At 68.1% G+C, this 54,759-nt stretch carries 55 protein-coding genes (2 of these 55 only partly in view); 39 read left to right on the top strand and 16 right to left on the bottom strand.

The window, feature by feature from the left end; translation table 11 throughout:
- Both AC1Q6V_RS11230 and soxC read right to left on the bottom strand, forming a co-directional pair.
- Nucleotides 1-55, bottom strand: the 5' end (the start) of a protein-coding gene (locus AC1Q6V_RS11230; RefSeq protein ID WP_454751042.1) for a c-type cytochrome. Its footprint begins 533 nt before the window's first position; 55 of the gene's 588 nt are visible here — the first part of the coding sequence; its start codon is at nt 53-55; its stop codon lies off the left edge, out of view.
- A complete protein-coding gene (gene soxC, locus AC1Q6V_RS11225) occupies nt 42-1,283 on the bottom strand; it encodes a sulfite dehydrogenase (protein WP_011617724.1) in 1,242 nt (413 codons plus the stop codon). The genes AC1Q6V_RS11230 and soxC overlap by 14 nt, the downstream gene beginning before the upstream one ends.
- A gap of 215 nt (nt 1,284-1,498) precedes the next feature.
- Here soxC and AC1Q6V_RS11220 point away from each other — a divergent pair, with 215 nt between their 5' ends.
- From AC1Q6V_RS11220 to AC1Q6V_RS11190, 7 genes are all read left to right on the top strand, one after another.
- The gene (locus tag AC1Q6V_RS11220) at nt 1,499-2,629 is read left to right on the top strand and encodes an ABC transporter substrate-binding protein (RefSeq protein WP_058697307.1); all 1,131 of its coding nucleotides are present in this window, start codon (nt 1,499-1,501) and stop codon (nt 2,627-2,629) included.
- A 4-nt stretch (nt 2,630-2,633) separates the two neighbouring features.
- A complete protein-coding gene (locus AC1Q6V_RS11215) occupies nt 2,634-3,470 on the top strand; it encodes an ABC transporter permease (protein WP_010810912.1) in 837 nt (278 codons plus the stop codon).
- Between the two features lie 12 nt (nt 3,471-3,482).
- Entirely contained in the window at nt 3,483-4,280 is a 798-nt protein-coding gene (locus AC1Q6V_RS11210) for an ABC transporter permease (RefSeq protein ID WP_010810911.1), read from the top strand.
- 33 nt (nt 4,281-4,313) lie between these two features.
- Nucleotides 4,314-5,108, top strand: coding sequence for an ABC transporter ATP-binding protein (locus AC1Q6V_RS11205; protein ID WP_010810910.1), 795 nt, complete (start codon nt 4,314-4,316; stop codon nt 5,106-5,108).
- A 31-nt stretch (nt 5,109-5,139) separates the two neighbouring features.
- Nucleotides 5,140-6,102, top strand: coding sequence for a TauD/TfdA dioxygenase family protein (locus AC1Q6V_RS11200; RefSeq protein WP_454751041.1), 963 nt, complete (start codon nt 5,140-5,142; stop codon nt 6,100-6,102).
- 31 nt (nt 6,103-6,133) lie between these two features.
- Nucleotides 6,134-7,507 (top strand): LLM class flavin-dependent oxidoreductase, encoded by a 1,374-nt coding sequence (locus AC1Q6V_RS11195; RefSeq protein WP_454751040.1) that lies wholly within the window; start codon nt 6,134-6,136, stop codon nt 7,505-7,507.
- Between the two features lie 230 nt (nt 7,508-7,737).
- Nucleotides 7,738-9,012 carry an O-acetylhomoserine aminocarboxypropyltransferase/cysteine synthase family protein gene (locus tag AC1Q6V_RS11190; RefSeq protein ID WP_010810907.1) on the top strand — a complete coding sequence of 425 codons (1,275 nt, stop codon included), beginning with the start codon at nt 7,738-7,740 and terminating at the stop codon, nt 9,010-9,012.
- A gap of 105 nt (nt 9,013-9,117) precedes the next feature.
- On the opposite strand, the gene AC1Q6V_RS11185 is transcribed toward AC1Q6V_RS11190, so the two are convergent.
- Both AC1Q6V_RS11185 and AC1Q6V_RS11180 read right to left on the bottom strand, forming a co-directional pair.
- Complete coding sequence (locus AC1Q6V_RS11185) at nt 9,118-10,077, bottom strand: lysylphosphatidylglycerol synthase domain-containing protein (protein WP_010810906.1); 960 nt, start codon at nt 10,075-10,077, stop codon at nt 9,118-9,120.
- A gap of 282 nt (nt 10,078-10,359) precedes the next feature.
- Entirely contained in the window at nt 10,360-10,716 is a 357-nt protein-coding gene (locus AC1Q6V_RS11180; RefSeq protein ID WP_037024789.1) for a hypothetical protein, read from the bottom strand.
- Nucleotides 10,717-10,899: 183 nt separating this feature from the next.
- On the opposite strand from AC1Q6V_RS11180, the gene AC1Q6V_RS11175 reads away from it, so the two are divergent.
- The 5 genes from AC1Q6V_RS11175 to AC1Q6V_RS11155 all read left to right on the top strand — a co-directional run bounded on the left by AC1Q6V_RS11175 (nt 10,900) and on the right by AC1Q6V_RS11155 (nt 15,648).
- Nucleotides 10,900-11,721, top strand: coding sequence for a MetQ/NlpA family ABC transporter substrate-binding protein (locus AC1Q6V_RS11175; RefSeq protein WP_010810904.1), 822 nt, complete (start codon nt 10,900-10,902; stop codon nt 11,719-11,721).
- 255 nt (nt 11,722-11,976) lie between these two features.
- Nucleotides 11,977-13,062 carry a pyruvate dehydrogenase (acetyl-transferring) E1 component subunit alpha gene (gene pdhA / locus AC1Q6V_RS11170; RefSeq protein WP_010810903.1) on the top strand — a complete coding sequence of 362 codons (1,086 nt, stop codon included), beginning with the start codon at nt 11,977-11,979 and terminating at the stop codon, nt 13,060-13,062.
- Between the two features lie 45 nt (nt 13,063-13,107).
- On the top strand, nt 13,108-14,085 hold the full coding sequence (locus AC1Q6V_RS11165) for an alpha-ketoacid dehydrogenase subunit beta (RefSeq protein WP_010810902.1): 978 nt from the start codon (nt 13,108-13,110) through the stop codon (nt 14,083-14,085).
- A gap of 34 nt (nt 14,086-14,119) precedes the next feature.
- On the top strand, nt 14,120-15,238 hold the full coding sequence (locus tag AC1Q6V_RS11160) for a dihydrolipoamide acetyltransferase family protein (protein ID WP_010810901.1): 1,119 nt from the start codon (nt 14,120-14,122) through the stop codon (nt 15,236-15,238).
- A gap of 215 nt (nt 15,239-15,453) precedes the next feature.
- A complete protein-coding gene (locus AC1Q6V_RS11155) occupies nt 15,454-15,648 on the top strand; it encodes a ribbon-helix-helix domain-containing protein (RefSeq protein WP_010810900.1) in 195 nt (64 codons plus the stop codon).
- Between the two features lies 1 nt (nt 15,649).
- Here the strand turns inward: AC1Q6V_RS11155 and AC1Q6V_RS11150 are convergent, their stop codons facing one another.
- Nucleotides 15,650-17,335, bottom strand: a complete 1,686-nt coding sequence (locus AC1Q6V_RS11150; protein WP_011617732.1) for a SulP family inorganic anion transporter — start codon at nt 17,333-17,335, stop codon at nt 15,650-15,652.
- Nucleotides 17,336-17,546: 211 nt separating this feature from the next.
- On the opposite strand from AC1Q6V_RS11150, the gene AC1Q6V_RS11145 reads away from it, so the two are divergent.
- Nucleotides 17,547-17,984, top strand: coding sequence for a universal stress protein (locus tag AC1Q6V_RS11145; protein WP_011617733.1), 438 nt, complete (start codon nt 17,547-17,549; stop codon nt 17,982-17,984).
- Between the two features lie 92 nt (nt 17,985-18,076).
- Nucleotides 18,077-18,733, top strand: a complete 657-nt coding sequence (locus tag AC1Q6V_RS11140) for a peroxiredoxin (protein ID WP_010810897.1) — start codon at nt 18,077-18,079, stop codon at nt 18,731-18,733.
- Between the two features lie 276 nt (nt 18,734-19,009).
- Here the strand turns inward: AC1Q6V_RS11140 and AC1Q6V_RS11135 are convergent, their stop codons facing one another.
- Complete coding sequence (locus tag AC1Q6V_RS11135; protein ID WP_011617734.1) at nt 19,010-19,978, bottom strand: chemotaxis protein; 969 nt, start codon at nt 19,976-19,978, stop codon at nt 19,010-19,012.
- Nucleotides 19,979-20,219: 241 nt separating this feature from the next.
- On the opposite strand from AC1Q6V_RS11135, the gene AC1Q6V_RS11130 reads away from it, so the two are divergent.
- Genes AC1Q6V_RS11130 through AC1Q6V_RS11095 form a run of 8 tightly spaced genes read left to right on the top strand, consistent with a single transcriptional unit; the run spans nt 20,220 to nt 27,519 of the window.
- A complete protein-coding gene (locus AC1Q6V_RS11130; protein WP_371258364.1) occupies nt 20,220-21,074 on the top strand; it encodes a GntR family transcriptional regulator in 855 nt (284 codons plus the stop codon).
- Nucleotides 21,071-22,840, top strand: coding sequence for a fumarate reductase/succinate dehydrogenase flavoprotein subunit (locus AC1Q6V_RS11125; RefSeq protein WP_010810894.1), 1,770 nt, complete (start codon nt 21,071-21,073; stop codon nt 22,838-22,840). The genes AC1Q6V_RS11130 and AC1Q6V_RS11125 overlap by 4 nt, the downstream gene beginning before the upstream one ends.
- 13 nt (nt 22,841-22,853) lie before the next feature.
- Entirely contained in the window at nt 22,854-23,099 is a 246-nt protein-coding gene (locus AC1Q6V_RS11120; RefSeq protein WP_010810893.1) for a 4Fe-4S dicluster domain-containing protein, read from the top strand.
- Between the two features lie 40 nt (nt 23,100-23,139).
- Entirely contained in the window at nt 23,140-24,561 is a 1,422-nt protein-coding gene (locus AC1Q6V_RS11115; protein ID WP_058697312.1) for an ABC transporter substrate-binding protein, read from the top strand.
- Between the two features lie 14 nt (nt 24,562-24,575).
- Nucleotides 24,576-25,421, top strand: a complete 846-nt coding sequence (locus AC1Q6V_RS11110) for an ABC transporter permease (RefSeq protein WP_492344474.1) — start codon at nt 24,576-24,578, stop codon at nt 25,419-25,421.
- Nucleotides 25,418-26,224, top strand: a complete 807-nt coding sequence (locus AC1Q6V_RS11105) for an ABC transporter ATP-binding protein (RefSeq protein ID WP_011617736.1) — start codon at nt 25,418-25,420, stop codon at nt 26,222-26,224. The genes AC1Q6V_RS11110 and AC1Q6V_RS11105 overlap by 4 nt, the downstream gene beginning before the upstream one ends.
- A 24-nt stretch (nt 26,225-26,248) precedes the next feature.
- Nucleotides 26,249-27,247 carry a HEAT repeat domain-containing protein gene (locus AC1Q6V_RS11100; protein WP_010810889.1) on the top strand — a complete coding sequence of 333 codons (999 nt, stop codon included), beginning with the start codon at nt 26,249-26,251 and terminating at the stop codon, nt 27,245-27,247.
- Between the two features lie 8 nt (nt 27,248-27,255).
- Complete coding sequence (locus AC1Q6V_RS11095) at nt 27,256-27,519, top strand: gamma-butyrobetaine hydroxylase-like domain-containing protein (RefSeq protein WP_454751039.1); 264 nt, start codon at nt 27,256-27,258, stop codon at nt 27,517-27,519.
- A gap of 8 nt (nt 27,520-27,527) precedes the next feature.
- Here the strand turns inward: AC1Q6V_RS11095 and AC1Q6V_RS11090 are convergent, their stop codons facing one another.
- Nucleotides 27,528-27,788, bottom strand: a complete 261-nt coding sequence (locus AC1Q6V_RS11090) for a MoaD/ThiS family protein (protein ID WP_010810887.1) — start codon at nt 27,786-27,788, stop codon at nt 27,528-27,530.
- A gap of 27 nt (nt 27,789-27,815) precedes the next feature.
- Nucleotides 27,816-28,973: a beta propeller repeat protein gene (locus tag AC1Q6V_RS11085; protein ID WP_454751038.1), complete on the bottom strand. Its 1,158-nt coding sequence runs from the start codon at nt 28,971-28,973 to the stop codon at nt 27,816-27,818.
- A 223-nt stretch (nt 28,974-29,196) separates the two neighbouring features.
- Here AC1Q6V_RS11085 and AC1Q6V_RS11080 point away from each other — a divergent pair, with 223 nt between their 5' ends.
- Together AC1Q6V_RS11080 and AC1Q6V_RS11075 are read left to right on the top strand one after the other, a co-directional pair.
- Entirely contained in the window at nt 29,197-29,382 is a 186-nt protein-coding gene (locus tag AC1Q6V_RS11080) for a hypothetical protein (protein ID WP_010810885.1), read from the top strand.
- Nucleotides 29,383-29,549: 167 nt separating this feature from the next.
- A complete protein-coding gene (locus AC1Q6V_RS11075; RefSeq protein ID WP_454751037.1) occupies nt 29,550-30,173 on the top strand; it encodes an N-acetyltransferase in 624 nt (207 codons plus the stop codon).
- Nucleotides 30,174-30,187: 14 nt separating this feature from the next.
- Here the strand turns inward: AC1Q6V_RS11075 and AC1Q6V_RS11070 are convergent, their stop codons facing one another.
- Nucleotides 30,188-30,394, bottom strand: coding sequence for a hypothetical protein (locus AC1Q6V_RS11070; RefSeq protein WP_010810883.1), 207 nt, complete (start codon nt 30,392-30,394; stop codon nt 30,188-30,190).
- A gap of 466 nt (nt 30,395-30,860) precedes the next feature.
- Between AC1Q6V_RS11070 and AC1Q6V_RS11065 the strand changes: the two genes are divergently transcribed.
- Nucleotides 30,861-32,255, top strand: coding sequence for an NCS2 family permease (locus AC1Q6V_RS11065; RefSeq protein ID WP_011617740.1), 1,395 nt, complete (start codon nt 30,861-30,863; stop codon nt 32,253-32,255).
- Nucleotides 32,256-32,435: 180 nt separating this feature from the next.
- Here AC1Q6V_RS11065 and AC1Q6V_RS11060 read toward each other — a convergent pair whose 3' ends face one another.
- Nucleotides 32,436-32,846 (bottom strand): VOC family protein, encoded by a 411-nt coding sequence (locus tag AC1Q6V_RS11060; RefSeq protein ID WP_010810881.1) that lies wholly within the window; start codon nt 32,844-32,846, stop codon nt 32,436-32,438.
- 283 nt (nt 32,847-33,129) lie between these two features.
- On the opposite strand from AC1Q6V_RS11060, the gene AC1Q6V_RS11055 reads away from it, so the two are divergent.
- Complete coding sequence (locus tag AC1Q6V_RS11055; RefSeq protein WP_010810880.1) at nt 33,130-33,438, top strand: H-NS histone family protein; 309 nt, start codon at nt 33,130-33,132, stop codon at nt 33,436-33,438.
- Nucleotides 33,439-33,513: 75 nt separating this feature from the next.
- Here the strand turns inward: AC1Q6V_RS11055 and AC1Q6V_RS11050 are convergent, their stop codons facing one another.
- Complete coding sequence (locus AC1Q6V_RS11050) at nt 33,514-34,128, bottom strand: hypothetical protein (RefSeq protein WP_231881462.1); 615 nt, start codon at nt 34,126-34,128, stop codon at nt 33,514-33,516.
- 434 nt (nt 34,129-34,562) lie between these two features.
- Here AC1Q6V_RS11050 and AC1Q6V_RS11045 point away from each other — a divergent pair, with 434 nt between their 5' ends.
- Entirely contained in the window at nt 34,563-35,591 is a 1,029-nt protein-coding gene (locus AC1Q6V_RS11045) for an AraC family transcriptional regulator (RefSeq protein WP_231881463.1), read from the top strand.
- A gap of 11 nt (nt 35,592-35,602) precedes the next feature.
- On the opposite strand, the gene AC1Q6V_RS11040 is transcribed toward AC1Q6V_RS11045, so the two are convergent.
- A complete protein-coding gene (locus AC1Q6V_RS11040) occupies nt 35,603-36,523 on the bottom strand; it encodes a LysR family transcriptional regulator (RefSeq protein ID WP_454750279.1) in 921 nt (306 codons plus the stop codon).
- Between the two features lie 108 nt (nt 36,524-36,631).
- On the opposite strand from AC1Q6V_RS11040, the gene AC1Q6V_RS11035 reads away from it, so the two are divergent.
- Nucleotides 36,632-37,870, top strand: a complete 1,239-nt coding sequence (locus tag AC1Q6V_RS11035) for an MFS transporter (protein ID WP_439672144.1) — start codon at nt 36,632-36,634, stop codon at nt 37,868-37,870.
- A gap of 78 nt (nt 37,871-37,948) precedes the next feature.
- Here the strand turns inward: AC1Q6V_RS11035 and AC1Q6V_RS11030 are convergent, their stop codons facing one another.
- Nucleotides 37,949-38,386 carry a DUF1016 N-terminal domain-containing protein gene (locus AC1Q6V_RS11030; protein ID WP_439669384.1) on the bottom strand — a complete coding sequence of 146 codons (438 nt, stop codon included), beginning with the start codon at nt 38,384-38,386 and terminating at the stop codon, nt 37,949-37,951.
- A 70-nt stretch (nt 38,387-38,456) separates the two neighbouring features.
- Entirely contained in the window at nt 38,457-39,683 is a 1,227-nt protein-coding gene (locus tag AC1Q6V_RS11025) for an NnrS family protein (RefSeq protein WP_010810874.1), read from the bottom strand.
- A 259-nt stretch (nt 39,684-39,942) separates the two neighbouring features.
- On the opposite strand from AC1Q6V_RS11025, the gene AC1Q6V_RS11020 reads away from it, so the two are divergent.
- The 9 genes from AC1Q6V_RS11020 to mobB all read left to right on the top strand — a co-directional run bounded on the left by AC1Q6V_RS11020 (nt 39,943) and on the right by mobB (nt 51,783).
- On the top strand, nt 39,943-41,223 hold the full coding sequence (locus AC1Q6V_RS11020) for an MFS transporter (protein ID WP_058697317.1): 1,281 nt from the start codon (nt 39,943-39,945) through the stop codon (nt 41,221-41,223).
- A gap of 41 nt (nt 41,224-41,264) precedes the next feature.
- Entirely contained in the window at nt 41,265-42,650 is a 1,386-nt protein-coding gene (locus AC1Q6V_RS11015; RefSeq protein ID WP_010810872.1) for a NarK family nitrate/nitrite MFS transporter, read from the top strand.
- A gap of 197 nt (nt 42,651-42,847) precedes the next feature.
- A complete protein-coding gene (locus AC1Q6V_RS11010) occupies nt 42,848-46,585 on the top strand; it encodes a nitrate reductase subunit alpha (RefSeq protein ID WP_010810871.1) in 3,738 nt (1,245 codons plus the stop codon).
- Complete coding sequence (narH, locus tag AC1Q6V_RS11005; RefSeq protein ID WP_058697319.1) at nt 46,582-48,132, top strand: nitrate reductase subunit beta; 1,551 nt, start codon at nt 46,582-46,584, stop codon at nt 48,130-48,132. The genes AC1Q6V_RS11010 and narH overlap by 4 nt, the downstream gene beginning before the upstream one ends.
- Nucleotides 48,133-48,161: 29 nt before the next feature.
- Nucleotides 48,162-48,836 carry a nitrate reductase molybdenum cofactor assembly chaperone gene (narJ, locus tag AC1Q6V_RS11000; protein ID WP_058697347.1) on the top strand — a complete coding sequence of 225 codons (675 nt, stop codon included), beginning with the start codon at nt 48,162-48,164 and terminating at the stop codon, nt 48,834-48,836.
- Nucleotides 48,837-49,033: 197 nt separating this feature from the next.
- Nucleotides 49,034-49,717, top strand: coding sequence for a respiratory nitrate reductase subunit gamma (gene narI / locus AC1Q6V_RS10995; protein ID WP_010810868.1), 684 nt, complete (start codon nt 49,034-49,036; stop codon nt 49,715-49,717).
- Between the two features lie 28 nt (nt 49,718-49,745).
- The gene (locus AC1Q6V_RS10990; protein WP_010810867.1) at nt 49,746-50,498 is read left to right on the top strand and encodes a peptidylprolyl isomerase; all 753 of its coding nucleotides are present in this window, start codon (nt 49,746-49,748) and stop codon (nt 50,496-50,498) included.
- Between the two features lie 15 nt (nt 50,499-50,513).
- Nucleotides 50,514-51,221: a carbonic anhydrase gene (locus AC1Q6V_RS10985; RefSeq protein ID WP_010810866.1), complete on the top strand. Its 708-nt coding sequence runs from the start codon at nt 50,514-50,516 to the stop codon at nt 51,219-51,221.
- Nucleotides 51,222-51,225: 4 nt separating this feature from the next.
- Complete coding sequence (gene mobB / locus AC1Q6V_RS10980; RefSeq protein ID WP_011617750.1) at nt 51,226-51,783, top strand: molybdopterin-guanine dinucleotide biosynthesis protein B; 558 nt, start codon at nt 51,226-51,228, stop codon at nt 51,781-51,783.
- Here mobB and AC1Q6V_RS10975 read toward each other — a convergent pair.
- Together AC1Q6V_RS10975 and AC1Q6V_RS10970 are read right to left on the bottom strand one after the other, a co-directional pair.
- A complete protein-coding gene (locus tag AC1Q6V_RS10975) occupies nt 51,749-52,321 on the bottom strand; it encodes a DUF2889 domain-containing protein (RefSeq protein WP_011617751.1) in 573 nt (190 codons plus the stop codon). The genes mobB and AC1Q6V_RS10975 overlap by 35 nt on opposite strands.
- A 117-nt stretch (nt 52,322-52,438) precedes the next feature.
- Complete coding sequence (locus AC1Q6V_RS10970) at nt 52,439-53,365, bottom strand: LysR family transcriptional regulator (protein WP_010810863.1); 927 nt, start codon at nt 53,363-53,365, stop codon at nt 52,439-52,441.
- A gap of 102 nt (nt 53,366-53,467) precedes the next feature.
- Between AC1Q6V_RS10970 and AC1Q6V_RS10965 the strand changes: the two genes are divergently transcribed.
- Together AC1Q6V_RS10965 and leuC are read left to right on the top strand one after the other, a co-directional pair.
- The gene (locus AC1Q6V_RS10965) at nt 53,468-54,430 is read left to right on the top strand and encodes a tripartite tricarboxylate transporter substrate binding protein (RefSeq protein ID WP_011617752.1); all 963 of its coding nucleotides are present in this window, start codon (nt 53,468-53,470) and stop codon (nt 54,428-54,430) included.
- 20 nt (nt 54,431-54,450) lie between these two features.
- On the top strand, nt 54,451-54,759 hold the beginning of the coding sequence (leuC, locus tag AC1Q6V_RS10960; RefSeq protein WP_010810861.1) for a 3-isopropylmalate dehydratase large subunit. It continues 1,110 nt past the right edge of the window; 309 of the gene's 1,419 nt are visible here — the first part of the coding sequence; its start codon is at nt 54,451-54,453; its stop codon lies beyond the right edge, outside the window.

The raw sequence follows: 54,759 nt of genomic DNA, 5'->3' as shown, positions 1-54,759 counted from the left end.
CGCAAGCCAGCGCCAGCACGGCGGCGGCGCCACTGATTCGTTCAAGCGCGCGCATTGGCAATACTCCCGTCCGCGGCCACGCGCCAGCGCTGGATCGCGTTGTAGTGATAGGTGGAAGCCACGCCGCGCGCGGCCACCAGCTGGTCCGGCGTGGGCTGGACGTTGCCGGCTTCGTCGATGGCGCGGCTCTCCAGCGAAGCTGGCCCGCCATCCCAGCGCCACGGCAGGCGGAAGCGCACCAGCGCGCGGTCCAGCACCGGCTCCTGCAACTGCGCCTCGCGCCAGCTGCGGCCACCGTCGACCGACACCTCGACGCGGCGGATGCGCCCATGGCCCGACCACGCCAGGCCCGAGATCTCATAGAACCCGCGCTCACGCAGTCTGTGATCCGGCGCGGGGAAGGTAATCACGGACTTCACGTCCATCAGGAAGGTGAACTGCCGCGCGCTGCCGTCGGGCAAGGAGTCCGTGTACTTCGACGTCTCTTCGCGCGACATGAACGGCGCGCGCCCCAGCTTCAGGCGCCGCAGCCACTTGATGGACATGTTGCCCTCATAGCCCGGCAGGAACAGCCGCAGCGGATAGCCATGCTCGGGCCGCAGCATCTCGCCGTTCTGCGCATAGACCAGCATTGCATCTTCCAGCGCCTTGGCCAGCGGCACGCTGCGCGTCATGGCTGCGCCATCGGCGCCTTCGGCCAGCACCCAGGCCGCATCCGGCGCCACGCCGACTTCATCGAGCACCACGGACAACGGCACGCCGGTCCACTCACAGCAAGACAGCAGGCCGTGGCTGATCTGCACGGACTTGGCGCCGGGCGCCTTCCACTCGCGTCCGGTGTTGCCCGAGCACTCCAGGAAATGGATGCGCGATACCGACGGCAGGCGCACCAGGTCGTCCATGGTGAAGATGCGCGGGCGCGCCACCAGCCCGTGCACCGCCAGCCGGTGCTGCGCCGGGTCGATCAGCGGGATGCCGGCGTGATGGCGCTCGAACACCAGCCCGGTCGGCGTGATGATGCCGCGCAGGTCCTGCAGCGGCGTCATCGACGAGTTGGCGCCGGGAAGCGGCGCCGCGCTGCGGCTGCGCCGCACCACGTCTTTCTCGAACGGGGACGGCTGGCCGTAGGCATGCCACAGCACGGGCTCGCCCGGCGTGCGCGTCCACGGCGCAACCGTCAGGGGCTCAGCGCGCGCCGCAGTGGCGGCGCCGGCCGCGGCGGCGCCCAGCACCGCCCCGCGCTGCAGGAAGCGCCGGCGGCCGGAAGTCAGGTCATTGCTCATCGTGAGGGCGTGGTCAGTCTGGTAGCGATCAAAATGCGCAGACTGTAGGACAGCACCGGCACTCGGCCAACGAAGAAGAATGCATGCCGATATGCCAACGCCGCGCTGCGCGCCATATGCGCGGGGCCGATAACCAAAGCCGGAATCATTCGTTCAGGTCCGCGCGCAGCGCCGCTTATCGTGGAGCCGTCCTCCACTTCAAGAAGGTCTGCACGATGACGACCCCGCGCCCAGATGCCACCGCTGCACCCACGCTGACCCGCCGCGAGCTGCTGCGCTGCGCGGCCTGGTCCGGGCTGGGCATGGCCGCGTCGCTGTCGCCGCTGTCCGCGTTCAGCGCCAGCCCGGCCGCGCGGCCCGACGTGATCCGCGTCGGCGTGGCCCAGCCCGCCACCGGCACCCCGCCCGGCTTTGCCGGCAGTTCGCTGGCGATTGCCCATGCGCGCGGCTGGCTCGAGGAATCGTTCAAGCCGACCGGCACGCGCGTGGAGTGGTTCTTCTTCAAGGGCGCCGGCCCCGCCGTCAACGAGGCGCTGGCCAACCGCCAGCTCGACTTCGCGCTGCAGGGCGACCTGCCGTCCATCGTGGCGCGCTCCGCGGGCCTGAAGACGCGGCTGGTGCTGGCCACTGGAGTGCGCGCCAACATCTACGTGGGGGTGCCGCCCGATTCGCCGCTGAAGACAGTCAGCGACCTGCGCGGCAAGCGCGTGTCGCTGTTCAAGGGCACCAACATGCATCTGCCGGCGCTGCGCCTGCTGGAAGCGAACGGGCTGTCGGACAAGGACCTGCGCCTGCTGAACCTGGACACGGCCGGCTACCTGGCGGCGCTGTCCACGCGCGACATCGACGCCGCCATCGGCGCCATGGACATCCTGCGCCTGCGCGACAAGGGCGCGGTGCGCATCCTGTACTCCAGCAAGAACCAGTCGCCGATCTACACACGGCAAAGCCACGTACTGGTGAGCGACGATTTCGCCGGGCGCTATCCGGAAGCCACGCAGCACCTGGTGAAGGCCGCGGTCGAGGCGGCGCGGTGGGCCTCGGACGAGAGCCATCGCGAGGAGGTGCTGCGCACCTGGGCGCGCGCGGGTACGCCTTATGACCACTGGAAGGAGGACTTCGACGGCGAGCCGCTGCGGGTGCGGCTGAACCCGAATTTCGATCCCTTCCTGGTCAGCCGCTACAAGGATGCGGTCGAGCAGGCCTATCGCTTCAAACTGAGCCGTACGCGCTTTGACGTGGACCAGTGGATCGACCAGCGCTTCCTGAAGGCCGCACTCAACGACCTGAGCCTGCAGAGCTACTGGCCCGTCTACCAGCCCAACGGCAAGATCCTGGGAGCCTGACACCATGTCCGTCGCCGAATCGCTTTCACTGCCCGCCGCAGCAGCACCGCGCGCGCCTTCCTCACGCAAGCCACTGCGCTGGCAGGATGCCACACGCTGGCTGCTGGCCTGGCCGGTGCCGCTGGCGCTGCTGCTGGTCTGGTACGTGGCCGCCCGCAATGCCTGGATTCCGCCGCAGGTGCTGCCCGCACCCGAAGACGTCGCACGCACGCTGGCCGACCTCTGGCAAAGCGGGGAACTGCAGGCCAACCTGGCCATCAGCGCGCTGCGCGTGGCCGGCGGCTTCGCCGTGGGGCTGGCCGGCGGCCTGGCACTGGGCGCGGCCATGGGCCTGTCGCCGACGTTGCGCGACTACGTCTACCCGACCTTCAAGGCGTTCAGCCAGGTGCCGGTGCTGGGCTGGCTGCCGCTGCTGATGCTGCTGGTCGGCATCGACGAAGCGCTCAAGGTGATCCTGATCGCCAAGGCCGCCTTCGTGCCGGTGGCGCTGAACACGTACAAGGGCATCGGCAGCGTGCCGACCCGCTACCTGGAAGTGGCGCGGGTGCTGCAGCTCACGCGCTGGCAGACGCTGTCGCGCGTGGTGCTGCCCGCCGCGGCCGCGCCGGTGTGGAACGGCGTGCGCTACGGCCTTACGCACGCATGGCTGGCGCTGGTGGTGGTGGAGCTGCTGGCCTCGTCCGAGGGGCTGGGCTACATGATCGTCTACGGGCGCCAGCTGTTCCAGCTCGACATGGTGCTGGCCGCCGTGGTGGTGGTGGGCGTGGTGGGCTTTGCGCTGGACAAGACGCTGGCGCTGGCCGAAGGCGCGGTGCTGCGCTGGCGCAAGCCGGGCTTCTGAGGCGAGGCCGCGATGACCACGTCCGCTATCCGCCCCCGTATTCGCCTGCACCGCGCCTTGCGCGGCTGGGTGCTGCCGCTCGCGCTGCTCGCGCTGTGGTGGGCCGCCGTGCGCTTTGGCTGGACCACTTCGCCGCTGCTGGTGCCGGTATCCAGCGTCTGGGACACCGCGGTGCGCCAGGTGCAGAGCGGCGCGCTGGCCACGGCATTGGCCGCCAGCCTGTGGCGCGACCTGGCCGGCTTTGCCATCGGCGCCAGCGCCGGGCTGGTGTTCGGCACGGCGCTGGGCCTGTCGCGCCTGTTCGAACGCATGGTCGGTCCGAGCTTTCACACGGTCAAGCAGATCTCGCTGTTTGCATGGATCCCGCTGATCTCGGTCTGGTTCGGGCTCGGCGATGCCGCCAAGGTGGTGTTCCTGTCGCTGGCCGCATTCTTCCCGGTGGTGCTGAACACCTTCGAAGGCATCCGCGCCGTGCCGGCGGACCTGCTCGAGGTTGCGCGCGTCCTGCGATTCAACCGCACCCAGGTGCTGTGGCGCGTGGTGCTGCCGTCGGCGGCGCCGTCGATCTTCGCCGGCATCCACCTGGGGCTGATCTATGCGTGGCTGGCCACGCTCGGCGCCGAGTACCTGCTGGTATCCGGCAAGGGCATCGGCAACACCATGACCGACGGCCGCGAGAACTTCTGGATGGACCTGGTGATCTTCGGCGTGATCGTGGTCGGCCTGGTCGGCTTCACGCTGAACTGGATTGCCAGCCGCATCGAATCGCGCCTGCTCGCCTGGCGCGGGCGCTCGGTGGCAGCGGGCTGAGCCACGCTGCACCTTATTGAACGGAGACCGCAAATGCCACATGCCGGCACGCTAAGCATCGCGCACCTGCACAAGCAGTACGAAGTCGAGGGCCGGGCGCTGCCCGTGCTCGAGGACATCACCCTGACCATCGCCCCGGGAGAGTTCGTCAGCATCGTCGGCGCCAGCGGCTGCGGCAAGTCCACCCTGCTGCGGCTGGTGGTGGGCCTGGAAGAGGACTACCGCGGCAAGATCCTGCTGGACGGCAAGCGCGTATCGGGCACCAGCCTGCAGCGCGGCATCGTGTTCCAGGAGCATCGCCTGTTCCCATGGCTGTCGGTGGAACAGAACATCCGGCTGGCGCTGCTCAACACGCCGGGCAGCGACGCGGAAAAAGACCGCAACGTTGCCGAGCATATCGCGCTGGTTGGCCTGCGCGGCTTCGAGCAGGCCTATCCGCACCAGCTCTCTGGCGGCATGTCGCAGCGCGTGGCGATTGCGCGGGCACTGGTGACGCGCCCCGAGATCCTGCTGCTCGACGAGCCCTTCGGCGCGCTCGACGCGATGACGCGGGCCTACCTGCAGCAGGAACTGCAGCGCATCTGGCAGGCCGAGGGCATCACCATGATCCTGGTCACCCATGACGTCGAGGAAGCCGTCTTCCTGGGCGACCGCGTGGTGGTGATGGAACCCCGGCCCGGCCGCATCCGCCGCATCCTGCCGGTGGACCTGCCGCATCCGCGCGAACGCGCCGGACTTCCCTTCGCGCGCGTGCGCGATGCCGTGCTGCGCGAATTCGCCGGGCAGGAGCCTGTCGTGCAGCGGACCCCCGAACCTGAACTCGCCTGACCCAACCCTCTTACATCCCCGGAGCTTCGTGATGACCCAAGCCAACGCCACGCAAGACCAGACCGTCCAGCTCGACATCCACCCGGTTGCCGGCCGCATCGGCGCCGAGATCCGCGGCGTCGCGCTGCACGGCGACCTGCCGCCCGCCACCTTCGCCGCCATCCGCGCAGCCTTGCTCAGGCACAAGGTGCTGTTCTTCCGCGACCAGGTCCATCTGGACGATGCCGCGCAGCAGGGCTTTGCGCGCCTGTTCGGCGACACCGTGCCGCACCCGACCGTGCCCTCGCGCGACGGCACGCAACTGCTTGAGCTCGACTCGCAGCACGGCGGCCGCGCCAATTCCTGGCATACCGACGTGACCTTCGACCTGGCCTACCCCGCGGTCTCGGTGCTGCGCGCCGTGACCGTTCCCGCCGCCGGCGGCGACACGGTGTGGGCCAACACCGCTGCCGCGTACCAGGACCTGCCCGAGCCGCTGCGCGAACTGGCCGACAAGCTGTGGGCACTGCACACCAACGACTACGACTACGCGGCCACGCGCGTCAATCCGAGCGACGAAGGGTTGAAGCGCTACCGCGAGCTATTTACCTCGGCGCTCTACGAGACCGAGCACCCGGTGGTGCGCGTGCATCCGGAAACCGGTGAACGCACGCTGGTGCTGGGCCACTTCGTCAAGAAGCTGCTGGACTACTCGTCGGCCGATTCGGCGCACCTGATTGCCGTGCTGCAGGGCCATGTGCACCGGCTGGAGAACACCGTGCGCTGGCGCTGGCGCGCGGGCGACGTCGCCATCTGGGACAACCGCGCCACCCAGCACTACGCCATCAACGACTATGGCGACGCGCACCGCGTGGTATGCCGGGCCACCGTGGCCGGCGACATCCCGGTCGGCGTGGATGGCCGCCGCAGCAAGGCGGTGAAGGCGGGCGTGCGCAACGAAGGCGCGGCGCCGGCCAACCAGTCCGCCGGTGCCGCGCAACGGCAAGCGGCCTGATTTAGCCAGTTGCTTCCGGGGAGCACGATCCATGTCACAGCAAAAGCCGGCGCGCCAGCTGCATCTGGGCGCCTTTCTCCAGGCCACCGGGCACCATGTCGCCGGGTGGCGCCATCCGGGCGCGCAGGCCGATGCCGGGCGCAACCTGGCGCACTACATCGCGCTGGCGCAGCGCGCCGAGGCCGCGGGGTTCGATGCGCTGTTCCTGGCGGACGGCGTTGCCATCCGCGGCATGGATGATGCCACCCTGCCGCGCACCGCGCGCGCCGCCACCTTCGAGCCGCTGACACTGCTGTCGGCACTGGCGGCAGTGACGCAGCGCATCGGCCTGGTGGCGACCGTCTCCACCACCTACAACGAGCCCTTTCATGTGGCGCGAAAGTTCGCCTCGCTCGACCACCTCAGCGGCGGCCGCGCGGGCTGGAACGTGGTGACGTCGTGGTCGGATGCCGAAGCGCGCAACTTCAGCCTCGAACGTCATCCCGCGCACGCGGATCGCTACGCCCGCGCCGAAGAGTTTGTCGACGTGGTCACCGGGCTGTGGGACACCTGGGAGGACGATGCCTTCCTGTATGACAAGGACAGCGGCCGGCATTTCGATGCGGACAAGCTGCACACGCTCGACCATCGCGGCGCGCACTTCCAGGTGCGCGGACCGCTCAACGTCGCGCGCCCGCCGCAGGGCCATCCGGTGATCGTGCAGGCTGGCTCGTCGGAGGCCGGGCAGGAACTGGCGGCCCGCACCGCCGAGGTCATCTTCACCGCGCAGCAGTCGCTGGCCGATGCGCAGGCCTTCTATCGTGGCCTGAAAGCGCGGCTCGCGCGCTATGGCCGCACGTTTGATCAACTCAAGATCCTGCCTGGCGTGTTCCCGGTGGTGGGCCGCAGCGAGGCCGAGGCGCAGGAGAAGTTCGAAGCGCTGCAAAGCCTGATCCATCCATCGGTGGGGCTGGCCCTGCTGTCGCAGCACCTGGGCGGGATCGACCTGAGCGGCTATCCGCTGGACGGCCCGCTGCCCGACAACCTGGCCGAACCGAACGGCGCCAAGAGCCGCTTCCAGCTGGTTACCGGCCTGGCCCGTCGCGACGGGCTCACCATCCGCCAGCTGTGCCTGCGCGTGGCCACCGCGCGCGGCCATTGGTCGATCCACGGCACGCCGCAGTCCATCGCCGACCAGCTGCAGGCGTGGTTCGAGGGTGAGGCCGCCGACGGCTTCAACGTGATGCCGCCCTGGCTGCCGGGCGGGCTCGATGACTTCATCGAACTGGTGCTGCCGGAACTGCGCCGGCGCGGGCTCTTTCGCGAGCGCTATACGGGCACCACGCTGCGCGAGCACCTGGGGCTGCGCCGGCCCGAGAACCAGCGCTGGCGGCAGGTCGAACCGCCGCTCGCGGTCGGGGCATGACCGCTGCGCTGCGGCGCCGCGCATATCCAAATGCAATAAGCTTCCTTGCCTCGCGCGAGCGCCGTCGGCAACCATAGCGGCCACGCCGCAGCGGCGTGCGCGGGCCGGCTGGTACCATCGCACGGCCTGGTGCGCCCGCGCGGCGCACCGCTCGGCATGCCCGGCGCCATGGCAGGCACTGCCCCGTCGCGCCGGTCCGGCACCCAACAGCGAGACGAAGAGAGAAGAAGATGAGACTCGAAACCCTGGCCGTCCATGGCGGCTATTCGCCCGATCCCACCACGCGCGCGGTGGCCGTGCCCATCTACCAGACGGTGGCCTACGCCTTCGACAGCGCCCAGCACGGCGCCGACCTGTTCGACCTGAAGGTGGCCGGCAATATCTACAGCCGCATCATGAACCCGACCAACGACGTGCTCGAGCAGCGCCTGGCCGCGCTCGAGGGCGGCGTGGGCGCGCTGGCGCTGGCGTCCGGCATGGCGGCAATCACGTATGCGATCCAGACCATTGCCGAGGCCGGCGACAACATCGTCTCGTCGAGCCAGCTCTATGGCGGCACCTACAACCTGCTGGCGCACACGCTGCCGCAGTCCGGCATCGAGACCCGCTTTGCCGATGGCCGCAACCCGGCCAGCTTCGGCGACCTGATCGACGCGCGCACCAAGGCGATCTTCGTGGAGTCGGTGGGCAACCCGCTCGGCAACGTGGTCGATATCGAAGCCATCGCGCGCGTGGCGCACAACCACGGCGTGCCGCTGATCGTCGACAACACGGTGCCGTCGCCCTACCTGTGCCGTCCGTTCGAGCATGGCGCGGATATCGTGGTGCATTCGCTGACCAAGTACCTGGGCGGCCACGGCAACAGCGTCGGCGGCGCCATCATCGACAGCGGCAAGTTCCCCTGGGCCCAGCACAAGGAACGCTTCAAGCGCCTGAACGAGCCCGACGTCTCCTATCACGGCGTGGTCTACACCGAGGCGCTGGGCCCGGCCGCCTATATCGGCCGCGCGCGCGTGGTGCCGCTGCGCAATACCGGCGCGGCGCTGTCGCCGTTCAATGCCTTCCTGATCCTGCAAGGCATCGAAACCCTGGCGCTGCGGCTGGACCGCATCACCGAGAACGCGCTGGCGATTGCCCGCCACCTGCAGCAGCATGCCAAGGTGGACTGGGTCAACTTTGCCGGCCTGCCCGACCATGCCGACCACGCGCTGGTGCAGAAGTACCTGGGTGGGCGCGGTCCCGGCATTCTGTCGTTCGGCCTGAAGCAAGGCGGCCGTGAAGGCGGCGCGCGCTTCCTGGACGCGCTGCAGCTGTTCACGCGGCTGGTCAACATCGGCGATGCCAAGTCGCTGGCCACGCATCCGGCGTCGACCACGCATCGGCAACTCAATGCGGAGGAACTGAAGGCAGCGGGCGTCAGTGAGGACATGGTGCGGCTGTCGGTCGGCATCGAGCATATCGATGACCTGATCGAGGACCTGGATCGCGCGCTGGCGGCGGCCTGACCGCAGGCTACCGACGTCAGAGCGACCCGCTGGTTTGCTCCCCTCTCCCGCTCGCGGGAGAGGGGCAGGGGGTGAGGGCAGGCGGTCGCATACCGCCAGCACAACCTACCCCCCACCACGCTTGCCGTGCGCCTCCAGCACAAAGTAGCCGATCGCCCCGATCATCAGCGGAATCAGGTAATACATCGCGCGATACGCAATCAGCGCCGCCAGCAGCAGCCCGTGCGGCACCTGGCCGCCCAGCATCGTCAGGAACACGGTCTCGATCACGCCGAGGCCCCCGGGGATCCGCACCACCACGCCCGCCAGCCCCGACGCGAGCAATACCCCAAGCACCGTGAAGTACCCCGCATGCGTATGCAGCAGCGAAAACAGGATCGCCGCCATCGCCATCCAGTGCGCCGCCGACAAGAGGATTTGCAGCGCCGCGAAGCCGACCGACGGAACGTAGATATCGTGGTCGCGCACGGTCCGGTGCCGGCCGTGCCAGGTGGCACAGGCAGCCAGGTAGGCAGCCGGCACCGCCAGCATCAGCGCGCCCAGCACCCGTGTCAGCGCGGCGGGAACGCCCCACTCGGGCGGCAGCACCACCAGCTGCGCCACCAGGATGCCCCCCGCCAGCAAGGCATAGCCGAGCCAGTTGCTGCTCACCACCACCACGAACAGGCTCCAGATCTGCGGCAGGGTCAGCCCGGCGCGCGTGTACAGGCGATAGCGCACGCCCGCGCCGCCCAGCGTGGCCCCGAGGTTGAGGCTGAGCGTGTAGCTGACATAAGAGATCGCCATCACCCGCCGCGCCGGCAACGGGTGTCCGGCATAGTGGCAGCCGAGGCGGTCGAACTGGCTGTACAACAAGCCGCTCAGCGCAACGAAGGCCGCCGCCGGCGCCAGCGTGCGGGCGTTGAAGCCGCGCAGCGCGGCCAGCACCGCGTCCCAGTCGATGGTGCCCAGCTTGCGCGCGATCAGCGCCAGCACCGCGGCAATGAACAGGATGCCGATGGCACGGCGCCACGCGGGCCAGTGCGCGTGCTGGCGGATGGCCGAGAAGGTCGTCGCGCCCATCATTGCGCGCCTCCCCTCGTCGCCGCGCACCGCAAAACCGGCGTCAGGAATGTGCAGGAATGCAAGCCTGCGCGCGCCAGCCCGGCATGCAATTTCTGGCCTGCCTCGGCTTCAAACAGGATAAAAGTTTCCGGCAGTGCGCTTTCGCGCGCGCACGGGATGGCGCCGGCCCCGCACGACAGGCGCCGCTCTGCGCCGTGCCCTGGCCGGCGGAAACGATTGGAGGCGGACTGCATCGGTGTCATGACCTGAGAAAGCCGCAAACACCGTGCCAGCACGGGCACGTCAACCACGGCCACGGCTGCGCCGCCAGCGCGCCAGGGCTGCGGCCGCCAGCGCACCAGCGGCAAGCCCGGCAATGAACACCGCGGCAGTGGTCCCCTCCCAGCCCGCCGCGGCCGCAACCTCTGCACGGCCCCGCGCAAGGGGCGCGAGCGACTGCCAGTCGGCAGCCGTGAACTGCGTCATCGCCTGCGCCCCGTCCAGGCCATACACGCAGATCTCCCCGCCCGGCAGCTTGCAGAAGCGCTCGCGCGGGCAGGCCTTGAGGATGGCCTGCGGGGCGCCCTCGCCGCAGCTGGCCCCGGCGCTGCGCAAGACCTGGATCGTGACTTCGGGATGCCGGGTAAGTTGTTCGGGCATGGCGGCCTCCATACGGGTGACGCTGTCCTTCAGCGTAGTGCAGCCAGGCGCCGGCGCCCTTATTCACCAGCGGCATATGACCATGCGTAATAACTCGTTCGCCTATTGCCTGCCTTTCCATACAATGAGCCGACGCCGCGGCGGGACGCTGCCGGCCTCCAACAACATAACGGGGAGCATCAGATGCAATACGGGAAATTCGGCTTCGTCGCACGGCTGGCGGCAGCGGTGCTGGCACTGGGCGTGATGCAGGGTGCGGGCGCGGCCGATCCGGACAAGAAGGAAATCCGCTTCGGCGCCACCGCCGGCCCCTACGCCGACCAGATCCGCTATGGCGTGAAGCCGGTGCTGGAAAAGCGCGGCTACAAGGTCACCATCATTGAGTTCAGCGACTACGTGCAGCCCAACCTGGCGCTGGCCGACGGCGCCATCGACGCCAATGCGTTCCAGCACGTGGCCTACCTGAAGAAGTTCTCGGCCGACCGCAAGCTGGCGCTGACCGACGTGATCCAGGTGCCGACCGCGCCGATCGGCATCTACAGCCGCAAGCACAAGGGCCTGGCCGAGGTGAAGCCCGGCAATACCGTGTCGCTGCCGAACGATCCCACCAACCTGGCGCGCGCCATCGCCATCCTGCAGCAGATCGGCTGGGTCACGCTCAAGCCGGGCACCGACCCGATCCGCGCCAGCGAGCGCGACATCGACGCCAACCCGCACAAGCTCAAGCTGATCCAGCTGGAAGCCGCCCAGCTGCCGCGCTCGCTCGACGACGTGGACTATGCCTTCGTCAACGGCAACTATGCGCTGGCCTCCGGCCTGAAGCTGACCTCGGCGCTGGCGCTGGAGAAGATTCCCGACTATTACATGAACCTGGTCGCGGTGAAGACGGCGGACCTGAACAAGCCCTTCGTCAAGGACATCCGAGAGGCCTACGAGTCGGCGGAGTTCAAGGCCGTGACGCAGCAGCGCTTTGCGGGCTTCGTGCAGCCGCCGTACCAGCGCTGAGCCACCGCGCTCTCGCCAGCAAGAAAGCGCCGCCAGGCGCTTTCTTGCATTTGGGACAGCTGTCGCGCGCATTGTGCGCAGCAAGACAATTTTGCGCCGCGCGCGCCGCGCAAATGCCCTACACTCAAGCTCAAGTCCCCCGCGCCCAAAAAGCACGGCAGGGATCACAACGCGATCATTGCTGCGGATAGCTGCGAAGATCCTCGCGGCCGTCCCAGCGGATCCTGTCGAGACAACCGCATCGAGAGACCTGCCATGTCCACGGTTGCGCGCTTTGAGATCGGCTACACCCGCTACCTTGCCCCGCCGGGCGACACCTCCTCCCCCACTTCTCCTCCCCCACCCCTTGCCAGCAACCCCGACGCGCTGCTGCCGCTGTACCAGGCGATGGTGCTGACGCGCCAGTTCGACCTGAAAGCGATTGCGCTGCAGCGCACCGGCAAGATCGGCACCTTTGCCTCGGCCCTCGGCCAGGAAGCCATCGGCGTGGGCGTGGCCTTTGCGATGCGGCCCGAAGACGTGCTGGTGCCCTCGTACCGCGACCACGCGGCGCAGTTTGTGCGGGGCGTCACGATGGCCGAGAGCCTGCTCTACTGGGGCGGCGACGAACGCGGCAGCGGCTTTGCGGCGGCGCCGCATGACTTTGCCAACTGCGTGCCGATCGGCACCCAGGTCTGCCACGCGGCCGGCGCCGCCTATGCGTTCCAGCTGCGCGGCGAGCCGCGCGTGGCGGTCTGCCTGCTGGGCGACGGCGGCACCTCCAAGGGCGATTTCTATGAGGGCATGAACATGGCCGGCGCGTGGCACGCGCCGCTGGTGATCGTGATCAACAACAACCAGTGGGCAATCTCGATGCCGCGCAGCGGCCAGACCGCGGCGCAGACGCTGGCGCAGAAGGCCATTGCCGCCGGCATCCCCGGTGAGCAGGTCGACGGCAACGATGTGGTCGCGGTGCGGCACCGCGTCGGCGAGGCCATCGCGCGCGCGCGCGACGGCGGCGGCCCGGCGCTGATCGAGGCCATCACCTATCGCCTGGGCGACCACACCACCGCCGACGACGCCTCGCGCTACCGCGACGAGGCCAGCGTCAAGGCGCACTGGCAGGAAGAGCCGCTGCTGCGGCTGCGCACGCACCTGCTGGCGCTGCACGCGTGGGACGCGGCGCGCGAGGAAGCGCTGGTCAAGGCCTGCTCACAGCAGGTGGCGCAGGCCGTGGAGACTTACCTGGCCGTGCCGCAGCCGGACCCGGCCGCGATGTTCGACTGCCTGTACGCAACCATGCCGGCCGAATTGCAGGCGCAGCTGGAGATTGCCCGGCGCTTCCTGGCGCCGCACGGATAACCAGCAAACCCTGCGCCTTCACCTGGCGACCACAGCGAGCGAACCATGGCGGAAATCAATCTGGTCGAAGCAGTCAACCTGGCGCTGGCCCATGCGCTCGAGCACGATCCCGATGTGCTGCTGCTGGGCGAGGATATCGGCGTCAATGGCGGCGTGTTCCGCGCCACCGCAGGCCTGCAGGCGCGCTTTGGCGCGGCGCGCGTCATGGATACGCCGCTGGCCGAAGGCGGCATCGTCGGCGCGGCGATCGGCATGGCGGCAATGGGGCTCAAGCCGGTGGCCGAGATCCAGTTCACCGGCTTTATCTACCCCGCGGTCGACCACATCATCAACCACGCCGCACGCATGCGGCATCGCACGCGCGGGCGCTTGTCATGTCCGATGGTGGTGCGCTCGCCGTGCGGTGCCGGCATCCATGCACCCGAGCATCATTCCGAAAGCCCGGAGGCGATGTTCGCGCATATGCCCGGCATCCGCGTGGTGGTGCCTTCATCGCCCGCGCGCGCGTACGGGCTGCTGCTGGCGGCCATCGCCGATCCGGACCCGGTCATCTTCCTCGAACCCACGCGGCTGTACCGCCTGTTCCGCCAGGAAGTGGCCGACGACGGCGCCGCGCTGCCGCTGGACACCTGCTTCACGCTGCGCGAAGGCAGCGACATCACGCTGGTGAGCTGGGGCGCGATGGTGCAGGAGACGCTCGCCGCCGCGGACGCACTGGCAGGCGAAGGCGTGACGGCCACGGTCATCGACGTGGCCACGCTCAAGCCGCTGGACATGCAGACCATCCTGGAATCGGTGACGCGCACGGGCCGCTGCGTGATCGTGCACGAGGCCCCGCGCACCGCCGGCTTCGGCGCCGAGATCGCGGCGCAGCTGGCCGACGCGGGCCTCTACTCACTGGCCGCGCCGGTGCAGCGCGTGACCGGCTTCGACACCGTGGTGCCGCTGGCGCGGCTGGAATACACCTACCTGCCTGGCGTCGCCCGCATCGTCGACGCGGCGCGCAAGGCGATGGCAGCGTAATGCGAGAGTTGCCGACGATAGGCAAGGAGTGCCGATGAGAGTCTTCAAGCTGCCCGACCTGGGCGAAGGCCTGCAGGAGGCCGAGATCGTGACCTGGCACGTCAAGACCGGCGACACCGTGGCCGCTGACCAGCCGCTGCTGTCGGTGGAGACGGCCAAGGCCATCGTGGAAATCCCGTCGCCCTATGCAGGCACCATCGCCAAGCTGTTTGCCCAGCCCGGCGATATCGTCCACCTGGGCGCGCCGCTGGTCGGCGTCGAGGGTGCGGGCGAGGATGCCGACGCCGGCACCGTGGTGGGCTCGGTCCAGGTCGGCACGCACGTGGTCAATGAAGCCGCGCCCGCGGGCTCCGCGGCACCCGCCGCGGCCATGGCCGCCCGCGTCAAGGCCACGCCGGCGGTGCGCGCGCTGGCGCGCCGGCTCGGGGTGGACCTGGCAATGGCCACGGCATCGGGCCCCGAGGGCGTCGTCACCGCCGCCGACGTGGAACGGGTAGCCAGCACGCTGGCCGAACTGGGCGCGCCGGAACAGCTGCGCGGCGTGCGCCGGGCGATGGCGCAGAACATGGCGCGTGCACAAGCCGAAGTGGCCGCCGCCACCGTGATGGACGACGCCGACATCCACGCCTGGCAGCCCGGCGCCGATGTCACCATCCGGCTGGTGCGCGCCCTGGTGGCCGGCTGCCGCGCCGAACCCGGCCTCAATGCCTGGTACGAAGGCCAGACCGCCCGCCGCCACGTACTGAAGAAGATCGACGTCGGCATCGCGGCCGACCTGCCCGAAGGCCTGTTCGTGCCGGTGCTGCGCGACGTCGGCAACCGCGATGCCGCAGACCTGCGCCACGGCCTGGACCGCATGCGCGCCGACATCCGCGCGCGCACCATCGCGCCGGAGGAGATGCGCGGCAACACCATCACGCTGTCCAACTTCGGCATGATCGCGGGGCGCTATGCCGCGCCAATCGTGGTGCCGCCGACCGTGGCAATCCTGGGTGCGGGGCGCGTTCGCGAGGAAGTGGTAGCAGCCGGCGGCGTGCCGGCGGTGCACCGGGTGATGCCGCTGAGCCTGACCTTTGACCATCGCGTGGTGACGGGTGGGGAGGCGGCGCGGTTTCTGGCGGCGGTGATTGCGGATCTGGAGATGGCGGTGTAGCGGTCGAAGACAACAGGGAGCCGACGAGCAAATAGCCTCGGAGAATACTGCCGCCCCTCGTGTACGCTCCCCTCTCCCGCAAGCGGAAGAGGGGAGCAAACCGCCGGTGTGCTGGCACCGATCGGGAATCGGGCGCTGCGGTGGCCCTGTATATAATGCGTTTCCGATCGCCGCTGCCGTCAAGCCGGACCTATCCGGACAGCCGGCCCCCCCTCATGGAATCCAAGACCGCCCGCCTTACCATCCTGATCGATCCGGTCAAGAAAAAGGCCTTTGAAACCCTGTGCGCCTCACAGGACCTGACACCGTCGCAGGTCGTGCGCCAGCTGATCCGCGAATACCTGGCCCAGCATGGCGTGGAATACGCCACCAAGCCCAAGCCTGCGGGCAGCACCCGGCAGAAGAAGTGACTCAGCGCGGGGCGTCGCCCTCGCCTGCATCTTCGCTTGCCAGCTCGCCGCAGCGCTGCACCACCTGCGCCAGCGAATCCACGTAGTTGCCCTCCCCCAGCGCCGCCAGCACGCCTGCGCGCGCCAGCTTTTCCCTGACCCGCTCGTTGGCTTCGGCCAGCACCACCGGCACGCCGCGCTTCTGCAGCGTCACGATCACGGCCTCCAGCGTCTGCAGTCCGGTCATGTCCATGAAGGGCACGCGGCCCAGGCGGATCAGCAGCACGCGCGGCTCGGTATGGGTCTGCACCAGTGCGCGCTCGCACGCTTCCACGGCACCGAAGAAGAACGGTCCGTCGATGGCATAGACCAGCACGCCCGGCGGCATCCGCGCGGGCAGGCCGGCGCCGGTATCGCCCAGTTCGCGCTCTACGTCCACGACATCCTGGCGCGCCACCTCCACTGACGCCGACATGCGCCGCAGGAACTGCAGCATGGCCAGGATCACCCCGATATTGACCGCCACCACCAGGTCGGTCAGCACGGTCAGGGTGAAGGTGATCAGCAGGATCGCCACGTCGGCGCGCGGCGCGCGGCGGACCATGCGCGCGAACTGGCGCCCCTCGCTCATGTTGTAGGCCACCACGAACAGGATCGCGGCCAGCGTCGCCAGCGGCACGCTGGCCGCGAGCGGCGCCAGGAACAGCAGCACCATCACCAGCGTGAGCGCATGCACCACGCCGGCCAGCGGGCTGTTGCCGCCATTGCGGATATTGGTGGCGGTGCGGGCGATGGCGCCGGTGGCGGCAAACCCGCCGAACAGCGGCGCCAGGATATTGGCGATGCCCTGGCCGACCAGCTCCTGGTTGGAATCGTGCCGCGTGCCAGCCATGCCGTCGGCCACCACCGCGGACAGCAATGACTCGATCGCGCCCAGCATGGCGATGGTGAAGGCCGGCCCGGCCAGCTCCAGCACGCGTGCCAGCGTGATGTCCGGCAGCGCGGGCACGGGCAGCCCGCGCGGCAGGCCGCCAAAGGCGGTGCCGATGGTGGCGACGCCGTCAAAGCGGAACAGCGCCTGCACCGCGGTGGCAACCAGCAGCGCCACCAGCGGCCCGGGGATGCGCCGCAGCCAGCGCACGCGCGGCGCGCCCACTACCAGCGCCAGGCTGCCCAGCGCCAGCGCGGTGGTGGCCGGGTGCCATTGCGGCAGCGCCTGCAGCAGGTGCCAGAGTTTTTCGTGGAAATGCTCGCCGGCGACCGGCGGCAGACCGAAGAAATCGCGCCACTGGCCGACAAAGATGATCACGCCGATGCCAGCCGTGAAGCCGACGATCACCGGCGCGGGAACGAACCGGATCACGCTGCCCAGCCGCGTCAGCCCCATCGCCAGCAGGATCAGCCCAGCCATCAGGGTGGCGATCTGCAGGCCGTCGATGCCATGGCGCGCGGTCACGGCGGACAGCACCACGATAAACGCGCCGGTGGGCCCCGCGATCTGCAGCCGGCTGCCGCCGAACAGCGACACCGCCAGCCCGGCGACGATGGCCGTGTACAGGCCCTGCTCCGGCTTGGCGCCTGACGCGATCGCAAACGCCATGGCCAGCGGCAGCGCCACCACCCCGACGATCACGCCCGACACGATGTTCGGCAGCCAGTTGCCGCGTCGGAACAGTCCGGCCAGCCAAGCTTCGCGCAGCGCGATCATGCGTCAATCCCTCGGGTTCGTGCAGGATGATGATGGTGCATTGGATGATAACAGCATGTTAATGCCCGCCGGCTTGCGGCTCGCGCCGTGATATTCGCCACGCCTGCACTGTCGCTTATGCCACTCAATTCCTATACTGGATTGGCTCGCCCGGGCGTACGGGGTATGGGCCAGGGCGGACGCGGCAATCTTCTGCAATCGGAGGCCCATCATGTTCAAGCACCTCCTTGTGCCTACCGACGGCTCCGCACGCGCCGACGCGATGGCGGCCCGCGCCATGGCCTTTGCCAGCCGCATCGGCGCCCGCGTGACCGGGCTGCATGTGATTCCCGAGTACCACGTACTGACCTACCGGCTGACCAGCCTGCAGGACACCAAGGACACCTTTGCCGCAGAAGCAGCGCGCCACGCGGATACCTTCCTCGCCGCGCTCAGCCACACCGCGGCGCAGGCCGGCGTGGCCTGCGAGACCGTTACGGCCACCGACGACCATCCCTGGCAGGCCATCATCCAGTGCGCGCAGCAGCGCGACTGCGACCTGATCGTGATGTCGTCGCATGGCAAGCGCGGGCTGCAGGCGCTGCTGATCGGCAGCGAAACCCACAAGGTCCTGACCCACAGCACGATCCCGGTGCTGGTCTTCCGCTAGGCGGCCGGGCGAACAACGAGACAGCGCGATAGCGGGCAACAGTGCGCGGCGACGCGCGTTTCCAAACCACGCCAACTGCAAGGAGCGCAACCATGGCGATTCGACTGGGCGAGCAAGCCCCTGATTTCACCGCCGACACCACGGAAGGCAAGATCAGCTTCCATGAATGGATCGGCGACAACTGGGCCATCCTGTTCTCGCATCCCAAGGACTTCACGCCGGTGTGCACCACCGAACTGGGCTATATGGCCCGGCTCAAGCCCGAATTCGACAAGCGCAACACCAAGATCATCGGCCTGAGCATCGACCCGGTCGGCGACCACCAGCGCTGGGTCAAGGACATCGAGGAAACGCAGAACTGCACCATCAACTATCCGATGATCGGCGACGCTGACCTGAAGGTGGCCAAGCTCTACGACATGATCCACCCCGAGGCCAGCGGCAGCGGCCCGCGCACGGCGGTAGACAACGCCACCATCCGCTCGGTGTTCATCATCGGCCCGGACAAGAAGGTCAAGGCCATGCTGGTGTACCCGATGAGCGCCGGGCGCAATTTCGACGAGGTGCTGCGCCTGCTGGATTCGCTGCAGCTCAATGCCAAGCACACCGTGGCCACGCCGGTGAACTGGAAGCCGGGCGAGGACGTCATCATCCCCACATCGGTCTCGGACGAGGAGGCCAAGAAGAAGTACCCGCAGGGCTTCAAGACCCTGAAGCCCTACCTGCGCACGGTGGAGCAGCCCAAGTAAGGGGAGCGAGAAGCGCCAGCACCAGGGAGTGCGGCCGGGCGTGGGGGTCACGCCGGCCGCCGCCGGGCCTCCCGGGCAGTCACGGCCGGGAGGCCCGACTTGTCCACAGGAACTATCCACAGCTTCAGTGGATATCCCCCCTCTTGACAACCGCAAAGGGCGCGCCGGTGCTGGAATTCACTGGAGTGCCCGTTTTATAGGCAACCCTCCGGGCTACGGGAATGGTTGCGGGCGTTCGAATTTTGTGCCTGTTGCGATTCTTCCGCCACCGGGCGCTCAGCGCGTCAGCACCTCGCGGATGGTGTCGGCCAGTTCCTTGGCCACGAATTTCGCTACATAAGCGTCCGCGCCCACCTTGCGCACATGCTCCTCGCTGGCCTCTCCCGACAGTGACGAGTGAATCACCACCGGCAGCGACTTCAGCCGGCTGTCCGCCTTGATCTTGCGGGTCAGGGTGAAACCGTCCATCTCCGGCATCTCCAGGTCGGTCAGCACCAGCGCCACCTCGTCCTGCACTGACCTGCCATGGCTGGCCGCCTCGGCGGCGATGCGGTCGAGCAGCTCCCACGCCTCCTTGCCGGACTTGGTCATCACCACCGGCGCGCCCAGCGCCTTCAGCCCCTGCTCGATCAGGCCGCGCGCCAGTGCCGAATCGTCGGCGGCAATGACCTTGGCGCCGGGGCGCAGGCTCAACTGCGGGCCGACCGTGCCCGGGTCCACGTCCGGCTGCCGCGTCGGCAGCACATCGCGCAGGATCTGCTCGACGTCCAGCACCTGCACCAGCCGCGACGGGTCCGCGCCCCCGGCGGTGTCCCCGTCCAGCTTGGCGATGCTGGTGACGTGGCCGGTCCGCACGCTGGCCTCGGCCGAATGCACCTGGTTCCACTCCAGGCGCACAATTTCCTCCACTGCCTCCACCGCGAAGCCCTGCGTCGAACGTGCATATTCCGTCACCAGCAGGATGCCCAGGCCGCTGCGCGGCTTGCAGCCCACCAGCCGGGGCAGGTCGATCACCGGGATCACCTGGCCGCGGATATCCGCCATGCCCAGGATCGACGGGTCGGCCCCCACCACGGTCGTCACGTGCGGCATCACCAGGATCTCGCGCACCTTGAAGACATTGATCCCGAACAGCTCCGTCTGGCCGGAATGCTCGGCTTCGCCAAGCCGGAACAGCAGCAGCTCGAACTGGTTGTTGTTGGTCAGGTTGGTCCGTTCGTCGATGTCCCTCATGGAACTGCTCATGCTGCGCTCCCGTGCCGTGCGTGTGGTTTTTACCGCCGTCGTTGTCATCAGCCTGCGGCCGCGGCGGATGGCGGACGGCAGGGTTCATGACTGGATATCGGCGCGGGGCAACGGGAGTTGAGAGGCGCACGCAGCGCGTGTTCGGATTTCATCCTTGCATATCCGGATTGCTTCGTTCCTCCGGCGCAGCGTCGTCCATATAGTGGTTCCCAACTTGTCATAACACGCTATGTCGATCCCCATGACGACCCGGACCAACGTGGTACCCGTCCCCGCCGCCGCAGCCATGCCGGCACCGATCCCGCTGCCGCTCTATACGCAAATCAAGGACGCCTTGCGCGCCAGCATCCTGGACGGCACCTATCCGCCGCACCACCAGATGCCGTCGGAAAGCGAGCTGGGCGAGCGCTTTCGCGCCAGCCGCATCACCGTGCGCCAGGCGCTGGGCGACCTGCAGAAGGAGGGGCTGATCTTCAAGATCCATGGCAAGGGCACCTTCGTCTCCAAGCCCCGCGCCTTCCAGAACGTGACTTCGCTGCAAGGCTTTGCCGAGGCCATGTCGAGCATGGGCTACGAGATCCTGAACCAGATACGCAACTGCAAATGCGTACCTGCCAGCCGTCACGTTGCCACGCAGCTGCGGCTGCGCGAAGGCGATCCGGTGGTGGAGATCCGGCGCGTGCGCCTGCTCAACCGCGAGCCGGTGTCGCTGGAGCTGACCTGGGTGTCCGAGGCGGTCGGCCGCCGCCTGCTCACTGCCGACCTGGCCACGCGCGACATCTTCCTGATCCTGGAAAACGACTGTGGCGTGAAGCTCGGCCATGCCGACCTGAGTGTCGACGCCATCCTCGCCGACGACGAGCTGACCCAGGCCCTGCGCATCGAGGAAGGCGCGCCGGTGCTGCGCATCGAACGCCTGACCCATGACGCGCAAGGCACGCCTATCGATTACGAGTTCCTCTACTTCCGCGGCGACGCGTTCCAGTACCGGCTGCGCGCAGACCGGCACAAGACCGCGCCAGCCGCCAGCGTCACCAGCCCAGCCGGCCATGCACGGCCCCGCAAACCAGCCAGCAAGGGGAAGCCCTCCGCATGAATACCCTGACTCACGAATACGACATCGTTGTCGTCGGCGGCGGCACCGCCGGCCCGATGGCCGCGATCAAGGCCAAGGAACGCAACCCCGCGCTGCGCGTGCTGCTGCTCGACAAGGCGCACGTCAAGCGCAGCGGCGCCATCTCGATGGGCATGGACGGGCTGAACAATGCCGTGATCCCCGGCCACGCCACGCCCGAGCAGTACACCCGCGAGATCACCGTGGCCAACGACGGCATCGTCGACCAGTCCACCGTTTATGCCTACGCGCGCCACAGCTTTGCCACCATCGAGCAGCTGGATCGCTGGGGCGTCAGGTTCGAGAAGGACGAGACCGGCGACTACGCAGTGAAGAAGGTCCATCACATGGGCTCCTATGTGCTGCCGATGCCGGAAGGACACAACGTCAAGAAGGTGCTGTACCGCCAGCTCAAGCGCGCGCGGGTAGAGATCACCAACCGCATCGTCGCCACGCGCGTGCTGACCGACGCCAGCGGCGCCGCCGGCGGCGTGATGGGCTTCGACTGCCGCAGCGCGGACTTCCACGTGATCCGCGCGCGCGCCGTGATCCTGTGCTGCGGCGCGGCCGGCCGCCTGGGCCTGCCCGCTTCCGGCTACCTGATGGGCACCTACGAGAACCCGACCAATGCCGGCGACGGCTATGCCATGGCCTATCACGCCGGCGCCGCGCTGGCCAACCTGGAGTGCTTCCAGATCAATCCGCTGATCAAGGACTACAACGGCCCGGCCTGCGCCTACGTGACCGGCCCGCTGGGCGGCTATACCGCCAACGGCAAGGGCGAGCGCTTTATCGAATGCGACTACTGGAGCGGCCAGATGATGTGGGAGTTCTACCAGGAGCTCCAGGGCGGCAACGGCCCGGTGTTTCTGAAGCTTGACCACCTGGCGGAAGAAACCATCCAGACCATCGAGACGATCCTGCACACCAACGAACGGCCCAGCCGCGGCCAGTTCCACGCCGGGCGCGGCACCGACTACCGCAGGCAGATGGTGGAGATGCATATCTCGGAGATCGGCTTCTGCAGCGGCCACAGCGCTTCCGGCGTGCATGTGAACGAGCGCGCCGAGACTACCGTGCCGGGCCTGTACGCGGCCGGAGACATGGCCGCCGTGCCGCACAACTACATGCTGGGCGCCTTCACCTATGGCTGGTTTGCCGGGCACAACGCGGCCGACTACGTCGCCGGCCGCGGCCTGCCTGAAGCCGATGCGGCCCAGGTCGAGGCGGAGCGCGCGCGCGTGTTCGCACCGCTGGCGCGCGAGAGTGGGCTGCCGCCCGCCCAGGTGGAATACAAGCTGCGCCGCATGGTCAACGACTACCTGCAGCCGCCCAAGGTCACGCGCAAGATGGAAATCGGCCTGCAGCGCTTTGACGCCATCGCCGAGGACATCGGCCAGATCCGCGCCGCCAATCCGCACGAGCTGATGCGCGCGGTCGAGGTGATGGCAATCCGCGACTGCGCCGAGATGGCGGCACGCGCCTCCCTGTTCCGCACCGAGAGCCGCTGGGGTCTCTACCACCATCGCGTCGACTATCCGCAGCGCAATGATGCGGACTGGTTCTGCCATACGCACCTGAGCAAGGATGAAGCCGGGCGCATGGTCAGCCACAAGCGCGCGATCGAGCCGTACATCGTCCCGGTGGCAGGCGACGACGCCACCGCCTACCAGCGGCTGCGCGTCAGCCGCGGCCAGGCCGCCGCCACGGCCGCCACTGCCGAACCCGCCACCCTGGCTGCCGCCTGAAGGAACCCACGCCATGGCCTACACCCCGCATGAGATCGCCCAGCGCAGCAGCGCGCCGGTCACCATCGATGAAGACAAGTGCATTGCCGACAAGGGCTGCACGGTCTGCGTCGATGTCTGCCCGATGGACCTGCTGGCCATCGACCTGACCAAAGGCAAGGCATTCATGCAGTTCGACGAGTGCTGGTACTGCATGCCCTGCGAGAAGGATTGCCCGACGGGCGCGGTCAGGGTCGAGATCCCGTACCTGCTGCGTTGATTGCCCCGCTTCATGACAACAGCACCACAGAGATAACCCCATGAAAGCCTCCACCAGCATCCACCTGCTCCTGGCACTGGCCGCCGCCAGCCTGGCCGGCACGGCCAGTGCCGAAACCATCCGCGTTGCCATCGGCACGCAGGACACCACCATCAACTGCGCCACCGGCGGCCTGCTGATCCGCGAACTGAAGCTGCTCGACAAGTACCTGCCGCGCACCGGCAAGTACAAGGACGTCACCTACGACGTGCAATGGAAGAACTTCACCTCCGGCCCGCCGCTGACCAACGAGATGGTGGCCGACAAGCTGGATATCGGCGCCATGGCGGACTTCCCCGGCTCGCTCAATGCCGCGGCCTTCCAGAAGGCCGGCAAGAAGAGCCTGTTCATCGCGCCGCTGTCGGGCAACGCGATCGGCACCGGCAACGGCATCGTGGTGCCGGCGGATTCGCCGGTCCAGTCGCTGGCGGAACTCAGGGGCAAGACCATCTCGGTGCCGTTCGGCTCCACCGCGCACGGCATGCTGCTGCGCGCGATCAAGCGCCAGGGCTGGGACCCGGACAAGGACGTGACCCTGGTGTCGCAGTCGCCCGAGGTCGGCGGCTCGGCGCTGCAGGCACACAAGGTGGACGGCCATGCCAACTTCGTGCCCTTCCCCGAGCTCTTTGTCTTCCGCGGCTTTGCCCGCAAGATCTATGACGGCGCCCAGGCCGAGGCCCCCACCTTCCACGGCGCGCTGGTGAACGCGGAATACGCGCAGAAGTACCCGGAGATCGTGGTGGCCTACCTGCGCGCCGCGATCGAGGCCGACCGCCTGATGGCGGCGGAGCCCGAGAAATACAGCGAGCTGATTGCCCGGGTGACCGGCATCGACGCCGAGGTGGACTACCTGTTCCATGGCCCGCTCGGCCTGCAGAACCGCGACTACACCTGGAAGCCGGAGTACCGCCAGGCGCTGCAGACCTCGATCGAGACGCTGAAGCTGCTCAAGCGCACCGATGCCGACCTCAGCGCCGACACCGTGATCGACGAGCGCTACATCCGCGAAGCCTTCAGGCTGGAGGGGCTGGACTATGAAGCGCGCCTGAAGTCCTACGACAAACAGCCCCTCGCGGCGAAGGACGCGGGCAGCGGCAAACCCATCGCCGAACCGAAGCTGGCCGCGCAGCTGTGGCTGCGGGGCGAGTCCAGGGTGCGCGCCTATGCCTCGCCGGCTGCAGCATTCGCCGCGCTCAGGCAGGCTGCAAAAGAGGGCAAGCAGGCGCGCGTGCTGTATGTGCATGACCGCAATACCGGCCTGAAGCTGCTGGCCAGCAAGGCGTGGTACGTGCAGGACGGCAAGGGGCAGGTGAGCGCCTTCCTGCTCAAGGGCTCAGCGGATGGCTGGGCAAAGGCCAATGGTGGCAATGTGCGGGACTTTGCCGCAGTCAGCGGCGCCGCGGTCGCCGTGGCCAGCAACTGACGCGGAGCGCGCCCATGACCTCGATCAGCCTTGAAGCGGGGGCGCCCCCGGTGGCACCGGCCGCGCCGGGCGCGGCACGCGTGCGGCTGGCACGCTGGCTGGTGCGCCTGGCCGCGCTGGCCAGCTGCATCGTGCTGTGGCAGCTGGCCTCGTCCCACCGGGCCCACCTCGGCCTCGTCACCTTCGCCAATGTGCCCGCGCCCAGCGACGTGGTTCCGGCGGCCTGGCAACTGCTGCAGTCACCCAAGCTGGTGCTGCACCTGAGCAACAGCCTGTACCGCGTGTTTGCCGGCTTTGGCGCGGCGGCCGTGGCTGGCATCGTGCTCGGCATGGCGATCGGCCGCTCGCGCTGGCTGGAAGACCTGCTGCTGCCACCGCTGGAGGTGCTGCGCCCGATCCCCGGCGTGGCGTGGATTCCGCTGGCAATCCTGATGTTCCCGTCTTCGGAGCTGAGCATGATCTTCATCACCTTCATCGGGGCGCTGTTCCCGATCCTGCTCAACACCATCCACGGCGTGGAGCGCACCGACCCGCGCCTGGTCGCCACGGCGCGCAGCCTGGGCGCGCGCCGCTGGACCGTCTTCCCCGAGGTGCTGCTGCCCGCGGCGCTGCCGAGTATCGTCACCGGGCTGGCGATCGGCATGGGCACGTCCTGGTTCTGCCTGGTCACCGCCGAGATGATCGCCGGCCAGTACGGCATCGGCTACTACACGTGGCAGGCCTACAACCTGCAGAACTATGCGGACATCGTCGTCGGCATGCTCCTGATCGGTGCCTTCGGCATGGGCAGCAGCGCGCTGATCAAGCGCCTCGGCGCGTGGCTGATGCCGTGGACCCGCCTGCAGCAGGTGCGCGCATGACGAGCCAACCGATCCGCGCGGGCCACCTGCAGGTGCGCGGCCTGGATGTGGCGCTGGGCCAGGGCGATGCCGCCTTCACCGCCGTGCACCAGCTATCCATCGACATTCCCGCCGGGCAGTTCGTCTGCATCCTGGGGCCGTCGGGCTGCGGCAAGTCCACGCTGCTGGGCGCCATCGCCGGACACCTGCCGGCGGCGGCGGGCGAGATCCTGCTCGACGGGGCGCCGGTGCGCGGCCCCGCGCCGGAGCGCGGGCTGGTGTTCCAGCAGCACTCGCTGTTCCCGTGGAAGCGCGTGCTCGACAACGTCGCCTTCGGCCTGAAGATGCAGGGCGTGCCCACCGCCGAGCGCAAGCGCGAGGCGCAGGCCCTGCTGGACCTGGTCGGCCTGGGCGGCTTCGCGCAGCGCTACCCCGCCCAGCTTTCCGGCGGCATGCAGCAGCGCGCGGAGATTGCGCGCGTGCTGATCAACCGGCCGCGCGTGCTGCTGATGGACGAGCCCTTCGGTGCGCTCGACGCGCAGACCCGCGCCCATATGCAAGCCCTGCTGCTCGAGGTCTGGGCGCGGATGCGCACCACCGTGGTCTTCGTCACCCATGACATCGACGAGGCGCTGTTCCTGGCCGACCGCGTGCTGGTGATGTCGCCACGGCCCGGACGCATCCTTGAAGATATCGCTATCCCCTTCGAGCGGCCCCGCCGCGCCGAGTTGATGACCGATGACGATTTCATCCGGCTCAAGCGCCGCTGCCGCGACCTGCTGCACGACCACACCCAGGCCAGCGCGCTCGCGACCGCCGCCTGACCGCTATCGACCTGACTGCCATCCATGCCGCAAGCTTCCACCCTGCCTGACGAATCCCTGTTTGATCTCGATCCCTCCATCGGCGCGCTGACGCTGCGCCTGGCCGACCCCGACCCCGCGGTGCGACGCGTGGCCGTGCTGCAACTTGCCGACCTGGAGGATGAAGACGGCGTGCCGCTGCTGCTGCAGCGCCTGCAATCGGACCCTGCCGAATCCGTGCGCGCGGAAGCCGCGCGCACGCTGGCCAGCTGGGAACAGGAAGCGGTCGTCCCGGCGCTGGCCGCGGCACTGGCCGACCCCAGCCGCGAAGTGGCCGAAGCGGCAGCACAGGGATTGTCGGAACTGAAGGCGCCCGCCTCCGGTGCCGCCTTGCTGCCGTGGGTCACGCACGGCGATCCCTTTGTCCGGGCGGCCGCGTGGCGCGGCCTGCGCGAGCTGCGCTATGCGGCCGGCTTCGATGCGGCCATGGCGGCCCTGTCCGACGCGGCCGCCCCGGTGCGCCGCGAAGCCGTGGCCGTGCTGGGCTGGCTCAGGCGCAGCGAAGCCCTGCCCGCGCTGGCACAAGCTGCGACCAGCGATGCCGATACCGACGTCAGGCGCGCCGCCGCCGGCGCGCTCGGCCTGGCTGCCGACCCGTCGGCGCGCGATGCGTTGCTGGCGGCCCTGCGCGACGGCGCCTGGCAGGTGCGGGAAGAAGCCGCGCAGACGCTGGGAAAACTGAAATTCCCTGAAGCCGTGGGCCCGTTGATCGACGCGCTGGAAGACCGCTACTGGCAGGTCCGCCTGCAGGCCGCCAGGGCTCTCGGCAAGCTGCGTGACCGCGCGGCGCTGGTGCCGCTGACGATGCAGCTGGCCCACGCCATCAGCAACCTGCGCAAGGAGGCCGCGCTGTCGCTGGGGAGCCTGCGGGATGCGGCAGCCGTGCCGGCCCTTGCCTCGGCCGCCGACGATGCCGATCCGGAGGTACGCAAGGCCGTACGCATTGCGCTGGCGCAGATCGGCGCGCCGGAGGCTCATGCATGAGCGGCGGCATGGTCGTACCCACGCGCCTGGAGCTCTCCCGCGCCAACGGCGCGCTGCGCGTCTGCTGGCCAGACGGCCAGTGCCAGTCGCTGGACCCGGGCCGCTTGCGCGCAGCCTGCCGTTGCGCCGCCTGCCGCGGCAAGCCCTCGGAGGCCGGGCCGGGCGACACGCAAATCGTCGCCCTCGGCGAAATGGGCTATGGCGTGCAGATCGTGTTCAGCGACGGGCACGACCGCGGCATCTACCCGTGGCCGTACCTGCAGGCGCTGTAGCCGGGCGCTTACCCGCCCGCCAGCGCCTGCAGGATATGCACCTCGTCGGTTTCCTTCAATGGCGCGTCCAGCCGCATCAGCTGCGTGCGGTTGACGAAGACGCGGATATACGGCCGCAGCTTGCCCTGCTCATCGACGATGCGAAAGCGCATGCCGGGGAACTGGCGGTCAAGGTCGTCGAGCAGCTCGGCGATGCTGGCGCCACGGGCCTCGACGTATTCGCGCTGTCCGGTATAGGAGAAGAGCGGCGTCGCGATACGGACCTGCATGGAAGTTCTCCGGTCGGCTGATGGCATTCAGGCAGGGCGCGCCACGGTAACCGCGTAGACCTGCGGCAGGTTGCGGGCGATGCATTGCCAGCCCTCGCCTTCATCGGCACTGGCCCAGATCTCGCCGCCGGTGGTGCCGAAGTACACGCCCACCGGCGCGTGGCCGTCGGTGGCCATGGCCTGGCGCTTGACCGTGAACCAGCCTTGTTCGGCGGGCAGGCCGCGGTCCTGGCGCTGCCAGGTTTCGCCGGCATCGCGCGTGACATACGCTGCCGGGCGGCCGCCCGGGCTGACGCGCGGCCAGACGTCGCTGCCATCCATCGGGAACACCCAGACCGTGCGCGGATCGCGGCGGTGGGCGACGATGGGGAAGCCGATATCGCCCACTTCCGCCGGCATGGCTTCGCCGATGCGTTTCCACACGCCTTCGCGGCGGTCCATGCGGTAGATGCCGCAATGGTTCTGCTGGTACAGGATGTCCGGGTCGGCGGGATGCTGCAGCATGCAGTGCGGATCCTGGCCGTACTCGGGATTGGGATCGGGCAGGAAGGTGGCGAGGCTGCCGCGGTTCAGCGGCTTCCAGTCCGCGCCGCCGTCGGTGCTCTCGAACACGCCGCCGCTGGACATGCCGATATACAGGTGGCGCGCGTCGCGCGGATCGACCAGCACGGAATGCATCTTGGGGCCGTCGGGCGTGCCGTCCTGCTCGCCGCCGGTCCAGGTGCGCCAGTTCGGGTGGTCGTTGAAGCCTGATACCGGCTCCCAGGTCACGCCGTGGTCGGCGCTGAGGAACAGGCCCTGCGGCGAGGTGCCGGCATACCAGGTGCCGGGCTCGCTGGCATGGCCGGGCGTGAGCCAGAACACGTGGTCGACGACGCGGCCGGTCTCGCCCTCCGGGGCCTTGTCGAAGGCGGGCGGGCGCGCGGCTTCGGTCCAGTTGCGGCCGCCGTCGGTGGAGCGGAACACGGTCGGGCCCAGGTGGCCGGTGCGCGCCGCCATCAGCATGCGCGACGGGTCGCGCGGGTCCTGCACGATATGGTGGATGGTATGGCCGAGGAACGTCGGGCCCTCGATCTGCCAGCTGCGGCGCGCGGCGTCGCTGGTCAGGAACCAGGCGCCCTTGGTGGTGGCCACCAGCAGCCTGACGGGGCCGGTGTCGGTTTCGGGTGTGGGGGAAGTCGTCATCTTGGCTCCTGCAAGAAGGCCGGTGAACGATGCTTCCTGAGTCTAGTACATGTAGACAGTGTTCACAATTAAAGATGGCAGAGCTGTGGCCGGCAGGCCGGCCACAGCCACCATGATTACGAAGTAGCACGGAGTTAAAAGCGGAAGCCCGCAACTTGCCTGGACATTGCGCGCGAAGTGTGGCATAAGCAATGTTCCCCGATGCTTTCGCGCCCCGACACCCATGCTTCGCACTGTCCGCTTCGCCACCCTGAACCGCCCGGCCCTGCCGGCGGCAGGCGTGCGCGCCGCGCAGCGCCCGGGCGCCGCCATCGACCTGGCCGACCGCTTCCACGCGTACGCCCAGGTCCGCCGCGCCGTGCTTTTCCTGGCCGTGCGGGCAGCTCGGGGCGCCACCCTCCAGTCCTGAGCTTTCCCGCACGGCCCATGTCGCGGATGCCATCCGGCACCCGCTTGATCATGCAGCCAGGAGAAAGCCAGACATGTCCCCGCTCTACCGCCATACCTTCTGCGCCATGGTGGCGCTTGCCGCCCTCTACCTGATCCTCAATCCCTGAGCCCCAGTGGAGTCTTGCCATGGTGAATTTCCATGCCCTGCGCCTGCCGGCGCCGGCCCTGCCGCGCGCGCTCGAACTGCGCATCGACGTTGAGCTCGCGCCGGGCGATATCGAGCGCGAGCTGGGTGCCCTGCACGACCGCATCGGCCAACCCGGCGACTGCCTGCATGCGATGCCGGCGCTGCCCGCGGGCGCGCCAGGCCTGCGCCTGCGCTATCGCGAGGCCGACGGCGAGTACTACGTGTATGTGGAAGATGTGATGCAGCGCCGGCTGGCCGGTTATACCGTCTTCAACCGGCTGATCGAGGTCGGCCGCCGGGCCGACCCATGGGTACAGGCGCCGCACACAAAGTTTGCGCCCGCTTACCAGCGCCGCGGCCTGGCTCGGGCGCTGTACCGCTGGGCGCTGGATGGCGGGCTGTGCCTGCTGAGCGGGGCGCGCCAGTCGGCCGGCGCCAACGCCCTATGGCAGGTGCTGGCCGCCGATTACCCGATGGGCTATGTGGACTTGCGCCACGAGACGCTGACCTGGCTGGGCCAGGCCGTCGACGCGCCAGTGCGTGAGGGCCTGCATACGCGCATGCTGCTGCTCGGGCGCGGCTGGACCCTGGACACGTTCATGGCCCGCACCGGCATGTACTGAGGCAGCGCGCCCGCTTACAGCCAGCGGATCGGCGCGGCCTCGCGTGCGTTGGCTACGTACAGGGTCCAGCCCTGGGCAAAGTAGGCGCGCACCCGCGCGGCCAGCGATTGGCCGCCGCCCACGCGGGCGTAGTAGGCAACATCGCGTGCCGGCTGGGCGGCGGGCTTCGATGCCTTGGCTTGGGCGGGCTGGCGATAGAGGGTGTCGGCGAGTACTTGCATGGCGAATATCCTTTCCGGTTGGATGGAAGTTGGTGCGCCTCACGAAGCACATCCAGCCGTGGTTCGGCCCGGATCGGGAGGCAGCTCAGGGTTATCCCTAGTATAGAGAAGTTGCGCCTGAATCATCCGGGTCTGTACCTATAGGCCGTATATGGGGTGCGTGATAATGGCCGCCTGCCGCACGCGCCACCTGATGCCAATCCGGCAATCCAAGGTGCCCAATCGTCACATTCGATATTCCTCGATGCACATGCCGCGCATTGCCTGCCGGTGATGATGCATGGCGCGTGGTCACCTAGCCTTCAGCCTTGCCCGGATCGCGCCCGCAGAGGCACCGACAAGCGGCACACCGATAACAGCGGGTTGGCCAGGTTTGCGCCTCCAGCCCAGACCAGAACCACGTGAGACACGCCTGACGACAGTCCGTACGACGGACGTTGCAGCGCCCGCAAGGAGACAGCTCATCATGATCGAACAGCCCTATCCGTCGTCCGCGACGGAAGCCGATGCTGCACGCCCCCAAGTCCCCGAAGTCCGGAGCCGGATCGACGCGTTTTTCGAGATCACCGCGCGCGGCAGCACCCAGCGCAAGGAAGTGGTCGCCGGGGTGACCACCTTCATGGCGATGGTCTACGCCGTCTTTGTCGTTCCCGGCATGCTGGGCAAGGCCGGCTTCGACACCAGCGCGGTCTTTGTCGCGGTGTGCCTGACCACCGCCTTCGGCTCCCTGCTGATGGGCCTGTGGGCCAAGCTGCCGATCGCCATCGGCTGCGCCATCTCGCTGACCGCATTCATGGCCTTCGGGCTGGTGCTGGGGCAGGGCCTGTCGCCGGCGGTCGCGCTCGGCGCCGTGTTCCTGATGGGCGTGATCTTCACCGCGATCTCCGTCACCGGCGTGCGCTCCTGGATCCTGCGCAACCTGCCCGCCGGCGTGGCGCACGGCACCGGCATCGGCATCGGCCTGTTCCTGCTGTTGATCGCCTCGAATGAAGTCGGCCTGGTGGTCAAGAACGCTCACCCCGGCCTGCCGGTGTCACTGGGCAAGATCACCTCGTTCCCGGTGGTGATGTCGGTGCTGGGCCTGGCCGCGATCTTCGGCCTGGAGCGCCGCAAGGTGCCGGGCGGCATCCTGCTGGTGATCATCGCGATCTCCGCGCTGGGCCTGGCCTTCGACCCGGCGGTGAAGTTCACCGGCGTGTTCGCGCTGCCGTCGCTGAGCGCACCCGGCCATGAATCGCTGATCGGCGCCATGGACGTGCGCGGCGCGCTGACGGCAGCAGTGCTGCCGAGCGTGCTGGCCCTGGTGATGACCGCGGTGTTCGATGCCACCGGCACGATCCGCGCGGTCGCCGGACAAGCCGGCCAGCTCAACGCTGCCGGCCATATCCACAATGGCGGGCGCGCGCTGACCGCGGATTCGGTCAGCTCGATCTTCTCGGGGATGTTCGGCGGCGCTCCGGCTGCAGCCTACATCGAGTCGACCGTCGGCGTTGCGGCCGGCGCCAAGACCGGCCTGACCGCCGTGGTGGTGGGCCTGCTGTTCGTTGCGGTGATGTTCTTCTCGCCGCTGGCCGGGCTGGTGCCGTCGTACGCCACCGCGCCCGCGCTGATGTACGTGGGCCTGCTGATGCTGTCGAGCGTGAGCCGCCTGCACATGGACGACCTGGTCGACGCGATGGCTGGCCTGGTCTGCGCCGTGTTCATCGTGCTGACCTGCAATATCGTGACCGGCATCATGCTGGGCTTCTGCACCCTGGTGGTGGGCCGCGTGGTGGCTGGCGAATGGCGCAAGCTCAATGTCGGCACGGTGGCCATCGCGGTCGTGCTGGCTGCGTTCTATGCCGGGGGCTGGGCCATCTGATCCTGCCGAAAGCTACTGCCGCGTCCCGGGCGCCACGCCCGGGACGCTGACAACCAGATGTCTCCTCCACCGTGATCCAGGTGGATTTCAAGCCCGGGCTTCCTGCTTTCCCGGGCTGTTTTTTTGGTGGCTTGCCTGAAAGGTCCCGCGCTTGGCGAATGGCGTTTCGCTAAATCGCCTTCATTGCCCGGCCTGCATTGCCGCCACATCCATGTACACCAGTTCCCAGACATGGCCATCGGGATCCTGGAATCCATGCCCGTACATGAATCCCAAATCCATCGGCGGCTTGTAGGTATTGCCACCCGCCGCGACCGCGGCATTGACCATTTCATCCACGCGCGCGCGGGTTTCCATCGACAGGCAAACCAGCACCTCGGTCGATTTCCGTGCATCGCAGATTTCATTGGGCGAGAAGCTGCGGAACTTGGCTTCGGTCAGCAGCATCACGAAAATGTTTTCGCCGACGATCATGCAGGTGGCAGTGTCGTCGGTAAATTGCGGATTGAAGGAAAAACCCAACTGCGTAAAGAAGGCAATCGACTTTTGCAGGTCGCGGACGGGCAAATTGACAAAAATCTGCTGGCTCATCAGGGGCTCCGGTAGTCGTGTCAGAGGGGGCTGCGCCGGGCGCAGACAAGCAGTCTAGGCGCTAAAGGCCGGGGGCGTGCGTATTTTCATTGTCCTTAAATGCGGGCAAAACGGGCGATGCCCAGCCCAATACCGGCTGCATCGTGGGCTGTGCGACCGTCAATTCAGGCCAGCAAACAATCAGTCCGTGCAATCTCCGTTATTTTTTGTAAAATTTTTTTAGGTGAACCGACACCACACTTCTAGTACCATGCAGCGGCCTATTTGCAGAAAGGGGATATAAATGGCGACATACAAGCAACTCCTGGCTGAGAAGGAAGCGCTGGAAGCCAAGCTGAATGAAGTGCGTGCGACGGAAGTCGCCGGCGTGATCGACAAAATCCGGGACCTGATGACTGAATACGGCCTGACCGCCGAAGACATCCTGCCGCGCCGCAAGCGTGGCCGCCCGGCTGGTTCGAGTGCCAAGAAGCCCGCATCCGCCTTGCCGCCGAAGTACATGGACCCCAAGACCGGCAAGACCTGGTCGGGCCGCGGCCGCGCGCCGGCATGGCTGGGCAAGCGCCCGGAGCGTTTCCTGATCGAGCAGTAAGCCGCCAGCGCGGCCAGCGCGCGCCCGTCTCACGCGCCCGCTTCAATCGATGGTGCCATCGGCCTGCCGGGCGCGTCACTGCGCCTGGCAGACATACTCCTTGCGCAGCGCCCTGAAGCCCTGCTGGGTCGGCTCCGCCGTCAGGCGCGCGCCGCCACCGGCCAGCGGCTGCATGCGCAATACCTGCGCCGAGCACTGGCTCGCGGTTTCGTCCCGCTGGTAGCGGATCTCATACTGGCCGCCGGCAACCGGCACGAATGACACGCCCGCCGCGCAACGCAGCTCGGGCAGCGGCGGCGCCGCGGCCGAGGTCACCGCCACGTAGATGCGCCGGCCCGCCTCCACCAGCCGCTCGCGCGTGCGCGCCGGCGGCTCGGGCGAGCGCCCGGCCATGTCCAGGCTCCGGTCCCGTCCCATCGCAGACAACTGCCTGCCGGTTCCCGCCAGCACCAGCGGCCGCGCGGGCACCGGGCATTTGGCCGGATCGACCACGGTGAACGAAGTGTTGTCGTCGGTGCTGGTCAGCAGCCGCACGCTGGCGGCCGGGGCGCCGGCAGGCACCCGGTATTGCGCCACGCAGCCGGACAGCGCCACGGCGGCGGCAAGCATCGGCAACAAGGCAAGACGAGGCAGGACTGCGGACGACCGGTCATGGCGCATGGCGGCGGGCAGGTAGAACGATTGGGCCAACAGCGGACGTTGGCGGCACGATGGCGGCAAATCCGACAGGGATGCCACACGATGACGGCGCGGCCAGGCAACACGCCGCGCCCTCAAACCAACCAGCATACCTGCATCCGGCGCTTGGCGGCAGCCGCATAAACCCATGTTGAAAACCTGCGTGTGATATCCACAGAATCTGTGGATATCCTGGCCCTACATTCCCCGAAAGCCCCGGTCTGTGCGGCAACCCACCGGAGCGCCCAAATTTTAGGCAACGGGTTGCAGGCGCCCCGGAACCCGGCAACGGTGCGGCACCCCCGCCGCCAGCACGCCGTTGCGCTGCCCAGGCCACACTTCATCCCCCCGCACTCCCTTGAAGGGGGCACCGGCACCGCGTAATCTCAGTGTTACCGGGGGCTGCACTGGCGCACTTGCGCCAACTTGCCAGCCAGATAATGACAATGACACAACAAGAGCCTATCCAGGCCGGGCCGTTGCCTCGTGACCTGCTGCACGCACTGCGTGACGGCGGCTACGACGTATCGGGACTCGCGCCTGCCCCGGAATCCGATACCGACTCCGACCCCAGCGACCTCAGGCCCGCCATGCCGGCGGCCGGCCCGCAACAGGCCTGCCACGTGCTCTGCGCGGTCTACCGTGCCACCGGCGATCCAACCATCGGCCTGTGGCTGGGCAGCCGGATGCAGACCGACCTGCTCGGGCTGGCGGGCCTGACGGCCATGGCCGGGCCGTCGCTGGGCACCGCGCTGCGGCGCATCGCGCGCTACCAGAAGCTGCTCGCCGGCGACCGCATCGAACTGCGCCGCCAGGGCGACGAAGCCTGGGTCTGTATCCGCCCGAGCGATCCCGAGGCGCCCGACACCCGACCGCGCATCGACATGGAGCTGTGCTCGCTGCTGGCCTTCGGGCGCCAGTTCACGCGCAAGCCGCTGCATCCGCTGCGGGTGTCGCTGCGCATCGGCCAGCCGGACTGGCACCTGCGCTATACCGAGGCATTCGACTGCCCGGTGCGCTTTGGCGAGCCCGAAGACGCCATCGTGTTCGGCCGCCGCGACCTGGCCTTGCGCCTGGCTGCCCGCGTGCGCAGCGGACCGGCCGGCGCGGGCGCGGGCCATGCCGCGCGCGAAGCGCGGCCGGCGTCCGCGTCGCTGGACGACGTGCGCGCGGCCCTGCAGGCGCTGGCCGGCGACCGCGCCCTCAGCCTGGCCGCGGTGGCACGCCACCTGGACATCAGCGAGCGCACGCTGCAGCGCCGGCTGATGGCGGCGGGCACGAGTTTCCGCACGCTGTGTGAAGAGGCGCGCCGCGAGCTGGCTGGCGGCTACCTGGCCGGAGGCGCGATGTCGCTCGGAGAAATCGCGTTCCGGCTCGGCTTTGACGATGCCAACTCGTTCTTCCGCGCCTTCCGCCGCTGGACCGGCATGACCCCGGGCGACTACCGGCGCGCGGCGGCGCCTCCACCCGCGTAGGGCAGGCCGGCTCACCCGCCGTGGGGTTGCTCCCACGGCGGGGTGTCGCCGAAGCGCCCGGCCAGGAAATCGACAAAGGCGCGCACGCGCGGGGGCACCAGCCGCCGCTGCGGCATCACGGCGTAGATGCCGGTGTCGGCGAGCGGGTAATCGGGCAGCACCTGCACCAGCCGCCCGGCGCGCAGGTCGGCGCAGACATGCCAGGTGGAATGCAGGGCGATGCCAAAGCCCGCCAGCGCCGCATCGGACAACAGCTCGCCGGTATTGGCCTCGATCCGGCCGCGCACGCGCACGGCAATCTCCCCGCCGGCGCCGTCGCCCAGGCGCCAGACATCCTGCCGGCCCTGGCTGCCCACCAGCACCAGGCAATCGTGCCGCGCCAGGTCCTGCGGGGTGCGCGGCGTGCCGCGCCGGCGCAGGTAGTCCGGCGCGGCACACAGCAGCCGCCGGTTATTGGCCAGCCGCCGCGCGACCAGCGTCGAATCGTCCAGCGCACCGATGCGGATGGCCAGGTCGAAACCCGCGCTGACCAGGTCCAGCACGTTGTCGGTCAGGTTGACGCTGAGCGTCAGGCCGGGATGCAGCGCCAGGAATTCCGGCAACAGCGGCGAGATATAGAGCCGCCCGAACGAGGACGACGTGGTCACCCGCAGCGTGCCCGATACCCCGGTGCCGGCCTGCCGCAACGAGGTGCCCAGCGCTTCCAGGTCGGCCACCAGCGCACGCCCCTGCTCGGCCAGCACCGCGCCTTCCGGGGTGGCGTGCAGCCGCCGCGTGGTGCGATGCAGCAGGCGCACGCCCAGTTCACGCTCCAGCCGCTGCAGCCGCTGGCTGGCCACCGCCACCGACAGGTCCAGGCTGCGTGCCGCGGCGCTGATCGAACCCAGGTCGAGCACGCGCAGGAACAGGCCGATATCGCCGATCCGGTCCATGATTTTCAAGATTCCATTGAAACTGATTATGGATCATGCCGGTTTTTACTGAAGACGGAAAGGCACAGACTGCGGGCTTCCTTCCTTTTGCCGACGCATCCCCCGAACATGGCCCCCCCAGTCTCCACCAACTCCACACCCGGCGCTGCATCCGCCCGCGGCCGGCTGCCGGTTGCGCTCTACGCGCTCACCGCCGGTTCCTTCGGCATCGGCTGCGCCGAATTCGTGATCATGGGCCTGCTGCTTCAGGTTGCCGCCGACCTGCGGGTGACCATCGCCGCCGCCGGCATGCTGGTGTCCGGCTACGCGCTGGGCGTCTTCGCCGGCGCGCCGGTGCTGACCCTGCTGACGCGGCGCATGCCGCGCAAGGCCGTGCTGCTGGCGCTGATGGTGATCTACACCGTCGGCAATGCCGCCTGCGCGCTGGCGCCCGACTACACCACGCTGATGATCGCGCGCGTGCTGACCTCGCTCACGCATGGCACCTTCTTCGGCGTCGGCGCGGTGGTGGCCACCGGGCTGGTGCCGGAGGACCGCCGCGCCTCCGCGATCTCGGTGATGTTCTCCGGCCTGACGCTGGCCACGCTGCTGGGCATGCCCGCCGGCGCCTGGCTGGGCCTGCACCTGGGCTGGCGCTCGACCTTCTGGGCGATGACCGTGATCGGGCTGCTGTCGCTGGCGGTGATCGCGCTGCTGGTGCAGAAGAGCCAGGACCACGGCGCCCCCGTGGCCCTGCGCGACGAACTGGCCACCATCGGCCGCCCGCAGGTGCTGCTGGGCCTGTTGATGACGGTGCTGCAGTCGATGGGCATCTTTGCCGTGATCACCTACGTGCAGCCGCTGCTGACGCGCGTGTCCGGCTTTGGCGAGGCGGCGGTGTCACCGATCCTGCTGCTGTTCGGCGCCGGCATGATCCTTGGCAACGTGCTCGGCGGCCGCTTTGCCGACCGCACCCCGACGCGCGCGGTGCTGGCCACGCTGACCACGCTGACGCTGGTGCTGGCGGCGATGACGCTGGCCATCCACAGCCAAGTGCTGGTGGTGACCTTCGTCGGCATCCTGGGCATCGCGGCCTTTGCCACGGTCTCGCCGCTGCAGCTGCGCGTGCTGCGCCACGCCCAGGGCGCGGGACAGAACCTGGCCTCGAGCTTCAATATCGCGGCATTCAACCTGGGCAACGGCCTGGGTGCGTGGATGGGCGGCGTGGTGGTCGATCACGGACCGGGTCTGGCGGCATTGCCGTGGGTTGCGGCACTGGCGCCGATGGCTGCGCTGGGGGTGGCGCTATTCAGTGTGCGGCTGGAACTGGGGTCAGCGAAAGTAGCGCCGATTCCGGAATCGATTTGACGTTTCGCGGAACTTAGACCACAAGTCGCAGCGTCATGTCATCGGCCCGTTGGTTGGCGCCCGCGCGGTAATGCTCATTCATCCTCCGGCGAGGATTCCAGCTGTTCTAACGTTGGCAGCGCCCCGTGCAAATCTTCGGGCAGCGTTTCCGTCATTCGCACAATGTAGTCGAGGCAATAGTGCAACAACCTGTTGCACTATTGCCTCGTCTGGCCAAGCTGCAGCGAACGTCCGCATGTATTTCAGGCTTCGCGATGAAAAACCAGCCATCTCGGGGAACGATTGACGCAAATCGCCCGCAAGCCTGTCGATCACCTTTGTCCCCCAGCCTGCTGCTGTCTGCTGCGGGAGAATCGAACGCCCAAGCCTCCAGTAGAGCAGGATCAGTTCGCGGTTTACTGAAAGCGACGCGGCAAGGCGAGTACGGTGGACTTCTTCCTTGAGACGGCCCAGCCAAGCAGCATATTCGGCAGCGCCGGGCATGGCATTGCGCTGCGATGCGAGACGTTTCGACATGGCGGCCATTCTTTCATGGCGCCACAGCGGCCTGTAGGGCAAGACGCAGAAATCAGACTACTCCACTCACTCAGCCAGGCTTGCCATCGACCCGCCGCCGAATCAGGCGCGGCGCATACGCCAGCGCATAGAGGCCGAACCCGGTCACCCAGCACGCCCCGGCTCCCCACACCCAGTGCAGGTAGCCACCCGGCCAGGCCATCGGCCCGAACACCCGCAACACCGCCGCCGTGGCCACCAGCCAGTACGCCGCGGTTTCCGCACGGCCGGCCACCAGCATGCGGCCGGTGTGACCCAGTGCGGTGCGCGTGATCATGGCGATGATCGCCACGCCAAGCACGCCGACAGTGAAGGCATGCGTCGCCAGCCCCGCCATCACCAGCCCCAGCGCACCCAGCGCCTGCAGCAGCAGCGCCACCGGCAGCCACGCATAGGCCAGGTGCAGCACCCACAGGATCGGCCGGTTGCCTACCGCATGGCTGCGCCAGCCAGCCACGCGCACGGCCAGCACCGCCGCGGCCAGCAATGACAGCGCCGCCGCCAGCCAGACCGGCAAGGGCAGCACCCCCGCAGCCAGTCCCAGCACCGCGGCCGGCACCACCATGCGCTCCACCTGCCGGTATTGCCGCAGGCGGAACCCCGGGATCGCGTTGGTCGTGAACATCGGGATGACGCGCCCGCCGATCACCACCACGAACAGCGTGACCAGCGCCACGCCCGCGCGGCAGGCCAGCATCGCACCGGCGTCATGGCCGCGCGCCTGCAGCCACAGGCTGGCGACATCGGCCGCGCCCAGCAGCCACAGCGCCAGGGCCAGCGGATAGTTGCGGCGGTTGCCGGCGCGGGCCAGCGTGCGCGTGAAGGCCAGCGCGGCCAGCGGCAGGAACGCGCCCTCGATCACGAAGGCCGCCGTTCCCGGCGCCACCCACATGCCCACGCGCCCGGCCAGCCACAGCAGGAACAGCGCGGCAAGCGCGGCGCCAGTGGGCGTCGGCTGGCCGGTCCAGGCCCGCCCCGCGGTGAACAGGAAGCCCACCACGATGGCCGCGGCAAAGCCGAACACCATCTCGTGCGCGTGCCAGAACATCGCCGGCATCACCGGCGCCGGGCCGACTGCGGCGGCGCCCGCCAGCATCGCCGACCACGCCGCGATGGCCAGCGCGGCGAACACCGCCCCGCCCAGGTAGAACGGCCGGAAGCCCAGTGCAAACAAGGCAAAGCCGCGCGGCGGCGGTCCGGCGGGCGCCTTGCCAGGCGGTGGCGAGCGCCGCGCGGGAAGAATGGGAATGGTGTCCATGGCTGGCTACGGGAATCGGGTGGTGCGGCGCGCGCCGGCTTCTTGATCCGGCGCACGGTCTGCCGCAGGTGCGCAAACGGATGCCATTCACGCTGACTGCACGATAGCACCGCCGCCGCGCCGGCGACCTCCGCCGGTAGAACTACCTCCAAAGGCAGGCTGCGCGCCCGCGTGCGCTGTACGGCCGGCGAATAGGCAGCACCAGTGGCGGCCCCTACTCTGGCATCACCCCCGCCAAAGTTGACACAGGAGCATGGCCATGGCCACCCACCCACGCGCGCCGGAGCCCATTGCGCCCGGCGCCGCAATCACGCTGGCGTCCAGCACTTTCGCCTTCACCATCTGCTTTGCCGTCTGGATGCTGTTCGCGGTCCTCGGCATCCCGCTCAAGCAGGAGCTTGGCCTGAGCGACACTGAATTCGGCCTGCTGGCCGCCACGCCGGTCCTCAGCGGCTCGCTGATCCGGGTGCCGCTGGGCATCTGGACCGACCGCTACGGCGGGCGCATCGTCTTCTTCGTGCTGATGCTGGCCACCGTGATCCCGATCTGGCTGATCTCGTATGCGCACACGCTGTGGCAGCTGCTGGTGCTGGGCTTGTTCGTCGGCCTGGCGGGCGGCTCGTTCTCGGTCGGCACGCCGTATGTGGCGCGCTGGTTCCCGCGCTCGCGCCAGGGGCTGGCGATGGGCATCTTCGGCGCCGGCAACTCGGGCGCGGCGCTGACCAAGTTCGTCGCGCCGGCGATGATCCTGGCCGCCGGCACCTGGACCGTGGTGCCGCGCGTGTATTCGGTGGCGATGCTGGTCACAGCGCTGCTGTTCTGGGTGTTCTCGCGCAGCAACCCGGCGCACCTGGTCAAGTCCAGCGTCGGCTGGCGCGAGCAGCTCGCCGTGATGCGCGACCCGCGCGTGTGGCGCTACTCGCAGTACTACTCGGTGGTGTTCGGCGGCTATGTCGGCCTGTCGCTGTGGATGACCAAGTACTACATCGGCGAATACGGCTTCGACATCAAGACCGCCGCCTTCCTGGCCGCGTGCTTCTCGCTGCCCGGCGGCGTGCTGCGCGCCATCGGCGGCTGGATCTCCGACCGCTACGGCGCGCACCGCACCACCTGGTGGGTGATGTGGGTGAGCTGGGTCGGCTTCTTCCTGCTGAGCTACCCGCAGACCGATTTCATCGTCCAGACCACCAGCGGCCCGCAGGGTTTTCGCATCGCGCTGACGCCCACGGTCTTCACCTTCCTGCTGTTCGTGGTCGGCATCACCTTTGCCATCGGCAAGGCCTCGGTATTCAAGTTCATCTCCAACGACTTCACGCACAACATCGGCGCGGTTTCCGGTGTGGTCGGCCTGGCTGGCGGGCTGGGCGGCTTCGTGCTGCCGGTGCTGTTCGGCATGCTGGCCGACCTGACCGGCGTGCGCAGCAGCTGCTTCATGCTGATGTACGGCACCGTGTGCGTGAGCCTGGTGTGGATGCACTACAGCCAGCGCGCTGAACGCCAGCGCAAGGCACAGGCCGTCGGCCTCACGCAGGCCGCCTGAGCGACGGCCCCTGTTACGCACAACAACCAAGGCACACTGTCATGTCCTCTTCCGTACTGACCCGCTGGGAGCCCGAGAATAAGGTCTTCTGGAAAAGCCAGGGCGAGCGCATCGCCTACCGCAACCTGTGGATCTCGATCCCGGCGCTGATGCTGGCCTTCGTGGTCTGGATGCTGTGGAGCGTGGTCGCGGTCAACCTCGACCGCGCCGGCTTCCAGTTCACCAAGAACCAGCTGTTCTGGCTGACCGCGCTGCCGGCGCTGTCCGGCGCCACGCTGCGCATCTTCTATTCGTTCCTGGTGCCGGTGTTCGGCGGGCGGCGCTTCACCGCGATCTCCACCGCACTGCTGCTGATCCCGGCGCTGGGCATGGGCTTCGCGCTGCGCGACCCGTCCACCGGCTATCCGACGCTGCTGGTGCTGGCGCTGCTGTGCGGACTGGGCGGCGCCAACTTCAGCTCCTCAATGGCCAATATCAGCTTCTTCTTCCCCAAGGCGAAGAAGGGGCTGGCCACCGGGCTGAACGCGGGCATCGGCAACCTCGGCGTGTCGGTGGTGCAGTTCGTCACGCCGCTGGTGGTGTCGATCGCAGTGTTCGGCGCGCTCGGCGGCGAGCCGCAGCAGTACACGGCCAACGGCGCCACGCATGACCTGTGGCTGCAGAACGCGGGCTTTGTCTGGGTGCCGTTCATCATCGTGTCGGCACTGGCGGCGTGGTTCGGCATGCATGACATCGCGGATGCCAAGGCATCGTTTGCCGAGCAGGCGGTGATCTTCAAGCGCAAGCACAACTGGCTGATGTGCTGGCTGTACGTGGGCACCTTCGGTTCGTTCATCGGCTTCTCGGCGGGGCTGGCGCTGCTGACCAAGTCGCAGTTCCCCGGCGTCAATCCCACCGCTTATGCCTTCCTGGGGCCGCTGGTAGGCGCGCTGACGCGTCCCGTGGGTGGCTGGATCTCCGACAAGCTGGGCGGCGCGCGGGTCACGCTGTGGACCTTCGTCGGCATGATCGCCGCGGTGTTCGCGGTGCTGGCGGCGCTGCCGCATGACGGCGCCGGCGGCAACTTCACATTCTTCCTGGCCGCTTTTATCGCGTTGTTCGCGCTGACCGGCATCGGCAACGGTTCGACCTTCCGCATGATTCCGGTGATCTTCCTGACCGAGCGCCAGCGCGCTGCCGCGGGCAAGGGCGACGCGGCACAGAAGCAGGCATTGCAGGACGCCGGCAAGGAATCCGCCGCGGTGCTGGGCTTCTCCGGTGCGATCGGCGCCTACGGCGGCTTCTTTATCCCCAAGAGCTTCGGCACCTCGCTGGAGTTGACCGGCGCCGCCGACGCCGCGCTGTATTGCTTTATCGCCTTCTACCTCAGCTGCGTGCTGGTGACGTGGTGGCACTACGCGCGCCGCAACGCGCCCATGCCCTGCTGACCCTGTCACCAGTCCCGCCGGCCGGGCTAGTTCTTCCGAACTAGTCCCGTGCCCGGCGCCTAGCCCGATCGCCATGCGGCGGCTGTTCCACCAGCGAATTGGCTGCCGCCCGCCTCCCCCATAAGCTGAGAGTGTCCCTGCAAAGCTCCTGAAACCACCGGAGCGCCCGCAGCAAAGCACTCGCGGAGAACAAAGCAATGAGTCATTTCCTGGATCGACTGAAGTTCATGTCGCGCGTCAAGTCCACCTATGCGGATGGCCACGGCGCGGTGGTGAACGAAGACCGCAAGTGGGAAGACGGCTATCGCAGCCGCTGGCAGCACGACAAGATCGTGCGCTCGACCCACGGCGTGAACTGCACCGGCTCCTGCTCGTGGAAGGTCTACGTGAAGAATGGCCTGATCACGTGGGAAACCCAGCAGACCGACTACCCGCGCACGCGCCCGGACCTGCCCAACCATGAGCCGCGCGGCTGCCCGCGCGGGGCCTCGTACAGCTGGTACGTCTACTCCGCGCAGCGCGTCAAGTACCCGATGATCCGCGGCCGCCTGATGGAGATGTGGCGCGAGGCCCGCAAGACCATGGACCCGATCGCCGCGTGGGAATCGATCAGCCAGGATCCGAAAAAGGCCGCGCGCTACAAGAGCGTGCGCGGCCAGGGCGGCTTCGTGCGCGCCGACTGGAACACCGCCACCGAGATCATCGCCGCGGCCAACGCCTTTACCGTGAAGAAATTCGGCCCGGACCGCGTGATCGGCTTCTCGCCGATCCCGGCCATGTCGATGGTGTCGTATGCCGCCGGCGCACGCTACCTGAGCCTGCTCGGCGGCGCCTGCCTGTCGTTCTACGACTGGTACTGCGACCTGCCGCCGGCCAGCCCGCAAGTGTGGGGGGAGCAGACCGACGTGCCGGAATCGGCCGACTGGTACAACTCCACCTACCTGATGGTGTGGGGCTCGAACGTGCCGCAGACCCGCACGCCCGACGCGCACTTCTACACCGAGGTCCGCTACAAGGGCACCAAGACCGTGGCGGTGTCATCCGACTTCGGCGAGATGGTCAAGTTCGGCGACATCTGGCTGGCGCCGAAGCAAGGCACCGACGCCGCACTGGCGATGGCCATGGGCCACGTCGTGCTGAAGGAATTCCACGCCAGCGGCAAGTCCGCCTACTTCCGCGATTACGTGAAGCAGTACACCGACATGCCGATGCTGGTGCTGCTGCGTGACAACCAGGGCACGCTGGTGCCCGACCACTTCCTGCGCGCCTCGCACCTGGCCGATAACCTCGGCGAAGCCAACCATCCCGAGTGGAAGACCCTGCTGGTCGACGACGCCACCGGCGAGATCGTCGCGCCCAACGGCTCGATCGGCTTCCGCTGGGGCGAAGGCGCCCACAACGGCGGCGAGAAGGTCGGCCGCTGGAACCTGGAGATGAAGGACGGCGGCAGCGGCCGCCCGGTCGAGCCGCGCCTGTCGCTGCTCGGCAAGGAAGACGAGGTGGTGGAAGTGGGCTTCCCCTACTTCGGCGGCGAACGCGATGAACTGCTGCGCCGCCGCGTGCCGGCACGCCGGCTGACGCTGGCCGATGGCAGCACTGCGCTGGTGGCGACCGTGTATGACCTGCAGATGGCCAACTACGGCGTGGATCAGGGACTCGGCGGGCCGAACGTCGCCGCCTCGTACGACGATGACGTGCCCTACACCCCCGCCTGGCAGGAAAAGCACACCTCCGTCCCGGCCCGCCTGGTGACGCAGGTTGCGCGCGAATTCGCCGACAACGCCGACCGCACGCAAGGCAAGAGCATGGTCATCGTTGGTGCCGCGCTCAACCACTGGTACCACAACGACATGATCTACCGCGGCATCATCAACCTGCTGATGATGTGCGGCTGCATCGGCAAGAGCGGCGGCGGCTGGGCCCACTACGTCGGCCAGGAAAAGCTGCGCCCGCAGTTCGGCTGGGCCCCGCTCGCCTTCGGCCTGGACTGGTCGCGCCCGCCGCGCCAGATGAACGGTACTTCGTTCTTCTACAACCACACCAGCCAGTGGCGCCACGAGAAGCTGGCCGTCGACGAGATCCTGTCGCCGACTGCCGACCGCAAGCGCTATGACGGCCTGTCGCTGCTGGACCTGAACGCGAAGTCCGAACGGATGGGCTGGCTGCCGTCGGCCCCGCAACTGGGCACCAATCCGCTCGACGTGGTCGATGCGGCCGAGCGCGCCGGACAGGACCCGGTCGCCTACACGGTCGAGCAACTGAAGTCCGGCAAGCTGCAGTTCGCCTGCGACGATCCCGACAACCCGGCCAACTTCCCGCGCAATATGTTCGTGTGGCGCTCCAACATCCTGGGCAGCTCGGGCAAGGGGCATGAGTACTTCCTGAAGTACCTGCTGGGCACGCAGAACGCCGTGTTCGGCGACGAGAACGACGCGATCAAGCCAAGCGAAGTCAACGTGCGCCCGGCCGCCGAAGGCAAGCTGGACCTGCTGACTGTGCTGGATTTCCGCATGAGCACCACCTGCCTGTACGGCGACATCGTGCTGCCCACCGCCACCTGGTACGAGAAGGACGACCTCAACACCTCCGACATGCACCCGTTCATCCACCCGCTGTCCGAAGCCGTGCAGCCGCTGTGGGAAAGCAAGACCGACTGGGAGATCTACAAGGCCATCGCGAAGAAATTCAGCGAGATCGCCGGGCCCTATCTCGGCACGCGCAAGGACCTGGTGTGCACGCCGCTGCTGCACGACACCCCGGGCGAACTCGGCCAGCCGTTCGAACCGAAGGACTGGAAGGCCGGCGAGTGCGACCTGGTCCCCGGCAAGACCGCGCCGTCGATGACCGTGGTCGAACGCAACTACGCCGACATCTACAAGAAATTCACCTCGATCGGGCCGCTGCTGGACAAGCTCGGCAATGGCGGCAAGGGCATCAACTGGAACACCCAGCATGAAGTCAAGGAGATCGGCCAGCTCAGCCACACCGTCAAGGAGCCCGGCGTCAGCCAGGGCCGCCCGCGGCTGGAGAGCGCGATCGATGCCGCCGAGATGATCCTGACCTTCGCGCCCGAGACCAACGGCCATGTCGCCGTCAAGGCATGGGAGGCGCTGTCGAAGATCACCGGCCGCGACCACACCCACCTGGCCGAAGGCCGCGAGCACGACAAGATCCGCTTCCGCGACGTGCAGGCGCAGCCGCGCAAGATCATCTCCGCGCCGACCTGGTCGGGCCTGGAATCGGAAGAGGTCAGCTACAACGCCGGCTACACCAACGTGCACGAGCTGATCCCCTGGCGCACGCTGACCGGCCGCCAGCAGTTCTGGCAGGACCACCGCTGGATGCTGGACTTCGGCGAAGGCGCGTGCGTGTACAAGCCGGCCATCGACACCAAGACGGTGGCGCCGATGCTGGGCAAGAAGCCCAACGGCAACCCGGAGCTGGTGCTGAACTGGATCACGCCGCACCAGAAGTGGGGCATCCACTCCACCTACTCGGACAACCTGCGCATGCTGACGCTGTCGCGCGGCGGCCCGCACGTGTGGATCTCGGAAACCGAGGCCAAGGCAAACGGCATCCGCGACAACGATTGGGTGGAAGTGTTCAACGTCAACGGCACGCTGACCGCCCGCGTGGTGGTGTCGCAGCGCGTACCCAAGGGCATGTGTCTGATGTACCACGCCCAGGAAAAAATCGTGAACGTGCCCGGCGCCGAGACCAGCGGCATGCGCGGCGGCATCCATAACTCGGTCACGCGCGCCGTGACCAAGCCCACTCACATGATCGGCGGCTACGCGCAGCTGGCCTACGGCTTCAACTACTACGGCACCGTGGGCAGCAACCGCGACGAGTTCGTGATCCTGCGCAAGATGAAGAGGGTCGACTGGCTGGAAGGGCCGCTCGTGGAAAAGACTAAGGAAGGAGCCTCGCAATGAAGATCCGTGCCCAGGTGGCCATGGTGCTGAACCTCGACAAGTGCATCGGCTGCCATACCTGCTCCGTGACCTGCAAGAACGTCTGGACCAGCCGCGACGGTGTCGAGTACGCGTGGTTCAACAACGTCGAGACCAAGCCCGGCATCGGCTACCCCAAGGAATGGGAGAACCAGGACAAGTGGCAGGGTGGCTGGAAGCGCAACGCCGACGGCACGCTGGAGCCGCGCCAGGGCGGCAAGCTGAAGATCCTGGCGAACCTGTTCGCCAACCCCAACCTGCCGCAGATCGACGAGTACTACGAGCCCTTCACCTACGACTACGAGCACCTGCAGAAGGCGCCGCTGGTGCAGACCCCGCCCACCGCGCGCCCGGTCTCGGTGCTGACGGGCCGCAAGATGGAGAAGATCGAGTGGGGCCCGAACTGGGAAGACGACCTCGGCGGCGAGTTCAGCTCGCGCGGTCGCGACAAGCTCTTCGACGACGTGCAGAAGGAGATGTACTCGACCTTCGAGAACACCTTCATGATGTACCTGCCGCGCCTGTGCGAGCACTGCCTGAACCCGGCCTGCGTGGCCTCGTGCCCGTCGGGCTCGATCTACAAGCGCGAGGACGACGGCATCGTGCTGGTCGACCAGGACAAGTGCCGCGGCTGGCGCATGTGCATCTCGGGCTGCCCGTACAAGAAGATCTACTTTAACTGGCAGAGCGGCAAGGCCGAGAAGTGCCTGTTCTGCTATCCGCGCATCGAGGCCGGCCAGCCCACGGTCTGCTCCGAGACCTGCGTCGGCCGCATCCGCTACCTCGGCGTGATGCTGTACGACGCCGACCGCATCGAGCAGGCGGCGTCGGTGGCCGATGAGCGCGACCTGTACCAGTCGCAGCTCGACGTCTTCCTCGATCCGCACGACCCGGCGGTGCAGGCCGAGGCGCTGCGCCAGGGCATCCCGCAAACCTGGCTCGATGCCGCGCGCAAGTCGCCGGTCTACAAGATGGCATGCGAGTGGAAGATCGCCTTCCCGCTGCACCCGGAGTACCGCACCCTGCCGATGGTCTGGTATGTCCCGCCGCTGTCGCCGATCCAGTCCGCGGCCGAGGCCGGCCACATGGGCATGAACGGCGTGATCCCGGACGTGAAGAGCCTGCGCATCCCGGTGAAGTACCTGGCCAACCTGCTGACCGCGGGCGACGTGATGCCGGTACTGTCCGCGCTGGACCGCATGCTGGCGATGCGCGCCTACAAGCGCTCGCAGGTGGTGGACGGCGTGCAGGACCTGGGGGTGCTGGAGCAGGTGGGCCTGACGCCCGCGCAGGTCGAGGACATGTACCAGACCATGGCCATCGCCAACTACGAGAACCGCTTCGTGATCCCGTCCTCGCACAAGGAGATGGTCGAGGACAGCTTCAACGACAAGGCCAGCTGCGGCTTCACCTTCGGCAACGGCTGCTCGGGCGGCGCCTCGGACGGCTCGCTGTTCGGCAAGAAGCCACAGGGCAGCGTCCACTTCGCCGACATGCCCAAGTCGCGCAAGAAGGCAGTGATGAGCTGATGCCTGCCACGAACCGCACGGAGAACAACATGCCCCTCTATCCCATCCTCAGCGCCCTGCTCGGCTATCCCGAGCAGGAACTGCTCGACGCCCTGCCCGAGATCGATGCCGCGCTGGCCGAATGGCCGCAGGCGTGCGAGCTGCTGGCCCCCGTGACCGGGCTGCTGCGCAGCGAGTCGCTGATCGCGCTGCAGGAGAACTACGTCGCCACCTTCGACCGCAACCCGGCGCACTCGCTGCACCTGTTCGAGCACGTGCACGGCGAAAGCCGCGACCGCGGCCAGGCCATGGTCGACCTGATCGACGAATACCGGCGCGAAGGCTTTGAACCCGCCGCGTCCGAGCTGCCCGACTACGTGCCGCTGTTCCTGGAGTTCCTCGGCGCGCTGGTGGCCGACGGCAAGGAAGCGCGCGCCGAGCAATTGCTGGGCGACGCGATCCACGTGCTGGCCGCGATCGGCGAGCGCCTGGCGCGCAACGGAAGCCCGTACGCCGGCGTGTTCGCGGTGCTGCGCACGCTGACCGACGTGCAGCCGCAACCGCAGCAGGAGCCGCCGGTGCGGGATATGGATGAAGCGCTGGAGACCTTCGGGCCGGGGGCTGATGGCGTGGAGCCGTTGCTGGCGCCGCAAGGCGGGCCGCAGGCGGTGAAGTTCTATCCGCGCGATCCGCGTGTCAGGGCGCCAATGCCGGCTGCCTGCTGACTCCTCATGCGGACCCGCGGTGTTCTCCCCTCTCCCGCTTGCGGGAGAGGGGCGGGGGAGAGGGCAGGAGCTTCCACGAAGCGCCGGTGCTTAAACCACCCCTCTCCCCTACCCCTCTCCCGCTGAGGGGAGAGGGGAACACAGTTGGCAATTGAGACGACCGAACCTGCCTCAAAGGCAGCTACAGAACAAACACCATGGCAACCCTCCACCAATTCCTCTACGGCATCTATCCGTACATCGCTGCCGCCATCTTCCTGTTCGGCAGCCTGGCCCGCTTCGAGCGCGAGCAATACACCTGGAAGACCGACAGCTCGCAGGTGCTGTACCGCGGCAACCTGCGCACCGGCAACATCCTGTTCCACGTCGGCATCCTCGGCCTGTTCTTCGGCCACCTGGTCGGCCTGCTGACGCCGGTGGCGGTGTGGGATGCGCTGGGTGTCGCGCACGGCTTCAAGCAGGCCGTGGCAATGGCCGCGGGCGGCGTGATGGGCACCATGTGCCTGGCCGGACTGCTGATCCTGCTGCACCGCCGCCTGACCAACGCTCGCGTGTCGGCCGTGACCCGCACCGGCGACAAGGTGCTGCTGCTGTGGCTGCTGGTGACGCTGCTGCTGGGCCTGTCCACCATCTTCGAATCCGCCAGCCACATGGACGGCCACATGATGGTGCAACTGATGACCTGGGCCCAGCACCTCGTCACGCTGCGCGGCGACGCCGCCAGCTATATCGCCGATGCGCCGCTGCTGTTCAAGGCGCACCTGTTCATGGGCATCACGCTGTTCGCGATCTTCCCGTTCACGCGGCTGGTGCATGTGTGGAGCGGCTTCGCCTCGGTCGGCTATCTCGGCCGCGCCTGGCAACTGGTGCGCAGCCGCTGAGCGCCGCCACCCGACAAGGAGAAACAGCATGCCTGTCACCGTCAACGGCGTGGAACTGCGCGACGCCGATATCGAACGCGAGCTGGACCACCATCACGATGCCGCCAACCCGGCGCGGCTGGCCACCATCTCGGCCATCCTGCGCCAACTGGTGCGCACCGAAGCCGACCGCATCGGCCTTGCCGCCGAAGGACTGGACGACGACGCCCTGGCGCTGGCCCTGCTGGAACGCGAGGCCGGCATCCCCGAGCCCGACGAAGCCAGCTGCCGCCGCCACTACGACAGCCGCCCCGAGCGCTTTCGCGACGGCGAATGGGTCGAGGCCGACCATATCCTGTTCCAGGTCACGCCGCGCGTGCCGCTGGACGCGCTGCGCGAGATCGCCGCGCAGACGCTGGCACTGGTGCGCGGCGATCCTTCCACCTTTCCCGAGCACGCCCGCGCGCTGTCCAACTGCCCGAGCGGCGCCAACGGCGGCCGCCTTGGCCGCGTGTTCCGCGGCGAGACCGCGCCGGAATTCGAGCGCGCGCTGTTCGCGGCGCAGCAGGACGGCGTGCTGCCGCATTTGCTTGAAACCCGTTATGGCCTGCATATCGTGCGCGTACTGGAACGCTGCCCCGGCACGCGCCTGCCCTTCGATGCGGTGCGCGGCGACATTGCCCGCGCCCTGGCCAGTGCCGCGCGCGACCGAGCCTGGAAGCAGTACGCCAGCCTGCTGATCGGGCGCGCGCGCATCGAAGGCATCGAGCTGGAGGGCGCCGACAGCCCGCTGGTGCAGTAGCGCCTGGATGCCGCCATGCATCACATCGAACAACTGCTCAAAGGTTTCGAACGCTTCCAGCAACGCTATTTCGACGACGAGCCCGGGCTGTTCGACACGCTGCGCACCGGCCAGCGCCCGCCCACGCTGCTGATCGGCTGCAGCGATTCACGCGTCGATCCTGGCCTGCTGCTGGGCTGCGATCCGGGCGAGCTCTTTACCGTGCGCAATATCGGCAACCTGGTGCCACCGTGCACCGGCCGCCATGAAGGCAGCCTGCACGGCGTATGCGCGGCGATCCAGTTTGCCGTGCAGCAGCTGCGCGTGGCCCGCATCATCGTGATGGGCCACGGCGGCTGCGGCGGCATCCGCGCCTTGCTGGCGCAGCCGGCCGACGCCGGCGACCATGCGCCCGACGAAAGCGAAGACCCCGACTACATCGGCGCCTGGGTGCGCATCGCGGCACCGGCGCGCAGGCAGGTGGAGGAAGCCCTGGCCGCGGCCAGCGCCGCCGAGCGCCAGCGCGCCTGCGAACAGGCGGCGATCCTGGTGTCGCTGCGCAACCTGCAGACTTTCCCGTTCGTGCGGCGCGCACTGGAGGCCGGCACGCTGACGCTGCACGGCTGGTATTTCGACCTGCAGGCCGGCGCGCTGCTGGCCTATTCGCAGCGTGCCGACAGCTTCCTGCCGCTGGTGTGCCCGCTGCCCGCCCAAACTGAACTCCGCGAACCCTGCGAACCCTGACCCCATGCATCCCTTCATCCTTGGCATTACCGGCACCTCCGGCAGCGGCAAGACCACGCTGATCACGGCACTGCTGCCGTGGTTCCGCGCACAGGGCCTGACCGTCAACGTGATCAAGCACAGCCATCATCCGCTCGAACTGGAGCCGCCGGGCAAGGACAGCGCGCGCTTTCGCGGCGCCGGCGCGGCCGAGGTGATGGTGGCATCGCCCTATCGCTTCGCCATCGTGCGCGAACTGGCCGACGAGGCCGAGCCGACGCTGGCCGAGCAGGTGGCGCGCCTGCGGCCGGCCGATATCACGCTGGTGGAAGGCTTCCGGCGCGAGGCGATTCCGCGCATCGAGGTCTACCGGCCGGCGCACGGGCGCGCGCCCTACTACCCGGGCGACCCTTCGATCGTCGCGCTGGCCACCGACGCGCGCATGGACTCGGTACTGCCTTGCATGGCCCTTGACGACATTGCACAGGTGGGGGGCTTCATCCTCGCCATGAAGGACGAGGCGGGGGCGGCGAGCGCGGCCGCCGCGTTCAGTCGCTCGCGCGACGGTGCAACGGCCAGATGACGTTCACGGCCTCGCCGTCGTTGCGGTAGGCGTGGCAGGTGTCCAGTATCCAGGGCCGGGGTACGGGCTCGTCTCCCGCCAGCTTGGCATGCCACGGCGACTGTTCGCGCTGCACCGACATGATGGTCTGCATCGCGGTGGTGGCCAGCGGCCCCAGCAGCTCGGTCAGGTGGGTACAGCCCTTGGCGCCCCCCAGGCGCGCCCTGGCCTGCTGCCGGAAGCCGCCGCCGATGCGCAGGCCCTCGAGCTGCCGATAGGCGGCGTTGATCTCCGCGCAGTATGGCGTCGGTCCGGTCTCGGTGCGGGCCTCGAAGCGCCGGATCACCAGGTCCGCGCCGATCGTCATGCACAGGCGCATCTGGTGAATGAAGCCCCCGTCGGGCACGCTGACAAAGGGCAGTTCGGTGGCGTCGGCGGAAATATCATCCATATCGGCCTCGATGTCATAGAGGCCATCGTCGCGCAGATAGCCGCGGCATTCGATCTGGCGGGTGTGACGCAGCGTGCGTCCGGGTTGGGGCGTGGGGGCTGTTTCCATGCGTGTGTCCGTCGGGCTTCTAATATTGCCGGTCATGATGGACGCTAGCGGCGCCGGAATCGCCCCCCAGTATCGGGTGGCGCGGCTCCGGTGCCGCGCAGGATCGCCGCCAGATGGCTACCAGCTGCTGTCCGAGCTGCCCGCGCCGGAGGCACGGTGGCTGGCAAAGTGTTCCAGCAGGAAGTCCACCAGCGCCCGCACCTTGTCCGGGCGATGGTTGCGCGCCGGGAACACCAGATGGATATCCGCGGGCGCGAACTGCCATTGGGGCAGCACCCGGCGCAGGGCGCCGCTGCGCAGGGGCTCCGCAACATCCCACTCGGAGCGCACGATCAGGCCCTGGCCATCGAGCGCCCAGGCCAGCGCCGATTCCCCGTCATTGGTGCTCATGGTGCCGCGGACCTTGATGGTCTCCTGCTGCGCGCCATGGCGCAGGTGCCAGGTGCCGAAGGTCTCGTCGGCTTCGCGGATGAAGATGCAGTTGTGCCGCGCCAGCTCGCGCGGGCTCGATGGCTCGCCCCGCGCTTCCAGGTAGGACGGCGCGGCACAGAGCAGGCGGCGGTTGTTGGCCAGCAGGCGCGCCGTCAGGCGCACGTCCGGCATCTCGCCAAAGTGGATCATGGCGTCCAGGCCCTGCTCGACCAGGTTCAGGGGCCGGTCGGTCAGGTAGAGCTGGACCTCGATATTCGGACAGCGGCGCGAGAACCCCGACAGCGCCGGCGCGATATGCCGCCGTCCGAAGCCGAGCGTGGCGCCGATCTTCAGCAAGCCGTGCGGGGTGCTGCCGGTGCCCGCGATCGATCGCTCCAGCGCCTCCATCTCCGCGAGGATCCGCGCTCCCTCCACCAGATAGCTCTCCCCTTCCGGCGTCAGGCTGATGCGGCGCGTGGTCCGGTGCAGCAACCGGACGCGCAGCCGTGCCTCCAGCCCCGCCAGCCGCTTGCTGACGGCGGGCGGCGTCACGCCAAGCTCCTGCGCGGCGCCGGTCAGGCTGCCCTGCTTGTTGATGCACGCAAAGAACGCGACGTCCGAGAGGTTATCCATTGGTGAATACCAGGAAACAAAGAAGTAACTGAGTTTAAATTATGTGCCCATAGGTGAATGATACGATGGTTTCCATAACGATTCCTAAACCAGGAGACACCCATGAAAGTTGCCCACCTCACGGCCTTGCTGCTGTGTGCCGCGTCGATCGGCACGGCCGCGGCGCAGTCCTATCCCCAGCGCCCGGTGCGTCTGGTCGTGCCGTACGCCCCGGGCGGCAGTGCCGACATCGCCGCCCGCCTGGTCTCGGATGCCTGGTCGAAGAGCCTGGGCGGCACCATCGTGGTCGAGAACCGTGCCGGCGCCGGCGGCAATATCGGCGTCGATGCCGTGGCCAAGGCCGCCGCCGACGGCTACACCATCGGCCTGCAGACGGTGTCCCTGGCCATCAACCCGGGTCTGTTCCCGCGCATGCCGTATGACACGCTGAAGGACCTGGCCCCGATCGGCATGGTCGCCAGTTCGCAGCACGTGCTGGTGGTCAACAACAACGTGCCCGCCAGGAACCTGCAGGAACTGATCGCCGCTGCCAGGGCCACGCCGGGCAAGCTGACCTACGGGTCCGCGGGCAACGGCAGCACCTTCCATATGTCGGCCGAGCTGTTCAAGTCAGTGGCCAACGTCTCCATCGTCCACGTGCCGTACCGCGGCGGCGGCCCGGCCCTGGTCGACACCATCGCGGGCCAGGTCGACATGAGCTTCCCGGTGATCTCGGCCGCGCAGCAGCATGTGCAGGGCGGCAAGCTCAAGGCGCTCGCCGTCACCGGCAGCAAGCGCGCGCCGCAGTTGCCCAATGTGCCGACCGCGGCCGAGGCGGGCCTGCCCGGCTATGCCTTCGAGACCTGGTTCATGGTGTTTGCCCCGGCCGGCACGCCCAGGCCCGTGATCGACAAGCTGAACGCGGCGCTGAACACCGCGCTGGCCGCGCAGGCAACCCGTGAGCGCATGCTCAAGGAAGGCTTCGAGCCCACCCCGACCACGCCCGAGGCCGCGCGCCAGCGCCTGGAAAAGGAGATGCCCGTGTGGGCCAACCTGATCAGGCAGCGCGGCATCACCGCGGAATAACGACAGACAAGGCAGTTGCCATGACCCCCAAGACGCTATACCAGAAGCTGGTCGACTCCCATACCGTGGCCAGGCTCGACGACGACAATGTGCTGTTGTACTGCGACCTGCACCTGATGAACGAGTACACCAGCCCGCAGGCCTTCGCCGGGCTGCATGAACAGGACCGCGGCGTGCTGGTGCCCGGACAGAACGTCTCGGTGGTCAGCCATATCATCCCGACGCACCCCACCGCGATCCGCGTGATCGCGGATCCGGCCTCGGCGCTGCAGGCCACCAACCTGCGTGCCAACTGCGAGCGGCACGCGATCCCGCTGTTCGACACCAAC

Source organism: Cupriavidus sp. GW823-FHT07B10, assembly GCF_058794355.1.
This window is presented reverse-complemented; position numbering and strand designations above follow the sequence as displayed.

What these genes read in the sequence shown, in the direction of transcription:
- AC1Q6V_RS11140 (WP_010810897.1), top strand. Translation starts at nt 18,077, where the DNA reads ATGGCGATTCGACTGGGCGAGCAAGCCCCTGATTTCACCGCCGACACC.
- AC1Q6V_RS11180 (WP_037024789.1), bottom strand. Translation starts at nt 10,716, where the DNA reads ATGCCCGAACAACTTACCCGGCATCCCGAAGTCACGATCCAGGTCTTG.
- AC1Q6V_RS11060 (WP_010810881.1), bottom strand. Translation starts at nt 32,846, where the DNA reads ATGAGCCAGCAGATTTTTGTCAATTTGCCCGTCCGCGACCTGCAAAAG.
- AC1Q6V_RS11040 (WP_454750279.1), bottom strand. Translation starts at nt 36,523, where the DNA reads ATGGACCGGATCGGCGATATCGGCCTGTTCCTGCGCGTGCTCGACCTG.
- AC1Q6V_RS11215 (WP_010810912.1), top strand. Translation starts at nt 2,634, where the DNA reads ATGTCCGTCGCCGAATCGCTTTCACTGCCCGCCGCAGCAGCACCGCGC.
- AC1Q6V_RS11015 (WP_010810872.1), top strand. Translation starts at nt 41,265, where the DNA reads ATGTCCTCTTCCGTACTGACCCGCTGGGAGCCCGAGAATAAGGTCTTC.
- AC1Q6V_RS11150 (WP_011617732.1), bottom strand. Translation starts at nt 17,335, where the DNA reads ATGATCGCGCTGCGCGAAGCTTGGCTGGCCGGACTGTTCCGACGCGGC.
- AC1Q6V_RS10975 (WP_011617751.1), bottom strand. Translation starts at nt 52,321, where the DNA reads ATGGAAACAGCCCCCACGCCCCAACCCGGACGCACGCTGCGTCACACC.
- AC1Q6V_RS10970 (WP_010810863.1), bottom strand. Translation starts at nt 53,365, where the DNA reads ATGGATAACCTCTCGGACGTCGCGTTCTTTGCGTGCATCAACAAGCAG.
- AC1Q6V_RS11055 (WP_010810880.1), top strand. Translation starts at nt 33,130, where the DNA reads ATGGCGACATACAAGCAACTCCTGGCTGAGAAGGAAGCGCTGGAAGCC.
- narJ (WP_058697347.1), top strand. Translation starts at nt 48,162, where the DNA reads ATGCCCCTCTATCCCATCCTCAGCGCCCTGCTCGGCTATCCCGAGCAG.
- AC1Q6V_RS11025 (WP_010810874.1), bottom strand. Translation starts at nt 39,683, where the DNA reads ATGGACACCATTCCCATTCTTCCCGCGCGGCGCTCGCCACCGCCTGGC.
- soxC (WP_011617724.1), bottom strand. Translation starts at nt 1,283, where the DNA reads ATGAGCAATGACCTGACTTCCGGCCGCCGGCGCTTCCTGCAGCGCGGG.
- AC1Q6V_RS11085 (WP_454751038.1), bottom strand. Translation starts at nt 28,973, where the DNA reads ATGACGACTTCCCCCACACCCGAAACCGACACCGGCCCCGTCAGGCTG.
- AC1Q6V_RS11105 (WP_011617736.1), top strand. Translation starts at nt 25,418, where the DNA reads ATGACGAGCCAACCGATCCGCGCGGGCCACCTGCAGGTGCGCGGCCTG.
- AC1Q6V_RS11165 (WP_010810902.1), top strand. Translation starts at nt 13,108, where the DNA reads ATGGCGGAAATCAATCTGGTCGAAGCAGTCAACCTGGCGCTGGCCCAT.
- AC1Q6V_RS11160 (WP_010810901.1), top strand. Translation starts at nt 14,120, where the DNA reads ATGAGAGTCTTCAAGCTGCCCGACCTGGGCGAAGGCCTGCAGGAGGCC.
- AC1Q6V_RS11010 (WP_010810871.1), top strand. Translation starts at nt 42,848, where the DNA reads ATGAGTCATTTCCTGGATCGACTGAAGTTCATGTCGCGCGTCAAGTCC.
- AC1Q6V_RS11220 (WP_058697307.1), top strand. Translation starts at nt 1,499, where the DNA reads ATGACGACCCCGCGCCCAGATGCCACCGCTGCACCCACGCTGACCCGC.
- AC1Q6V_RS11100 (WP_010810889.1), top strand. Translation starts at nt 26,249, where the DNA reads ATGCCGCAAGCTTCCACCCTGCCTGACGAATCCCTGTTTGATCTCGAT.
- AC1Q6V_RS11070 (WP_010810883.1), bottom strand. Translation starts at nt 30,394, where the DNA reads ATGCAAGTACTCGCCGACACCCTCTATCGCCAGCCCGCCCAAGCCAAG.
- pdhA (WP_010810903.1), top strand. Translation starts at nt 11,977, where the DNA reads ATGTCCACGGTTGCGCGCTTTGAGATCGGCTACACCCGCTACCTTGCC.
- AC1Q6V_RS11120 (WP_010810893.1), top strand. Translation starts at nt 22,854, where the DNA reads ATGGCCTACACCCCGCATGAGATCGCCCAGCGCAGCAGCGCGCCGGTC.
- AC1Q6V_RS11190 (WP_010810907.1), top strand. Translation starts at nt 7,738, where the DNA reads ATGAGACTCGAAACCCTGGCCGTCCATGGCGGCTATTCGCCCGATCCC.
- narH (WP_058697319.1), top strand. Translation starts at nt 46,582, where the DNA reads ATGAAGATCCGTGCCCAGGTGGCCATGGTGCTGAACCTCGACAAGTGC.
- AC1Q6V_RS11115 (WP_058697312.1), top strand. Translation starts at nt 23,140, where the DNA reads ATGAAAGCCTCCACCAGCATCCACCTGCTCCTGGCACTGGCCGCCGCC.
- mobB (WP_011617750.1), top strand. Translation starts at nt 51,226, where the DNA reads ATGCATCCCTTCATCCTTGGCATTACCGGCACCTCCGGCAGCGGCAAG.
- AC1Q6V_RS11065 (WP_011617740.1), top strand. Translation starts at nt 30,861, where the DNA reads ATGATCGAACAGCCCTATCCGTCGTCCGCGACGGAAGCCGATGCTGCA.
- AC1Q6V_RS11175 (WP_010810904.1), top strand. Translation starts at nt 10,900, where the DNA reads ATGCAATACGGGAAATTCGGCTTCGTCGCACGGCTGGCGGCAGCGGTG.
- AC1Q6V_RS11080 (WP_010810885.1), top strand. Translation starts at nt 29,197, where the DNA reads ATGCTTCGCACTGTCCGCTTCGCCACCCTGAACCGCCCGGCCCTGCCG.
- AC1Q6V_RS11110 (WP_492344474.1), top strand. Translation starts at nt 24,576, where the DNA reads ATGACCTCGATCAGCCTTGAAGCGGGGGCGCCCCCGGTGGCACCGGCC.
- AC1Q6V_RS10965 (WP_011617752.1), top strand. Translation starts at nt 53,468, where the DNA reads ATGAAAGTTGCCCACCTCACGGCCTTGCTGCTGTGTGCCGCGTCGATC.
- AC1Q6V_RS10990 (WP_010810867.1), top strand. Translation starts at nt 49,746, where the DNA reads ATGCCTGTCACCGTCAACGGCGTGGAACTGCGCGACGCCGATATCGAA.
- narI (WP_010810868.1), top strand. Translation starts at nt 49,034, where the DNA reads ATGGCAACCCTCCACCAATTCCTCTACGGCATCTATCCGTACATCGCT.
- AC1Q6V_RS11095 (WP_454751039.1), top strand. Translation starts at nt 27,256, where the DNA reads ATGGTCGTACCCACGCGCCTGGAGCTCTCCCGCGCCAACGGCGCGCTG.
- AC1Q6V_RS11210 (WP_010810911.1), top strand. Translation starts at nt 3,483, where the DNA reads ATGACCACGTCCGCTATCCGCCCCCGTATTCGCCTGCACCGCGCCTTG.
- AC1Q6V_RS11020 (WP_058697317.1), top strand. Translation starts at nt 39,943, where the DNA reads ATGGCCACCCACCCACGCGCGCCGGAGCCCATTGCGCCCGGCGCCGCA.
- AC1Q6V_RS11205 (WP_010810910.1), top strand. Translation starts at nt 4,314, where the DNA reads ATGCCACATGCCGGCACGCTAAGCATCGCGCACCTGCACAAGCAGTAC.
- AC1Q6V_RS11130 (WP_371258364.1), top strand. Translation starts at nt 20,220, where the DNA reads ATGACGACCCGGACCAACGTGGTACCCGTCCCCGCCGCCGCAGCCATG.
- AC1Q6V_RS11075 (WP_454751037.1), top strand. Translation starts at nt 29,550, where the DNA reads ATGGTGAATTTCCATGCCCTGCGCCTGCCGGCGCCGGCCCTGCCGCGC.
- AC1Q6V_RS11125 (WP_010810894.1), top strand. Translation starts at nt 21,071, where the DNA reads ATGAATACCCTGACTCACGAATACGACATCGTTGTCGTCGGCGGCGGC.
- AC1Q6V_RS11030 (WP_439669384.1), bottom strand. Translation starts at nt 38,386, where the DNA reads ATGTCGAAACGTCTCGCATCGCAGCGCAATGCCATGCCCGGCGCTGCC.
- AC1Q6V_RS10985 (WP_010810866.1), top strand. Translation starts at nt 50,514, where the DNA reads ATGCATCACATCGAACAACTGCTCAAAGGTTTCGAACGCTTCCAGCAA.
- AC1Q6V_RS11145 (WP_011617733.1), top strand. Translation starts at nt 17,547, where the DNA reads ATGTTCAAGCACCTCCTTGTGCCTACCGACGGCTCCGCACGCGCCGAC.
- AC1Q6V_RS11035 (WP_439672144.1), top strand. Translation starts at nt 36,632, where the DNA reads ATGGCCCCCCCAGTCTCCACCAACTCCACACCCGGCGCTGCATCCGCC.
- AC1Q6V_RS11135 (WP_011617734.1), bottom strand. Translation starts at nt 19,978, where the DNA reads ATGAGCAGTTCCATGAGGGACATCGACGAACGGACCAACCTGACCAAC.
- AC1Q6V_RS11195 (WP_454751040.1), top strand. Translation starts at nt 6,134, where the DNA reads ATGTCACAGCAAAAGCCGGCGCGCCAGCTGCATCTGGGCGCCTTTCTC.
- AC1Q6V_RS11045 (WP_231881463.1), top strand. Translation starts at nt 34,563, where the DNA reads ATGACACAACAAGAGCCTATCCAGGCCGGGCCGTTGCCTCGTGACCTG.
- AC1Q6V_RS11185 (WP_010810906.1), bottom strand. Translation starts at nt 10,077, where the DNA reads ATGATGGGCGCGACGACCTTCTCGGCCATCCGCCAGCACGCGCACTGG.
- AC1Q6V_RS11200 (WP_454751041.1), top strand. Translation starts at nt 5,140, where the DNA reads ATGACCCAAGCCAACGCCACGCAAGACCAGACCGTCCAGCTCGACATC.
- AC1Q6V_RS11090 (WP_010810887.1), bottom strand. Translation starts at nt 27,788, where the DNA reads ATGCAGGTCCGTATCGCGACGCCGCTCTTCTCCTATACCGGACAGCGC.
- AC1Q6V_RS11155 (WP_010810900.1), top strand. Translation starts at nt 15,454, where the DNA reads ATGGAATCCAAGACCGCCCGCCTTACCATCCTGATCGATCCGGTCAAG.